59 protein-coding genes and 1 other RNA gene (1 of these 60 running past the window's edge) are annotated in these 57,671 nt (G+C 34.1%); 6 read left to right on the top strand and 54 right to left on the bottom strand.

The genetic code is table 11. The features are described from left to right. The 9 genes from addA to WMO18_RS04230 form a co-directional block, all read right to left on the bottom strand. Positions 1–1,025, bottom strand: the start of a protein-coding gene (gene addA / locus WMO18_RS04270) for a helicase-exonuclease AddAB subunit AddA (RefSeq protein WP_211148294.1). The gene continues 2,521 nt to the left of window position 1, outside the view; the window shows 1,025 of its 3,546 coding nt (coding positions 1–1,025); its start codon is at positions 1,023–1,025; its stop codon lies beyond the left edge, outside the window. Beyond that, positions 1,018–4,374, bottom strand: a complete 3,357-nt coding sequence (locus WMO18_RS04265; protein WP_022506168.1) for a PD-(D/E)XK nuclease family protein — start codon at positions 4,372–4,374, stop codon at positions 1,018–1,020. Before WMO18_RS04265 ends, addA begins: the two co-directional genes overlap by 8 nt. Positions 4,375–4,451: 77 nt before the next feature. Next, positions 4,452–5,042 carry a stage II sporulation protein R gene (spoIIR, locus tag WMO18_RS04260; protein ID WP_211148452.1) on the bottom strand — a complete coding sequence of 197 codons (591 nt, stop codon included), beginning with the start codon at positions 5,040–5,042 and terminating at the stop codon, positions 4,452–4,454. 47 nt (positions 5,043–5,089) lie between these two features. Continuing rightward, positions 5,090–5,965 (bottom strand): 4-(cytidine 5'-diphospho)-2-C-methyl-D-erythritol kinase, encoded by an 876-nt coding sequence (ispE, locus tag WMO18_RS04255; protein WP_211148451.1) that lies wholly within the window; start codon positions 5,963–5,965, stop codon positions 5,090–5,092. Further along, positions 5,949–7,133 (bottom strand): aminotransferase class I/II-fold pyridoxal phosphate-dependent enzyme, encoded by a 1,185-nt coding sequence (locus WMO18_RS04250; RefSeq protein WP_022506171.1) that lies wholly within the window; start codon positions 7,131–7,133, stop codon positions 5,949–5,951. The genes ispE and WMO18_RS04250 overlap by 17 nt, the downstream gene beginning before the upstream one ends. Then, the gene (locus WMO18_RS04245; RefSeq protein ID WP_138157549.1) at positions 7,133–7,615 is read right to left on the bottom strand and encodes an Lrp/AsnC family transcriptional regulator; all 483 of its coding nucleotides are present in this window, start codon (positions 7,613–7,615) and stop codon (positions 7,133–7,135) included. Before WMO18_RS04245 ends, WMO18_RS04250 begins: the two co-directional genes overlap by 1 nt. 9 nt (positions 7,616–7,624) lie before the next feature. Beyond that, the gene (locus WMO18_RS04240) at positions 7,625–8,113 is read right to left on the bottom strand and encodes an LURP-one-related family protein (RefSeq protein WP_329978521.1); all 489 of its coding nucleotides are present in this window, start codon (positions 8,111–8,113) and stop codon (positions 7,625–7,627) included. 22 nt (positions 8,114–8,135) lie between these two features. Continuing rightward, positions 8,136–9,431 carry an O-antigen ligase family protein gene (locus WMO18_RS04235; protein WP_211147515.1) on the bottom strand — a complete coding sequence of 432 codons (1,296 nt, stop codon included), beginning with the start codon at positions 9,429–9,431 and terminating at the stop codon, positions 8,136–8,138. Positions 9,432–9,618: 187 nt separating this feature from the next. Then, a complete protein-coding gene (locus tag WMO18_RS04230) occupies positions 9,619–10,305 on the bottom strand; it encodes a sugar transferase (RefSeq protein WP_211147514.1) in 687 nt (228 codons plus the stop codon). 188 nt (positions 10,306–10,493) lie between these two features. Here WMO18_RS04230 and WMO18_RS04225 point away from each other — a divergent pair, with 188 nt between their 5' ends. The 3 genes from WMO18_RS04225 (at position 10,494) to WMO18_RS04215 (ending at position 11,987) form a co-directional block, all read left to right on the top strand. Beyond that, complete coding sequence (locus tag WMO18_RS04225; RefSeq protein WP_138157545.1) at positions 10,494–10,796, top strand: DUF1292 domain-containing protein; 303 nt, start codon at positions 10,494–10,496, stop codon at positions 10,794–10,796. Positions 10,797–10,806: 10 nt separating this feature from the next. Next, a non-coding RNA gene (gene ssrS / locus WMO18_RS04220) (6S RNA) lies at positions 10,807–10,991 on the top strand. Positions 10,992–11,024: 33 nt separating this feature from the next. Next, positions 11,025–11,987: an NAD(P)H-dependent glycerol-3-phosphate dehydrogenase gene (locus WMO18_RS04215; protein WP_211147513.1), complete on the top strand. Its 963-nt coding sequence runs from the start codon at positions 11,025–11,027 to the stop codon at positions 11,985–11,987. A 56-nt stretch (positions 11,988–12,043) separates the two neighbouring features. On the opposite strand, the gene WMO18_RS04210 is transcribed toward WMO18_RS04215, so the two are convergent. The 33 genes from WMO18_RS04210 to WMO18_RS04050 all read right to left on the bottom strand — a co-directional run bounded on the left by WMO18_RS04210 (position 12,044) and on the right by WMO18_RS04050 (position 42,554). After that, positions 12,044–12,631: a VanZ family protein gene (locus WMO18_RS04210; RefSeq protein ID WP_211147512.1), complete on the bottom strand. Its 588-nt coding sequence runs from the start codon at positions 12,629–12,631 to the stop codon at positions 12,044–12,046. A gap of 194 nt (positions 12,632–12,825) precedes the next feature. Next, positions 12,826–14,454, bottom strand: a complete 1,629-nt coding sequence (gene groL / locus WMO18_RS04205; RefSeq protein WP_022506179.1) for a chaperonin GroEL — start codon at positions 14,452–14,454, stop codon at positions 12,826–12,828. Between the two features lie 19 nt (positions 14,455–14,473). Then, a complete protein-coding gene (locus WMO18_RS04200; protein ID WP_022506180.1) occupies positions 14,474–14,758 on the bottom strand; it encodes a co-chaperone GroES in 285 nt (94 codons plus the stop codon). A gap of 173 nt (positions 14,759–14,931) precedes the next feature. Continuing rightward, positions 14,932–16,056, bottom strand: coding sequence for a THUMP domain-containing class I SAM-dependent RNA methyltransferase (locus tag WMO18_RS04195; RefSeq protein ID WP_211147511.1), 1,125 nt, complete (start codon positions 16,054–16,056; stop codon positions 14,932–14,934). A gap of 61 nt (positions 16,057–16,117) precedes the next feature. Beyond that, a complete protein-coding gene (hpf, locus tag WMO18_RS04190; protein WP_022506182.1) occupies positions 16,118–16,648 on the bottom strand; it encodes a ribosome hibernation-promoting factor, HPF/YfiA family in 531 nt (176 codons plus the stop codon). A gap of 17 nt (positions 16,649–16,665) precedes the next feature. Then, a complete protein-coding gene (locus WMO18_RS04185) occupies positions 16,666–17,121 on the bottom strand; it encodes a S1 RNA-binding domain-containing protein (RefSeq protein WP_211147510.1) in 456 nt (151 codons plus the stop codon). 22 nt (positions 17,122–17,143) lie between these two features. Beyond that, complete coding sequence (locus WMO18_RS04180) at positions 17,144–17,512, bottom strand: FtsB family cell division protein (protein WP_022506184.1); 369 nt, start codon at positions 17,510–17,512, stop codon at positions 17,144–17,146. Then, positions 17,496–17,957 (bottom strand): spore cortex biosynthesis protein YabQ, encoded by a 462-nt coding sequence (yabQ, locus tag WMO18_RS04175; protein ID WP_022506185.1) that lies wholly within the window; start codon positions 17,955–17,957, stop codon positions 17,496–17,498. The genes WMO18_RS04180 and yabQ overlap by 17 nt, the downstream gene beginning before the upstream one ends. Then, positions 17,957–18,211 (bottom strand): sporulation protein YabP, encoded by a 255-nt coding sequence (yabP, locus tag WMO18_RS04170; protein WP_022506186.1) that lies wholly within the window; start codon positions 18,209–18,211, stop codon positions 17,957–17,959. The genes yabQ and yabP overlap by 1 nt, the downstream gene beginning before the upstream one ends. A gap of 54 nt (positions 18,212–18,265) precedes the next feature. Next, positions 18,266–18,508 (bottom strand): S4 domain-containing protein, encoded by a 243-nt coding sequence (locus WMO18_RS04165; RefSeq protein WP_022506187.1) that lies wholly within the window; start codon positions 18,506–18,508, stop codon positions 18,266–18,268. A 61-nt stretch (positions 18,509–18,569) separates the two neighbouring features. After that, a complete protein-coding gene (locus tag WMO18_RS04160) occupies positions 18,570–18,845 on the bottom strand; it encodes an HU family DNA-binding protein (protein ID WP_022506188.1) in 276 nt (91 codons plus the stop codon). Between the two features lie 20 nt (positions 18,846–18,865). Then, complete coding sequence (mazG, locus tag WMO18_RS04155) at positions 18,866–19,651, bottom strand: nucleoside triphosphate pyrophosphohydrolase (RefSeq protein ID WP_022506189.1); 786 nt, start codon at positions 19,649–19,651, stop codon at positions 18,866–18,868. Positions 19,652–19,696: 45 nt separating this feature from the next. Then, positions 19,697–21,469 (bottom strand): putative polysaccharide biosynthesis protein, encoded by a 1,773-nt coding sequence (locus WMO18_RS04150; RefSeq protein ID WP_211147509.1) that lies wholly within the window; start codon positions 21,467–21,469, stop codon positions 19,697–19,699. Positions 21,470–21,556: 87 nt separating this feature from the next. After that, positions 21,557–22,066, bottom strand: coding sequence for a zinc ribbon domain-containing protein (locus WMO18_RS04145; RefSeq protein ID WP_022506191.1), 510 nt, complete (start codon positions 22,064–22,066; stop codon positions 21,557–21,559). Positions 22,067–22,184: 118 nt separating this feature from the next. Continuing rightward, complete coding sequence (hemZ, locus tag WMO18_RS04140; RefSeq protein WP_022506192.1) at positions 22,185–23,642, bottom strand: coproporphyrinogen dehydrogenase HemZ; 1,458 nt, start codon at positions 23,640–23,642, stop codon at positions 22,185–22,187. Next, positions 23,626–24,270 carry an MBL fold metallo-hydrolase gene (locus tag WMO18_RS04135; RefSeq protein WP_022506193.1) on the bottom strand — a complete coding sequence of 215 codons (645 nt, stop codon included), beginning with the start codon at positions 24,268–24,270 and terminating at the stop codon, positions 23,626–23,628. The genes hemZ and WMO18_RS04135 overlap by 17 nt, the downstream gene beginning before the upstream one ends. Next, a complete protein-coding gene (gene dtd / locus WMO18_RS04130; RefSeq protein ID WP_022506194.1) occupies positions 24,267–24,722 on the bottom strand; it encodes a D-aminoacyl-tRNA deacylase in 456 nt (151 codons plus the stop codon). The genes WMO18_RS04135 and dtd overlap by 4 nt, the downstream gene beginning before the upstream one ends. A gap of 15 nt (positions 24,723–24,737) precedes the next feature. Continuing rightward, positions 24,738–26,930 (bottom strand): RelA/SpoT family protein, encoded by a 2,193-nt coding sequence (locus WMO18_RS04125; protein WP_211147508.1) that lies wholly within the window; start codon positions 26,928–26,930, stop codon positions 24,738–24,740. Continuing rightward, positions 26,931–28,979 (bottom strand): single-stranded-DNA-specific exonuclease RecJ, encoded by a 2,049-nt coding sequence (recJ, locus tag WMO18_RS04120; RefSeq protein ID WP_211147507.1) that lies wholly within the window; start codon positions 28,977–28,979, stop codon positions 26,931–26,933. A gap of 7 nt (positions 28,980–28,986) precedes the next feature. After that, complete coding sequence (gene recN, locus WMO18_RS04115) at positions 28,987–30,645, bottom strand: DNA repair protein RecN (protein ID WP_211147506.1); 1,659 nt, start codon at positions 30,643–30,645, stop codon at positions 28,987–28,989. Between the two features lie 15 nt (positions 30,646–30,660). After that, positions 30,661–31,107 carry an arginine repressor gene (argR, locus tag WMO18_RS04110; RefSeq protein WP_022506198.1) on the bottom strand — a complete coding sequence of 149 codons (447 nt, stop codon included), beginning with the start codon at positions 31,105–31,107 and terminating at the stop codon, positions 30,661–30,663. Continuing rightward, positions 31,107–31,967: an NAD(+)/NADH kinase gene (locus tag WMO18_RS04105; protein WP_211147505.1), complete on the bottom strand. Its 861-nt coding sequence runs from the start codon at positions 31,965–31,967 to the stop codon at positions 31,107–31,109. The genes argR and WMO18_RS04105 overlap by 1 nt, the downstream gene beginning before the upstream one ends. 18 nt (positions 31,968–31,985) lie before the next feature. Next, complete coding sequence (locus WMO18_RS04100) at positions 31,986–32,789, bottom strand: TlyA family RNA methyltransferase (protein ID WP_211147504.1); 804 nt, start codon at positions 32,787–32,789, stop codon at positions 31,986–31,988. Further along, a complete protein-coding gene (gene dxs / locus WMO18_RS04095) occupies positions 32,786–34,645 on the bottom strand; it encodes a 1-deoxy-D-xylulose-5-phosphate synthase (RefSeq protein WP_211147503.1) in 1,860 nt (619 codons plus the stop codon). Before dxs ends, WMO18_RS04100 begins: the two co-directional genes overlap by 4 nt. 27 nt (positions 34,646–34,672) lie before the next feature. Then, positions 34,673–35,554, bottom strand: coding sequence for a polyprenyl synthetase family protein (locus tag WMO18_RS04090; RefSeq protein WP_211147502.1), 882 nt, complete (start codon positions 35,552–35,554; stop codon positions 34,673–34,675). Further along, positions 35,554–35,775: an exodeoxyribonuclease VII small subunit gene (xseB, locus tag WMO18_RS04085; RefSeq protein WP_175405439.1), complete on the bottom strand. Its 222-nt coding sequence runs from the start codon at positions 35,773–35,775 to the stop codon at positions 35,554–35,556. Before xseB ends, WMO18_RS04090 begins: the two co-directional genes overlap by 1 nt. Before the next feature lies 1 nt (position 35,776). After that, positions 35,777–36,697 carry a DNA-binding protein WhiA gene (gene whiA, locus WMO18_RS04080; protein WP_211147501.1) on the bottom strand — a complete coding sequence of 307 codons (921 nt, stop codon included), beginning with the start codon at positions 36,695–36,697 and terminating at the stop codon, positions 35,777–35,779. A gap of 12 nt (positions 36,698–36,709) precedes the next feature. Continuing rightward, positions 36,710–37,576, bottom strand: coding sequence for an RNase adapter RapZ (gene rapZ, locus WMO18_RS04075; RefSeq protein WP_211147500.1), 867 nt, complete (start codon positions 37,574–37,576; stop codon positions 36,710–36,712). Beyond that, positions 37,576–38,469: a UDP-N-acetylmuramate dehydrogenase gene (gene murB, locus WMO18_RS04070; protein ID WP_248004667.1), complete on the bottom strand. Its 894-nt coding sequence runs from the start codon at positions 38,467–38,469 to the stop codon at positions 37,576–37,578. The genes rapZ and murB overlap by 1 nt, the downstream gene beginning before the upstream one ends. Positions 38,470–38,502: 33 nt before the next feature. Further along, positions 38,503–39,474, bottom strand: coding sequence for an HPr(Ser) kinase/phosphatase (hprK, locus tag WMO18_RS04065; RefSeq protein ID WP_211147498.1), 972 nt, complete (start codon positions 39,472–39,474; stop codon positions 38,503–38,505). 141 nt (positions 39,475–39,615) lie between these two features. After that, positions 39,616–40,155 carry a Ger(x)C family spore germination protein gene (locus WMO18_RS04060; RefSeq protein ID WP_329978563.1) on the bottom strand — a complete coding sequence of 180 codons (540 nt, stop codon included), beginning with the start codon at positions 40,153–40,155 and terminating at the stop codon, positions 39,616–39,618. After that, positions 40,148–41,113 carry a hypothetical protein gene (locus tag WMO18_RS04055; RefSeq protein ID WP_329978565.1) on the bottom strand — a complete coding sequence of 322 codons (966 nt, stop codon included), beginning with the start codon at positions 41,111–41,113 and terminating at the stop codon, positions 40,148–40,150. The genes WMO18_RS04060 and WMO18_RS04055 overlap by 8 nt, the downstream gene beginning before the upstream one ends. Continuing rightward, on the bottom strand, positions 41,103–42,554 hold the full coding sequence (locus tag WMO18_RS04050) for a spore germination protein (protein ID WP_211147937.1): 1,452 nt from the start codon (positions 42,552–42,554) through the stop codon (positions 41,103–41,105). Before WMO18_RS04050 ends, WMO18_RS04055 begins: the two co-directional genes overlap by 11 nt. 137 nt (positions 42,555–42,691) lie before the next feature. On the opposite strand from WMO18_RS04050, the gene WMO18_RS04045 reads away from it, so the two are divergent. Continuing rightward, complete coding sequence (locus WMO18_RS04045) at positions 42,692–43,315, top strand: DUF421 domain-containing protein (RefSeq protein WP_287922420.1); 624 nt, start codon at positions 42,692–42,694, stop codon at positions 43,313–43,315. After that, the gene (locus tag WMO18_RS04040; protein WP_211147936.1) at positions 43,316–43,696 is read left to right on the top strand and encodes a DUF4363 family protein; all 381 of its coding nucleotides are present in this window, start codon (positions 43,316–43,318) and stop codon (positions 43,694–43,696) included. Between the two features lie 33 nt (positions 43,697–43,729). Here WMO18_RS04040 and WMO18_RS04035 read toward each other — a convergent pair whose 3' ends face one another. The 11 genes from WMO18_RS04035 to spoIVA all read right to left on the bottom strand — a co-directional run bounded on the left by WMO18_RS04035 (position 43,730) and on the right by spoIVA (position 55,356). Further along, complete coding sequence (locus tag WMO18_RS04035; protein ID WP_022506213.1) at positions 43,730–44,539, bottom strand: metal ABC transporter permease; 810 nt, start codon at positions 44,537–44,539, stop codon at positions 43,730–43,732. Next, positions 44,539–45,285, bottom strand: a complete 747-nt coding sequence (locus WMO18_RS04030; protein WP_022506214.1) for a metal ABC transporter ATP-binding protein — start codon at positions 45,283–45,285, stop codon at positions 44,539–44,541. Before WMO18_RS04030 ends, WMO18_RS04035 begins: the two co-directional genes overlap by 1 nt. Then, a complete protein-coding gene (locus WMO18_RS04025; protein ID WP_211147935.1) occupies positions 45,272–46,198 on the bottom strand; it encodes a metal ABC transporter substrate-binding protein in 927 nt (308 codons plus the stop codon). The genes WMO18_RS04030 and WMO18_RS04025 overlap by 14 nt, the downstream gene beginning before the upstream one ends. Before the next feature lie 77 nt (positions 46,199–46,275). Continuing rightward, entirely contained in the window at positions 46,276–47,226 is a 951-nt protein-coding gene (gene secF, locus WMO18_RS04020) for a protein translocase subunit SecF (protein WP_211147934.1), read from the bottom strand. After that, a complete protein-coding gene (gene secD, locus WMO18_RS04015; protein ID WP_211147933.1) occupies positions 47,216–48,622 on the bottom strand; it encodes a protein translocase subunit SecD in 1,407 nt (468 codons plus the stop codon). Before secD ends, secF begins: the two co-directional genes overlap by 11 nt. Positions 48,623–48,857: 235 nt before the next feature. After that, positions 48,858–50,141 (bottom strand): aspartate aminotransferase type Ic, encoded by a 1,284-nt coding sequence (locus WMO18_RS04010; RefSeq protein ID WP_211147932.1) that lies wholly within the window; start codon positions 50,139–50,141, stop codon positions 48,858–48,860. 145 nt (positions 50,142–50,286) lie between these two features. After that, the gene (locus WMO18_RS04005; RefSeq protein ID WP_211147931.1) at positions 50,287–51,069 is read right to left on the bottom strand and encodes a CpsD/CapB family tyrosine-protein kinase; all 783 of its coding nucleotides are present in this window, start codon (positions 51,067–51,069) and stop codon (positions 50,287–50,289) included. Next, positions 51,053–51,850 carry a YveK family protein gene (locus tag WMO18_RS04000; RefSeq protein WP_211147930.1) on the bottom strand — a complete coding sequence of 266 codons (798 nt, stop codon included), beginning with the start codon at positions 51,848–51,850 and terminating at the stop codon, positions 51,053–51,055. The genes WMO18_RS04005 and WMO18_RS04000 overlap by 17 nt, the downstream gene beginning before the upstream one ends. Before the next feature lie 189 nt (positions 51,851–52,039). Next, positions 52,040–53,290 (bottom strand): sodium ion-translocating decarboxylase subunit beta, encoded by a 1,251-nt coding sequence (locus WMO18_RS03995; protein WP_211147929.1) that lies wholly within the window; start codon positions 53,288–53,290, stop codon positions 52,040–52,042. Between the two features lie 20 nt (positions 53,291–53,310). Further along, on the bottom strand, positions 53,311–53,733 hold the full coding sequence (locus WMO18_RS03990) for an OadG family transporter subunit (RefSeq protein WP_211147928.1): 423 nt from the start codon (positions 53,731–53,733) through the stop codon (positions 53,311–53,313). A 144-nt stretch (positions 53,734–53,877) separates the two neighbouring features. Further along, positions 53,878–55,356 carry a stage IV sporulation protein A gene (gene spoIVA, locus WMO18_RS03985; RefSeq protein ID WP_022506379.1) on the bottom strand — a complete coding sequence of 493 codons (1,479 nt, stop codon included), beginning with the start codon at positions 55,354–55,356 and terminating at the stop codon, positions 53,878–53,880. 281 nt (positions 55,357–55,637) lie between these two features. Here spoIVA and WMO18_RS03980 point away from each other — a divergent pair, with 281 nt between their 5' ends. Then, a complete protein-coding gene (locus WMO18_RS03980) occupies positions 55,638–55,823 on the top strand; it encodes a hypothetical protein (RefSeq protein WP_367286380.1) in 186 nt (61 codons plus the stop codon). A gap of 95 nt (positions 55,824–55,918) precedes the next feature. On the opposite strand, the gene WMO18_RS03975 is transcribed toward WMO18_RS03980, so the two are convergent. Next, positions 55,919–57,433, bottom strand: a complete 1,515-nt coding sequence (locus WMO18_RS03975; protein WP_211148615.1) for a DUF3794 domain-containing protein — start codon at positions 57,431–57,433, stop codon at positions 55,919–55,921. Positions 57,434–57,671 lie beyond the last annotated feature (238 nt).

The following is a 57,671-nucleotide window of genomic DNA, read 5'->3' as shown; positions in this document are numbered from 1 at the left end:
ACTGTATTGAACATTTCTTCTACTACAGGTTTCAGTAAATCTAAATCAGCCTTACAACTTTCTTCATCGTAGATAAAATACTTTGATAAATCAGAAACTATTTTTTTGTATTTATCACGATTTTCACTGATTTTAATTTTTGTTGGGTTATCCTTATAACCTCTGACACTTGGGAATCTGCCAAAGGAACATTCAGAAACTAATTTATAAGCATCATCCCATTTTCTGTCCTCAATAGCTGACATAATACCGGTTATAGTCATTTTATCTTCTGTAAGTGCAGTTGTTAAAGCTGACTGTAACTTTTCATCAGTTGCAGAAAGTTCAAGGTTACTTTCAACTAAAGAAATTCCATAAGCAAGTGCTTGATAAGAATACTTAAAAATAATTTCTGCCCATATTGAAGTGGAAATATCAATATCGCTATTGTAATAAGAAAGTTTTTCTTCAAGCCATGTATGTGGAAAAGGATGTGAACGCAAAAATTCATATAGTTTAAACACAACTTGCTTTAGTGCTTTATCGTCCTTATTGTCGGAAAAAGCCTCTACAATATTTAGGAATGATAAATTATTTTCTTTAGAATAAAGAGTATCAAAAACATCATCAATAGCGTCATTCTTTAGTACAGAAAGTTCCCCATCATCAGCAATTCTAAAGTCTTTGCTAACACCTAAACTATAGAAATTTTCCCTAACTAATTGGCTACAAAATGAATGAATTGTTGAGATATGGGCATTCTGTAGCTTTAGTTGCTGATAACGCAAATGTGAGTCATATGGATTTGCTTTGATTAAATCATAAAGTCTTGCAATGATTCTTTCTTTCATTTCGGCAGCTGCTGCTTTTGTGTAGGTAACAACTAACATTCTGTCTGCCGGTGTTGGGTTCTTTTTGTCGGTAATTCTGCTGATTACTCTTTCAACAAGTACTGCTGTTTTACCTGAACCTGCTGAGGCAGAAACAAGAATAGAACCGTTAGTTGAATGTATAGCATTTTGCTGATTTTGTGTCCAATTAGGCATTTTCTTCTTCCTCCTCTTGTAGCATTTTCATTACTTCTTTTCGGGATAACTTTGCAATATTTCTGCAATTTTTACCGTCCTCATATCCACAAATTGAAAGGTAAGGACAGTATTTACAAGCATCATAATTATCACTTGCAGAAGTAAAATCTTTGGTTGGGTTGTATTCAATATTGCCCTTATGAAGTGTCTTTGCCATTTCTGTTAAGGTGTCATCAATGTTCTTAAAAATCTTGCCAAGTTCTGATAGGTCATAAAGATAATCAGCACCAGTATATCCACCCCTTGAGGACTTTTTCACCGGTATATATTTGGCTTTCTCTGTGCTATCCATACCGATAATTACAGAATCATTATTTAAGATAATACCGTTCATACGCAAGTTTTTATCAAATTCATTTAAATTTTTTTCTGAATCATTTTTGTCATCAGAAGATACAAACTTAGCCTTAGCCGGTTGATAAAGTACACCACAAGGCACTATATTATCACCAAAATAATCCTTACCGTTTGCCTTAATTGCAGAAAGGTAAATAAGCATTTGCAAGTTAAGGCCATACATAATATCACCGATTTTAAAGGTTTTTGAACCGGTTTTGTAGTCAATTACTCTTATATACTTTTCACCGTTTTTATCCATTACATCTACTCTGTCTACTGAACCTCTGACAGAAAGTGAAGAGCCATCATCAAGGGTCAGCTTATAGGCCGGTATATCCTTACCTACATTTAATTCAAATGCAGTTGGTACAAATTCACTTTGAGAAAGTTCCTTTATAATATGAATCAGTAGCTTAATTGCATTATCCTGAATTCTATAAAACAGATACTTAAACCTTGCCGGTTTGTTATCTATTCCACCTAATTCTTCCACTGCATAGTCGTTTAGATACTGAGAAATTATCTTTGCTATATCCTCATTGCTTAGAGATGCAAAGTCGGTTTTCTTATATTCTCTTAAAAATCTTTCCAATAAATAGTGGGTTAAAGTACCATACTGTAAAGAATCTATTTCTGCTTTTTTTCTTTCCTCAGCCTTTAGACCATATTGACAGAAATATTTAAACTTACACAAATGATAAGTTTCTACTTGAGAGGCTGAAAGGAATAAATCTTTGCCGAATAATTTTTCAGCAATATTTTCATCTTTAATTTGGATAGGATTGTCCTGTAAAGTGTCTTTAATTGTAGCAATTTTTTCTTTGTAATTTTCTTCTTGAGAAAAATAATTTTCCAAAGTTTTTTCTGTAATACTGTTGGACTTAATGTTATTTGCTACAAACTGGAAAGCAGAATTCTTGCTCCACAACATATCATCTGCAGTTAATGAATAATCACTAAGGGCAGTTACCTTTGGATAAATTTCTTTCACTTCTCTTACTAATGATGATGGTGTTAAGAGTTCTCCTTGCAAGTTGCTTGTTGAGTAGCTTACAAATAATTTATGTGATGGTAAAGTTAATGCATAGTAAGCAAGGTACATTTCTTTATAATTAAGTTCATCTACCGAGTCATTGACTTCCATACCTTTTTCAAGCAAAATCTTTCTTTCACTATCGGTAAATACACCATTAGCTGATGGCACTTGTGGGAAAATACCTTCGTTACAACCTATTACGAAAACTGCCTTTTTCTGTGGCATACGAACTCTCTCTACACCTGAAACAACAACTTCATCCATTGCTTTTGGGATAAATGCAATTGTACTGTTGTTGAATTGTAGCATCAGCAGTTCTGTATATTCTTTTAAAGAAAGTTTTTTATCAGAAAGAAGATTTATCATTTTATCAAGGATATTCATTAGAATTTCCCATAATCTTCTTTGTTCTTCTGACAAAGGTAGGTTTCCATTTTCCTCTAAAGTTTCACACATTGAAACTATACTTTCCGGAATGTTGTAATTTAGAAGTAGGTTATACAAATTCTTAGTTATAGTTGTGGCAGTAGTATCCTTTGATTTTAACTGAAAATCGACTAAAGGGTTAATAACACCTTGTCTTACTTTATTGATAATTTCAAGTGTCTTTCTGTCATCATCACTAAAGTCAGACACTAAACCTTGTGGATTATCTACAAAGTCATTTTTAAAGTTACTACCCTTAATATCCCACATTAGTATATAATTTTCGAATAAAGAAATTTCTTCTGAAGTAAATGGCATTAATCCCGACTTTAGGATATTTAGTACATTTTCCCTCTGATAAGAATTATTGATTGTTTCTAGGATTGAGGAGACTAATTTTATTAGTGGTTTTGTGAAAATATCTTCCTCCTTATCCATAAAATAAGGAATGTTATACTTATCAAATACACTGTCAATAATGCCATCATAGGAATTATCTTGTCTGTAAATAACTGCAATATCCTGATATGTATAGTCATTGTCAATAATCAATTCTCTGATATTTCTGGCTACAAAATCACATTCTGTATATTTATTTTTGCTTTCATACAGAATAATATTATTAGTTCCTTGGTCAAGGGAAGTCTTTTCAATTCGATAAACATTCTTTAGAATTGGTATAAGTTCACTTGTTTCAAACCTATGATTTTCTGCTAAAACTATTGGAGAGGCAATTTTCATATCATTATCTCTGGCAATCTTTTTTAGCTGATTTAAAGTTCTTTCAGTTGTAAAGAACAGTTCATTGTTGTTGGTTGAATCGGTATTTACGGTTATGTAAAAGTCCTTAGCATCTACCATTAATTTTGATAGAAATTCAAGTTCTACATTTGTAAAACCACTAAAGGAGTCAAGTGCAATAATGTAATCTTTAAAAATATTATTTTCTAATAAAGAATTATAGCCTTGGGTAATATAGTCATCAGGATCAACATAACTTTCGCTAACCAATGCATCAAAAGTATCACGAATTAGGCAAGTTTCTTTTAGCTTTGTTCTAAGGGTTTCATCCTCAATTTCACTTGCAGTTTCAAGGATTTTTTCACTTGTAATATTGCAAGTTTTGTATTCACTGACTGCTGAAAGCATTAAATTTATAAGTTCATTTTTATTTTTTGTATGGGAAAATAGAGGCAAATTGTCTTGACATTCATCAATTGCCAATGACATAATAATTGCCTTACCACCATCATCAAGTGGGATTTTGCCACTTGAACCGTTTACTGAAAATATATAATCACACAGACCTGTAAAGCCTTGTACATTTATATTCAGAGAGTCCTTTGGACCTAATAAATCCAGGAAAGTTCTCTGGGTATCAAAGGAACTTTGGTCAGGTACAATATATAAAATATTTTTCTCGCCGTTTTTTACCATATTGGCAAGAAGATTTGTTATGTAAGTGGTTTTGCCTGAACCACTTTCGCCTTTAATTATATTTAGCATTTACATCACCATAAATATTATAACACACCTACTGTCCCAAAAATGGGACTTATATCTTAATTTAAAAAAACTTCAAATTATTTAAAAAATGATTTTACTTTTTCAAACCACTCTACTACTTGAAACTTGATTTTATAATTATCATTATCAGAAATCAAAGTCTTTTCATCATCAGTTAAGTTGGAATTTTCCAAGTCACTGCTTTCACCTAAACAGAATGATGGGTACATTACACACCACCAATTGTGACCTTTCCCCTTACCTATAGTTATACGCAATGCATCATAAAAACCTGATGGTACAGTAAATTTTCCATACTGTCTTGTATTGAAATACATATTTGTAATTTCACCTTTTACCTTGTAGTTGTAACCTAAGTTATACACTTCTTTCTGTGCAACATTTAGGATGTTGACAAGGTTATTTTCTGTTACCTTTATAGTATCTTCCTTAGTTTCACAATCTTTGTACAAATCTTCTGTATAGGAAAGAACCTTATCTCTAACTTTTAATTTTAATTCTTGGTCACTTTCTAAGTCGGAATTTGCTAGGATATGTAACCTAAAAATATCTTTCTCAAGTGACTTACATTGTGCAGTAAAAGGAATTAAAGAAAAAATTACTGTTAAGATTAAACCTAATGATAATGATTTTAATAATATTTTCATAATACAAAACCTGCCCTTCAATAAGAATATGGACAGGTTTATAAATTTTATTCAGTTATAATTGAACAACCACTCTTGATTGGTTTGCATAAGAATGTCTGTGGGTAGGTTTCTTTTAACTTTTCTACACACTTAATAGCATTCTTTTCTTTTTTAAACACACCAAAAACTGCTGAGCCTGAACCACTCATACAAGCACCGTTAGCCTTTAGTTTGTACATTAATTTCTTAATATCGTTAACTTCCTTAATATCAAGAAAAACATCAAAGTCATTGTACATTGAAGTACAAACAGAATTTAGGCTACGCATATAAATACCCTTAATAAGTTCATCGGAATATTTAAACTGTTTAGGTGGTTGTGCATCTATAGCGTCATAGGCCTCTTTGGTAGATACATTTACATCAGGTTTACAAATAACTATTGTACATTCAGGCATAGAATGAAGTTTCTCCATATCTGTACCGATACCTGTTGCAAGTTGAGTACCACCATTAATAAAGAATGGCACATCTGCTCCAATATAAGAACAAATTTCTTCCATATCTTTATTCTTAAGTCTGGTGTTATATAGCTTATTAAGTCCCATTACGGTGGCAGCACCATCTGAGCTACCACCACCAAGACCTGCTTGTGAAGGTACAACCTTGTGAATATCAATATTGATACCTTCATTCTCAACCTTAGTATATCTAAAAAATCTTTCTGCTGATTTATACACAATATTTGTCTTATCAGTCGGAACATTACTGTCGTTACAAGTAACTGTAATTTCTTTAGTATCTGTTGTAGTAATAGTTATTGTATCACTTAAAGAAATTGCTTGTAACACCAAACTGACAGAATGATAGCCGTCAGGTCTTCTGCCAAGTACATCAACTGCAAGATTTACTTTTGCCGGTGCATTAACCTTTATTTCCATCTTTTAACTCCACTAGGAATTCTTCAATTCTTCTCATAGCTTCAGCAATATTCTTTAGGCTATTACAGTAAGAAACTCTGATAAAGCCCTCACCACATTCACCGAAAGCATTGCCCGGAACAACTGCAACGTGCTTTTCTTTAATAAGTCTGGTGCAGAATTCTTCTGATGAAAGGCCTGTACTCTTGATACAAGGGAAACAGTAGAAAGCACCCTTTGGTTCAAAGCAGTCAAGTCCCAGTTTATCAAATGAACCTACAATAAAATGCTTACGCATTTCATATTCATCTTTCATACTTTCAATATCATCATCACCATGACGAAGAGCCTCAATAGCAGCATACTGTGCAGTTGTTGGAGCACTCATAATACAGAACTGATGTAGCTTAGTCATTTGGGAAATAATTTCCTTAGGACCAAGGGCATAACCAAGTCTCCAGCCTGTCATTGCATATGTTTTACTGAAACCATTAACAACAATAGTTCTTTCATACATACCGTCAATACTTGCAATTGAAGTATGTTTTTCCTTTGTATATGTAAGTTCTGCATAGATTTCATCAGAAAGAACCATTAAGTCATGTTTCTTGATAACTTCAGCAATTGCTTCTAGGTCTTTCTTTTCCATAATACCACCGGTTGGGTTATTAGGATAAGGAAGAATAAGTAGTTTTGTCTTGTCTGTAATAGCTTTTTCTAGGTCTTCAGGAACAATTCTAAATTCATTCTCAACCTTAGTATCCATTAGTACAGGAGTAGCACCTGCCATTTCTGTTAGTGGTTCATAACATACAAATGATGGTTGAGGAATGATAACTTCATCTCCCGGACCTGCTAAACAACGAATTGCTACATCAATAGCTTCACTACCACCAACAGTAACAAGTACCTGTGAAAGTGGTTCATATTTAATACCGAATCTACGGTCAATATACTTAGTAATTTCATCTCTTAAAATAGACAAACCTCTGTTTGGTGTATACCAAGTTTTGCCCAGTTGTAGTGAAGAGATACCTTCTTCTCTAACATGCCAAGGTGTCTTAAAATCAGGTTCACCTACTGAAAGAGAAATAACATTGTCCATCTCAGCAGCAATATCAAAGAACTTTCTGATACCTGATGGCTTAACAGAAACGATTTTACTGTTGAGTACCTTTGAATAATCCATTATAATACAAGGCTCCTTTTATCTTCTTCTTCAATAGTTTCTGCCATAATAACGCCACCCTCTTTGTAATTCTTTAGGATAAAGTTAGTTTGGCATGATAGAACATTTGCTAAAGGTGATAGTCTTCTGCTAACAAATGATGCAACATCATTCATAGTCTTACCTGTAACAACTAGAGAAAGGTCATAAGAACCTGCAATTAGGTTTACTGTTTCAACTTCATCAAAAGCCATAATCTTCTCTGCAATCTTGTCAAAGCCTGTTTCTGGTTCAGGAGCAACCTTAACTTCAATAATAGCAGAAACATCTTTGTCTTCTAGCTTTTCCCAGTTTACAACTGCCTTGTAACCTTTGATGATACCTTTTTCTTCATATTCCTTAATTTGAGCCTTAATATAGTCTTCAGGCTCACTTAGAATTAACGCAAGTTCTGATGTTGTATATTTTGAATTTTCGGATAATAATTTAAGTAACTTATTCATAATAATACCTCACACTTTTACTAATTGTTTCTTTTCGTTTGTTTCTATTAAATGAACACATACAACTGATGCAAGGAGAAAAACTTCTCTTCCATTATCGGTTATATTGACTTCATAGCCTTTTGATAAATCTGCCCATTTCTTGTAATGAGTTAAGAGAACTGAGTTATCTGTATCTCTAATTTCAAAATTTTTACCAAGAATATCGCCACAAATTCTCCAACTAATACCGTAATAATAGCACATTGGTCTAAACTTATTTTTGTTAAAAACAAGTCTTATGGTACTATTATTATTCTTAATTGTAAAAGCCTTCATAAATGGCAATGGTACAGAATAAATTGTACACAGCTTATTAAAGCTAATGTCTGTAATAACAAGATTCCAATATGAATGGCTATAGTCCCTTAGCACATAGCACTTTACATGACCAAGTTCATCATAAATTACAAATCTTGAATTTACTGTTGAAGTATCTTTGCTAAAATAGAACTTCATAAAAATCACCTTTTGCTAAATTTTACAATAGGTTTTTTCTAACGCTTTCTTTAAAGGAAAATTCCTTAAGTGGTTCTTCCTTTTCTCTTACATTATAGCACATAATCTGACCTAAAATAAACCAGAAAATTATTACCATAAATGATATATCAAAAACCAGTGCTTTCTCAAAACAAGCAAACACCAGATATGACACAATAAAACTAAATAGACATGGAAAAATGCCATGTTCAAGTTCTTTACCTTTTCTAAACAAATACTTTGTAATTGATACACCGTTTCTAAAGGCAAAAATCATAAACAACAAAAATCCAATTACACCTGAACATACAAGGATAGTTATGTATGCATTGTGAATATCTGTTGTAAAAGTGGCAAACATACTTGCAAAGTCACCACTATATAGGTTAGCAAAATGCATACCACCATCAATATACTTGTAGCTATAGCTTAGGATATTACCCTTACCGATACCCATTACAGGATGATGGGAGAAAATAGTCATTGCTTGATTCCACAAAGTAAATCTACCGGAATCAACATTAGAATTTTCATGTTCAAAAGTAACATCAGAATTTTCAGGCAATACTGTTGTTATATTTGAAGCTACATCACTGTCTGAAATAATAATATTGCTATTGGAATTAATAAGTGTTGATACACCGATTTGGCAAATACTTCTTAGGAAATATGTGCAACAAATAATAACAACACCGGCAACTAATGTGGAAAGAAATCTCAGTATCAGTTGTTTCTTCTTATAGTCACCTCTTGAAGTGATAAACTTTGTAACAACAAAGACAATAACATAGCCAAGGAACAAAACCATACTTGCATTACTGTCACACAAGAATAAAGTCAGAATATTAATAAACAGACCTGATGCAAGCCAAATTCTTGATGTAGCAGGTAAAGCAGAATACTTACTGTCAAACTTATGTATTGTTAGTATATGCACACAAAATACAACAAATACAGATGCAAAGCCACAAAGGTTAGGATTAATAAAAAGACCTGTAAATCTGTTTTCATATACAATCAAGTCTATCCATTCATTGTGGTAAGAAACATTAAACACAAGACAAGCAATGCCTACTACTTGCATTAATGTTACCATATAAAGAAAAATTCTTGCAACCGTATACAGTTCATGCTTTATGCCGGTACTTTTCTCAATATATGCTCCATAAAAAACAAAGAAACATACCATTACAAAAATAAAGAACAACATATTTGTCAGGAAATTGTCTGTAATATGGATAAGGGCTGTAATAAGGTTAACGCCCAAAAAAGCCATTGCCCACAAACCAAATTCCATTTTTTTGTATGCTTTATACTTCACTATATTCCTAATAGTAAGATAAATTCCCCAAAAAGCAAGGATAATTAAAAAACAATAAGCCGGTATTTGAAGAAAGGCTACATTAGTAAAAAACAAACATAAAATAAAACTTACTCTAAAATAGCTTGAGTTATTCAGTAGGCTAATTTTGCCCACCTCCCTATCAATTAAATACTTCTTTAACAGTCTTTAGCATTAAACTAAAATCTCTTCTTAATCTAAATCTTTGAAGATACTTTAAATTATATCGCATTTTGTCCGGGAGAATTTTGTTGATATAAGTTGCATCAACATCATCACCCTCTTTAAGGAGTTTGTTCTCATCCTTATACTTAATTGAAGCAAAGCTTGTAATACCGGCAGGTAAAAGAAGTGTTGCGTAATACACCGGCTTATACTGCTCAACATACTTTACAACTTCAGGTCTTGTACCTACAATAGTCATTTTACCGGTAAGTACATGGAAAATCTGTGGTAATTCGTCAAGTCTATATTTTCTTAAGGCTCTACCGATTAGGGTAACTCTTTCGTCACCTTCTTTAGTAAGAAGTTCACCACACTGGTCAGAACCAACAATCATTGTTCTAAATTTCAAAATCATAAAGCGCTTACCGTACTTAGTAACACGCTCTTGCTTATAAAACACAGGGCCTTTGGTGGCACTAATCTTAATAATAAAAGCAATTACAAGCATTGGTATTGCAAGTAATATAATCAAAATAATTGACAAGATAATATCGGATATTCTCTTGAGAATAATACTTGTTTTTTTCTTTTCTAATATATCGTAATATTTCTTAACTTCCGGACACTGAAACTCCTTAGGGAGTTTATCAAAATCTTTTAACAAAATACATTCTCCGTTCTAGAATAAAATGCACATACATAAGTTATATTATATATCAAGAAACCTATTAAATCAATAAAAAAAAATTAATTCGTAAATTTAATTATTTTTTGAAATTTTACACATATTTTCCCTTGACTTATGGTACTTAGTTGGGTAAAATATATGTATAGAAATTGAGGTGAAGCTAAATGAACAATGAATTTGCACCTGATCTTATCACACTTATTGATGATGAAGGTAACGAACACAGCTTTGAAATTCTGGACACTATTGAACATGAAGATAGTGAATACTATGCACTTTATCCATTTTATGAGAATCCGGAGGATAGTGTAAACGATGCCGGAGAATACTATATTATGGAAGCTATCATCAACGATAATGGTGAAGAAGAATTTGCTGAAATTGACGATGAAGATTTACTAGATTATTTAGCAGAAAAGTTTGAAGCTAACTTTGAAAAACTTTTCGATGACGAGGATGAAATCTAAAGTTTAGTTTATCCCCCTACCTGATTTGCGAATATGCGAAAATAACCCTACAACTTTTTAAAAGGGAGCACGGACTCCATATGCGGTGTTGAAGACCTTATGATTCATCAGGGATCCTAAAGCTGTTGGGAGTGCACCCACCTGTCATTTTGTAGGCAGGTTATATTTAAGCATTTACGGTCAGGTGGGGTTTTTCTATAATTTTTTAAATTTGCGAGGACTTTATATATGAAAATATCTGTACTTGGATGTGGACGCTGGGGCAGTTGTATTGCCTGGTATCTTGACAAAATCGGTCATGATGTACTTTCCGGAGGACTGGAAAATGCACCTGAATTTATTGCTCTAAAGAACAACAAAAAGAACGACTACCTTTCCTACCCTGACTCTATTGAGGTTTCTTCTGACCTTAAGTATTCAGTTGAAAGGGCTGAGGTTATTGTTATTTCTATCAGTTGTCAGCACCTTAGAGAATATATGACTGATATTGCTAAGTACGACCTTACCGGAAAAACTATTGTACTATGTATGAAAGGTATTGAAGAAACTACCGGAGAAAGACTTAGTGAAGTTGTAAGTGAGTTTATTGACAAAGACAAAACTAAGGTTGCAGTTTGGGTTGGTCCGGGACATCCACAAGACTATGTAAGAGGTATTCCTAACTGTATGGTTATTGACAGCGAGGATGAAGGAGTTAAGAGAAAGCTGGTTAAAGAATTTAACAGTGAGCTTATTCGTTTTTACATAGGTACAGATTTAATTGGTACAGAAATCGGTGCTGCTGCAAAGAATGTTATTGGCATTTGTGCCGGTATGCTTGATGGACTTGGATATACAAGCCTAAAAGGTGGTTTAATGGCTAGAGCACCTAGAGAGGTTGCTGCCCTTATTAAGGTTATGGGTGGTAATGAAATGAGTGCATATGGACTTTGTCATCTTGGTGACTATGAGGCTACTTTGTTCTCTAAATGGAGTCACAACAGAATGTACGGTGAACAACTGATTAAAGGTGAAAAGTTTGAAAAACTTGCTGAGGGTGTTATGACAACTAAGGCAATTTACAAATTAGCTAAGAAGATGGGTGTGGAAATGCCTATTGTTAATCAGCTATATGAAGTTCTATTTGAAAATAAAGAAATCACTCCTGCACTTGACGCTCTATTTAAGAGAGATGTTAGAAGTGAATTTTAATTAAAATTTTATATGTACATAAAAAAGACCTGAATAATCAGGTCTTTTCTTTATGCTTATTTTCTTTTTACTATATCAACTTTAGTTAATCTAAAGAATAGATATGCTAAATTCATACCAACCATATAACACAAAATATCCAGAGTATCAAAGAAACCTCTTGCAGTTATATACTGCATAATTTCTATACCAAATGAAATTGCTAGAAAAATAAGTTCAGTAAAAATTACACCCTTATTCTTAAAGAAATACGCAATCGGCATTAACACAATTATATTTAAGATAAACTGTAATAATGACTCTGAGTCGGTAGTTAGTTCTTGTAAAGATGCAATTAAGTTGAATTTCATTTCTCTTATGGAAGAATTACGACCATATAGCACAAATAATAGGAACAAAAAGTATAAGGCTACTACAACCTTAAATACAATTGGGTGAACCTTTAGTCCTGTAATTAAATACACAATAAAAGTACAAGCTACCATTGACAATATCATTGTCAATATACTACTTAGCACATATATTGTATCACATAAAATAGTTGGAACCATATCCATTAGTACTAAGTTATATAATAAATATCCACCTACTACACCAATAACAATTGAAATTATTAGTTTAATAACATAAACTGTCTTATTCATAACCTTCTCCTTTCAGTAAGCGTATATGATTATACCATATATTTTAAGAAATATGTCATATTATAATGTTTTGTTATTATTTTGGGTAGTAATTTAGAATAATTTATAACATTGGGTATAAAAATAGTGAATTAACACAAAGAAAAAGTCCACCCAAAAGGATGGACTTTAAGTTTATAATTTTAAGTTTGGTATTAGTACATACCACCCATATCAGGCATTTGTGGCTGAGCAGGAGCAGCAGGTTCTTTAATATCACTTACAAGTGATTCTGTTGTTAGAACCATTGATGCAACTGATGATGCATTCTGTAGAGCTGAACGAGTAACCTTAGTTGGGTCAACAATACCGTTCTTCATCATATCCATATATTCACCTGTTAGAGCGTTGTAACCATAGTTTACTTCGTTCTTTTCTAGGATATTATTTAGGATAACTGAGCCTTCAACACCGGCATTAGCAGCAATCTGACGAACAGGTTCTTCAAGAGCCTTAAGAACAATCTTAACACCTGTTAGTTCGTCACCTTCTGTTTCGTTAACCAGTTCAGAAACTGCACTGATTGTATTTACAAGAGCAGTACCACCACCGGCTACGATACCTTCTTCAACAGCAGCCTTTGTAGCAGCCAGAGCATCTTCAATACGAAGTTTCTGTTCCTTCATTTCGATTTCTGTAGCAGCACCTACTTTGATAACTGCAACACCACCGGCTAGTTTAGCTAGTCTTTCCTGTAGCTTTTCTTTATCAAATTCAGATGTTGTTGTTTCAATCTGTGAACGGATGTTGTTTACTCTATCCTTGATAGCCTGAGAGTCACCAGCACCATCAACAATGATTGTATTTTCTTTGTCAACCTTAACCTGACGAGCAGTACCTAGCTGATCAATTGTGCAATCCTTTAGTTCAAGACCTAGATCTGATGTGATAACCTGACCACCTGTTAGGATAGCAATATCCTGTAGCATTTCTTTTCTTCTATCGCCAAAGCCCGGTGCTTTAACTGCAACACAAGTAAATGTACCACGAAGTTTGTTAAGAACTAGAGTTGTTAGTGCTTCACCTTCAACATCTTCAGCAATAATAAGAAGTTTCTTACCTGCCTGAACAATCTGTTCCAGTAGAGGTAGAATTTCCTGAGTTGTTGAAATCTTCTTATCAGTAATAAGAATTAGACAATCATCAAGTTCAGCAACCATCTTGTCTGTATCTGTTACCATATAAGGTGCAATGTAACCTCTGTCAAACATCATACCTTCTACAACTTCTGAATATGTTTCAGCAGTCTTTGATTCTTCTACTGTGATAACACCGTCAGTAGAAACCTTTTCCATTGCTTCAGCAATTAGCTTACCGATTAGTGGGTCAGCTGATGAGATTGTTGCAACTCTTGCAATATCCTCTGTGCCTGAAACAACCTTAGAATTCTTCTTTAGAGTTTCAACTGCCTTGTTAACTGCCTTTTTGATACCGTTCTTTAGTACCATTGGGTTTGCACCGGCAGTAACATTCTTCATACCTTCACGAATAAGAGCCTGTGCAAGTAGAGTAGCTGTTGTTGTACCGTCACCGGCAACATCGTTAGTCTTTGTTGAAACTTCCTTAACTAGCTGAGCACCCATATTTTCAAATGGATCATCAAGTTCAATTTCTTTAGCAATAGTAACACCATCGTTAGTGATTAGTGGTGCACCGAATTTCTTATCTAGAACAACATTTCTGCCCTTAGGACCTAGTGTAATTTTAACTGTATCAGCAAGTTGGTCAATACCGGACATTAGAGCCTTTCTTGCCTCTTCACCATAAAGCATTTGTTTAGCCATAATTTATTAACCTCTCTTCTTATTCAACAATAGCAAGAATATCTGACTGTGAAACGATAGTGTATTCTTCACCGTCAAGTTTGATTTCAGTACCACTATACTTAGAAGTAACTACCTTATCGCCTACTTTAACTGTCATTTCTACCTTTTCACCGTCTACTACACCACCCGGACCTACGGCTACTACTGTAGCGAAAGCAGGTTTCTCCTGTGCAGATGTAGAAAGAACAATACCGGAGGCTGTTGTCTGTTCAGCCTCTTCTACCTTAACAACTACTTTGTCTGCTAATGGTTTGATTGTCATAATATTTATCCTCCTTAAAGTTGTTTATCTACTTAGTTTAGCACTCTCTATCTTTGAGTGCTAAATATATTGTAGCACCAGTTTTTCATACAGTCAAGACCTTTATAGGGATTTTTTTCAAAAACTTATATACATTTTTCTATTTACTGTACATATTATCACATAAGTTTCACTTAACGCTTAAAATACATATATGCTTGGCACTTTAGCATACCATTGTATAGCTTTCTTCTCTTGTCAGCCTTGCGACCAAAGATTTTTTCAAATTCATCATCCGGTGATATTATAGTATAACTCCAACCGTCTTTTTTGACGAATTTTTTACCCATAATTTTATAAAGTTCTCTTGCCCTATCAATATCAAGAAGTCTTTCACCGTAAGGAGGGTTGGTAATAACTGTACCTCTCTCAGTATCATGAACAAAGTCCCTTATATCTCTATGTTCAAAAGTTATTCTATCTGCTACACCGGCTTTTTCTGCATTTTCTCTGGCAATATTTAGGCTTTCTTCATCAATATCATAACCTATGCCCCTAAATGCACAATCGGTATTGATTTCTGATTTTGCCTTTTCTCTTTCCTGCTCCCACACTTCACTAGGAATTTGTTTCCAATTTTCTGCTGAAAATTCTCTGTTTAGACCCGGGGCAATTTTCATAGCTTTTAATGCACTTTCAATTAGAATTGTACCACTACCACACATAGGGTCAATTACAGTATGGTTAGCCCTAACCATAGAAAGTTCAGCCAAAACTGCTGCTAAAGTTTCTTTGATAGGTGCATCATTTGAATTTTCTCTATAGCCTCTTTTATAAAGGCCTTTGCCTGTTGTATCCAGCATAATAGAAACTTTATCTTTGAAAATCAGAAACTGAATTTGGTGCAAATCACCGTCATCATTTAACCATTCAACACCATAAGCCTTAGAAAGTGACTTTGCTGAGGCTTTCTTAATAATCTTTTGACAGTCAGGTACAGACATTAGCTGACTTGAAAGGCAGGTGCCTTTTACAGGGAAATTGTCATCCTTATCAATATATTCAGACCATTTGATTTTGCTTACACCGTTAAAAAGTTCTTCAAATGTTCTAGCATAAAAAGTACCTAAAAGAATCATAATTCTCTCGGCATATCGGCTACAAATATTGGCTCTTGCAAGAATGTTGTAATCACCCTTAAAAATTACTCTGCCGTTCTCAGGTGTTACTTCTTTAGCACCCATAAATTTTAGTTCGTTAGCTACAAGGCCCTCTACACCTAAAAGGCAAGTAGCAACATATGTTAGTTCTTTCTTCATAAAAATCTCCAAAAAATATAGAGGCTCAAATGGGCCTCTATATTCATTCACTTAATTGTTATTAATATTCTTCAGGTTCTAGTAAACCGTAAGTGTTGTTCTTACGCTTATAAACAACATTTGTTTCATCAGTTTCAGCATTGATGAAAACAAAGAAGTCATGGTCAAGCATATTCATCTGTAGGATAGCTTCTTCAACAGAAACAGGCTTAATAGGAATTGTCTTTGTTCTAATGTCAAATTCCTGTTCGTCCTCAATATCCTCTTCAGGAAGAAGAACAGCAAAATCAGCTGTGTTATCTCTAAGTCTTCTTGCTAGACGAGTTTTGTTCTTTCTCATCTGACGACCTAGAATGTCAACAACCTTATCTAAAGCATCGTTCATTTCGTCCTGAGTATCCTCAGCACGGAACACCATACCATTATCTTTTACTGTAACTTCAACAGTCTGACGGTTCTTATATAGTGTTACAACAACAGAAGCCTCTGCATCTTCAGAGAAAATCTTCTGAAACTTTGCTAATTTCTTTTCGCATAGTTCTTTAAAGTTGTCCTTTAAATTTACTTTTCTTGCAGTATAGGTGATTTTCATTAAAATTCCCCCAGTATTTATTTATTACGATTACCTCTGCGTGAGTAACCGCGACTTTCATTTCCACGCTTTAAGTCGGAAATTTTATCCTCGGAGGTTCTCTTGAATTTATTCATCATATCTTCAAAGGAACTACTGTCGTCCTTGGACTTTTCCCACTGAAAGTTTCCAGGTGAAGTAACCTTTGGAGCAGGCACATATGGTTTTCTAGGCCTACGCTGTCTAGGCTTTGGTGCCGGTTTCTCAATATTTGCTTTAATTGATAGTGAAATCTTGCCATTATCAATGGAAACAACCTTTACGGTAACTTCGTCACCAACCTTGATTACATCATTAATATCATTTACGAATTCATGAGAAATTTCAGAAATATGAACCATTCCTGACTTATCCTCCGGCAAAGCAACAAATGCACCAAACTTCATTACGCCTGTTACTTTACCTTTTACTACACTACCTACTTCCAGAGACATACTCTACCCCTTGCTCCATTCATCAGTCACCTGATATATTTACGAATACTCTTTCTCCGGCATGAAGATAACCATCTTCCTTTGCCTTCTGTTCTATATAATCCTCATTATCCTTATCGGACAGGTTATATATATTTGTTATTTCGTCATTCTTGATTTCCTGAACAGAAATTTTCTTATTCAATTCAGCAAGTTGACTTTTTTTCTTGTCAATCTGACTATACTGTGTTATCAAAGCATACACTGCATAAACTGCAAAAACAAAAACAGCAACATAAAGCAAAATAAACTTTCTTTTGCGTTTCTTCTTAGGTGTAACTTCTTTTACAACACTATCAGAACCAGTAACAATTTCTTCGGAATTGTTTTTAGTTTTATTTTCTTCTGTCATTTTTACTACCTTTGTTAATAAAAAATAATACTCTTTTTTCTTTACATAAATTATACACTAAAGGGGTAAAGAATTTCAATAGTTTTGCTAAAACTTTTTTGAAAAATTTAATAATTTTTCGGGAAAAAGTACAAAATATTGAATAAAACTTAGTAAAAAGTACAATAGATAGTCTTCCTAAGGTCAATCTTAGCACTATAAATGAAAGGAAAAATCCCACAATCATATATATTCTCAGCTGACCAAAATTATAGGCTAAAGAAAACATAAAAGCAACTATAGCAGAAAAAATCATAAACAGTAAGTCTGTTACAAAGACTACGATTTTATTATTTCTTGTAATTACTCTAATAAACCTTAGGACTTCATATACTATGTAAATAAATATACCCCACAAAAGTGAAAACAAAAAGACAATCGGATGAAAAGTTTGGTATAGTGCCATTATCTCAACAACCTTTTTAGGAAGCTTTTATCCTGATTTTCCTTAATATATTGGAGAGAATTTACTTTACCGTCAACATCAACCTCTCCACTTTCTAAATCAAGTTTGCTGATATGGAGAGTTTCTCCCCTAACTACCAAAGATGAAGTTTCCAGTGTTAAAATTACACTTTCTTCTGTAAAAGCATTTACATCTTTCACACCGGTTACTGACAAAAACTTTCTGTCTTTTAAAATTATTTCATTTGCAGACATAATAATCCCCCATATATTCACTTAAATAATAAATTATATGGGGGAAAAATTAATTTATGATATTGGCTTATAAAGTGTAACAGCATCTTCTTTTCTCACTGTTTCTTTAACAGAAACAACTTCTACCGATACTGTTCTTTCACCTAAAGTAAGGTCAATTCTGTCACCTTCGTTAATCTTTGTTGAGGCTCTTGCTACCTTACCGTTTACCAGAACTTTACCTGCATCACAAGCTTCATTTGCTACTGTTCTACGCTTAATAATACGGCTAACCTTTAAATATTTATCAAGTCTCATAATAATCACCTATATATAAAAATAAAAGGCTGACATAGAGTCAGCCAAAATAAAAGCAAAATTACTTGTTTACAGTATTCTTGAATTCCTTACCGGCCTTGAAAGCAGGAACTTTAGAAGCAGGAATTTCAATCTTGTTACCTGTTCTTGGGTCACAACCCATTCTTGCATTTCTCTGACGCTGTTCAAATGTACCGAAACCTGTAATCTGAATCTTATCACCGGCTGCTACTGTTTCAACGATTGTATCAAGTGTAGCTGTAAGTGCAGCTTCAGCATCCTTCTTAGTTAGTCCACTCTTTTCTGCAATTGCAGTAATTAGTTCTGTCTTTTTCATTTTGTTTTCCTCCGATAAAATTATTTAACTTCATTCCATAGCGAATCAAGTTGGGATAAAGTAGTAGAGTCCATATCTATATTACGCTGTTTTGCAAGTTCTTCCATCTTACGAAAACGATGAGTAAACTTATCACAAGCAAAGTAAAGTGCCTGTTCGGAATCTACTTTTAAAAATCTTGAAACATTTACAACAGAAAATAGTAAATCTCCAAGTTCTTCTGCCATATTTTCTTTGTCACCATTTGAGATGGCTTGTTCTAATTCATCAGTTTCTTCCTTAACCTTTTTGAATGCTTCTTGAGCATTTGGAAAATCAAAACCAACTTTAGCAGCCTTTTTCTGAAGTTTCTCACTTCTCATAAGTGAAGGAAGTGACTTAGAAACACTGTCCATTGCTTCTGACTGAGTTTTCTGGGATTTTGTCTGCATTTTGATTTTGTCCCAGTTATTCAAAACTTCTTCTGTAGTATCTGCTGTGACATCAGCAAAAATATGGGGATGACGGATGATAAGCTTTTTGCAAATACCATCACAAACATCATCTATATTAAAGCTACCGATTTCACTTTCCATTTCTGAATGGAAAACAACCTGTAAAAGAACATCACCAAGTTCTTCCTTAAGAAGTTCTTTATCTTTGGTATCAATAGCTTCAATTACTTCATAAGTTTCTTCAATGAAATTTTGCCTAATTGATTCATGAGTTTGTTCCTTGTCCCAAGGGCAACCGTTTGGTGCTCTAAGGAGTTTCATAATCTTGATTAAATCTTCAAATGTATAATTTGGCTTTTTCTCAAATGACAAAACAATTCCTCCCTTTAGCTTTTTGCTAAAAGATACTAGACTATTTTACTTCAAAAACCTGAGTTTTGCAAGTATTTTAGCCAATTTTTCATTATTTTTTATCATTCCAAGGTCATTTTCATCAAAAGTTCTTAGAATTATGATAGCTAATACATAAATTATTGCTGCAACAACAATAGAAATAAGTGTTGCCATATAAATATTCATTATACTACCCAGTAGGTAATATGTTAAAAATGCACCTCCACCACAAAGAATTGCACTTACAAGTGGCTTAATAATTGCATTTGAGAAGTTAGGTCTAATGCCTGTTGCCTTTACAAGTACATACATAGCAATTACACAAGCTACTAAGAAACCTACAAGTGTACCTGTAGCAGCACCACGAATATTTACATTTACATTGCTAACTAAAGCAAAGTTCATTACAACCTTAATAATAACTGCAAGTGAATATAGCTTAACCGGTGTACTAACCTTACCTACACCTTGTAGCATTGAGCAAATTGGAGTAATACCAGCCATAAACAGTACTGCAATACCCATAATCTTTAGGCATTCACCACCAACAATAGCAACATTACCACCATAGACAATTTCCATAATTGGGTCAGCTAAAACTGCAAGTCCTATACCACAAGGGAAAGTCACAAGACAAGTTAGCTTAAGCACTCTGTTAATAGCTACCTTTAGTTGCTTTCTGTCACCCTTTGCATATGCACTGGTTACCATAGGCATGGCAGTTGTACCAAATGCCTGAGTGATAACAGTTACTAACTGCATTAGTGTTAGGGCAGTACCGTAACAACCCCAAAGTTTTGTATGGATTGTGCCATCAGTTACTGCATCAGCATACATAGGATATTGTGCTGCCAGTTCTGAACCATGTGTTGTTGATAGGTCAGAAATAAGGTTCTGAATAATAAGTCCGTCAATAGTACCGGAAATATTCATTACTAAAGCACCTAAACCGATTGGAATAGCAGTTTTGATAAGTATCTTAAATGTTTCATTCTTACTACGAGCATCAATAGATGAGTCTAGTTCTGCCTGAGTGATACCACCACCAACTCTCTTATACTTAATAAGTAAGTATAAGAAACTAAGTACAGAACCGATTGTGATACCCATTACTGCACCGGATACTGAGAAACCTACTAAAGTATAAATAGCAGACTTTTTATCGGCAAAAGTAATACCAAATACTGTACCTGTCGACTCATAGCTATCTAAACCAAACTTCATAATCAAATAAGCAAAGGTTAAACCAAAAATAAGCTTTGATGCACCTTCAATAATTTCTGAGACAGAAGTTGGTGTCATATTTCGCATACCTTCAAAATATCCACGATAGATTGAAACTAAGCAACCAAAGAAGATAGTTGGAGATAAGCAAATCATTGATGGCAATGCATATGGAGAATGAATAATTCTAATATAGAAAAAACTACCACCAAACATTAGTAATGAGAAAATAACACCCATTATGATAAAGAAAGGAATTGACACCTTATGTATCTGTCTAATATCCTTATATCTTTTATTTGCATTACTCTCTGAAATTAATCTTGAAACAGCAATAGGAAAACCTGCTGTAGCAAGTGTAAACAATGGTACATAAATTTCATAAGCGTTGTTAAACAGACCTGTACCAAATGAAGCTAATTCATCACCAAAAATACCATACACTCTTGTTAGTGCAACTTTGTAAATCATACCACAAAGTTTTACTATAATAAGTGCAAGTGACATTATCATTGCACCTTTGACAAATGTTTGGGACTTTATACTTTTATCTTTTACTTTTTTTCTGCTCAAATTAAATCACCTTTTACAGATAAAAAAGGCGGATTTGGACCGCCTTTTTCATATTATTACTTGTTAATTAATAATTTAAGTTAAAAATTATTCCTCAGACTGAGGTGTCTTTAGTGTTACAGAAGCATCTTCTAAATCAGCATCTTCATCAGAGTCGCTCTTAACAACTACTTCCTTAAATGGGTCTTCTACAACAACCTCTTCTTCTGTTGGGTCTTCATCAGGAACAAATGGTTCAGACTCAATCTTTGCGCCACATTTGTTACAGAATAGACTATCTTTGTTAAGTTCAGCCTTACATACAGGACAGATAATCTTATTCTTAGCATAAGTAATCTGTTCCTTAGTTGACTGAAGCTGAGCCTTTAGTTCATCAATTTCTCTAATAAGAAGTTCGATAGACTTGGTGTCTTCTGAACCAATCTTTGTGCTGGTATAAACTTCTTCACCAAGAGTCTGGTACTTCTTGCGAATTTCGTTATTTAGACCGGAAGCAGTGAAACGAAGTTTTGAATAATCAACAATTTCATTAGTCTTTTTGCCAACTGAATTAGCAGCAGACTTAACATTAACCATAACATCATCTAATAATCCCATAACCGGATACTCCTTTCATATAGTAAACCGAAAATTTGACAAAATTGTGCATTAAAATAAAAATGCACTTGTCATATATTGCCTAAATTATATCATCATTAGGTAAAATATTCAACCTTTATTTCAATTCTTTGAAAAATTTATTTACTTTATCCTTACGATTAAGTATTTCATCAAAGTGGTCAATATACTCATATGGGAATTTGTAGTTAAAAATTCTTGTTAAGCAGTTTGTTTGATGATTTTTTAGTTTTGTTGCACCACCTGCACCACAAGCTAAAATTGAATGGGTTTCATCCATAATGAAAACATTGTAAAGTCCTTCTTTACCGACCTTTGACCAACCTACATTTTCAAAATTACCTACCATTCTGCTTTGACGATACAGATAATAAGGGACATAACCCTTGTTAAACAAGGTTTCTTCTGCATATTGTAGCATTTTGCCTGTTCTTTCAGCATCTTCCTTGTTGGTGGTTAGACCTTGTTCTGTATAATCGGCTGAACGCTTAATTGACAAGGTATGGACTGTAATATTTTCTAGATTTTTTTCCACCAGCATATCAAGGGAATGTGCAAAACTTTCCACTGTATCAGTAGGAAGTCCTGCTATTAAGTCAGCATTTGTGCAGTTAAAATCATAAGTTCTTGCCAAATCAAACATTTCAAGTGCATTTTGAGCAGTATGCTTTCTGCCTATCTTTTCAAGTACACTATCGTTTAATGTTTGAGGATTAATGCTGATTCTTGTAACACCATTATCTTTTAGAACCTTTAGTTTATCTGTTGTAATGGTGTCAGGTCTACCGGCTTCAACAGTAAACTCTCTACAGGTTTCCATATTAAAGGAACTGTTAATTGCCTTTATCATTTTTTCCAACTGATTAGGGTTAAGTGTTGTTGGTGTACCACCACCGATATACACAGTTTCCAGGTGCAAATTATTTTCCTTTGCTATATTACCGGTATATTCAATTTCTTTACAAAGTAAATCAACATAAGGTTCTATTAAATGTTTTGTTCTTGCAACTGATTGAGAAACAAAGCTACAGTAACTGCATCTTGAAGGACAAAAAGGAATTGAAACATAAAGGGAAAATGAATTTTCTTTAGAAGAATTAATAATATCTTTTTCATACTTTTCGGTAATTTTTGCAAGGTTAATCTTTTCATCACTTACAAAGTAAGAATTTTTGAAATATTCCTTTGCATATTCTTCTGAATAATCTTCCTTTAAATTTCTAAAATACTTTACCGGTCTAATACCTGTAATCATACCCCAAGGCATTTTGATACCTGTATATTCTGTGAGAAGATTATAAAGAACACTAGAAATTAATCTTTCATTCTCTTTTTCATCTTCTGTTTTTGTAGTTGTTTCACTTTTCTGAAAGTTCTTAAAATTTACTGTAACAGAAATTTCATCATTAATTTCTGTTAAAATATATGGACTTTCATATTCAGTTATTTCATTACCATCAAATTTTACTACCTGTAACTTTTCATATGGAAAGAATAATCTTGTGATATTCTCAATTTCATAATGAAAAGGATGGTTCTTAATATATATCTTCATAGTTACTCATCATATAAGGGTTGTATTTCTTCTCATGAGAAAGTGATGTATTCATTTCGTGACCCGGATAAATTGTGTATTCACCCTCTATTTCTGCAATCTTTCTAAGGCTTTTAATCATTTTTGCTGATGAACCGTTTGGAAAATCAGTTCTGCCACATGATTCACAAAATACTGTATCACCTGAAAGAATTTTGTCATCAAAGATGTAACAACCACTACCCTCTGTATGACCTGGAGTTTCAATAAACTTAATTTTAGTATTGCCTAAAGAAATTTCCTCATTATCCTTTAGTGGGATTGTAGGGAATTTTTCCACTACGGTTCTTCCCATTTTTGCACTAAGGTTCAGTTTATCATCATTGATACATTCAACATCTTTTTCACCAACATACACCTTGGCATTTGGAAACAATCTTAGGAAACTTGCTACACCACCAATATGGTCAAAATGACCGTGAGTAAGCAAAATCATCTGCAAATCATCACCTAAAGAATGTATATCATTTAAAATTTCTTCAGAAAATTCTCCCGGGTCAACTAAGGCAAGTTCCTTTGTATCTTTATCCATAAGAAGAAAAGAATTTGTACCCATTATACTAACTACATACTGCTTTAATTCTATCATTTCATTATTTCCTCTGTATCTAAAATTATTGTAACAGGTCCGTCATTTAAAAGACTAACTTTCATATCAGCACCAAATTCACCTTTTTCTACAACAGAGATACCCTCTGTATGCAGCTTATCACAAAAATACTCATAAAGTGCATTTGCTTTATCAGGCTTTTCTGCATTAAGGAAGTTCGGTCTGCGGCCATGGGAGCAATCTGCATATAAAGTAAAGTTTGAGATTACCAATGTTTCACCATTAATATCAAGTAAAGAAAGATTCATCTTGTCATTTTCATCTGTAAAAACTCTAAGGTTAGCGATTTTCTTTGCCAGAAAATCAGCCTCTTTCTCACTGTCACCTGCTTTAACACCAAGTAAAATTAGGAAACCGTTACTGCACTTTCCTTTTACTTCACCGTCTATTGTAACACTTGCATCCTTTACTCTCTGTAATACTGCTCTCATAAAAATCCTATTCTCCTATATTCTTGTTACGGAAATTATACCGTTAATACTACCTAAATGGGTCATAACACCCTTTAGGTGGTCAATACCGTTTGTATCTATTGTGGCAATTACAACTGCATTGCCGTTTTTGGCTTCTCTTGAAGTTAAGTTACGAATGAAAATGTGCATTTGTGATAGCTTAATAGTAACATCAGCAAGTAGGCCTGTACGGTCAGTAGCAACAATTTCAAGTGTACTACGGTAGCTATCTTCCACATTATCAATCCAAGTTGCTTTTACCCATCTTTCCGGTTCAGCACAGTGTTCTATATCTTTAGGAACATTTGTACATTCCTTTTTGTGGATAGAAACACCGTAACCTCTGGTTATGAAACCGATAATATCGTCCCCCGGTAGTGGGTTACAACACTTAGAAAACTTAATCAAACAATCGTCCATACCCTGAATTATAACACCTGAAGATGCTTTTCTTGGTTTTGGAATTTCTTTAGGTGGGACAAATTCTTCAACTTTCTTTTCGTACTTCTTCTGATATTCTTCCTTAATTCTAGGCATAATCTTCCAGATTTGAATACCACCATAACCAATGGCAGCATAGAAATCTTCTAGGTTATTACAATGTTGCTTAGAATAAATTTTAGGAAAAATATCTTCCACATCACTATCGTTAAAGTAAAGTCCGGACTTCTTAAGTTCTGATTCAAGCATAGACTTACCCTCAACAATATTTTCATCACGCTTTTCACGCTTAAACCACTGTCTAATCTTAGTTCTGGCTTCAGAAGTTTTGACAATATTCAGCCAATCTCTCTTAGGTCCTGAACCTTCCTTTTGGGTGATAATCTCAACAATTTCGCCATTCTTTAACTTATAGTCAATAGGTACAATCCTTCTGTCAACCTTAGCACCAATCATTCTGTTACCAACTTCTGTATGAATTGCATATGCTAAGTCAATAACAGTAGAGCCGTTAGGTAAGTTCATTAAGTCACCCTTTGGAGTAAATACAAATACTTCATCTTGGCTAAGGTCATTCTTGATATTCTTAATAATATCTGTTGCATCTTCTGACTGAATTTGATTTTCGATAGTTCTACGCAAAGACTCAATCTGTTCCTGCATAGCCTTTTTGTCACTTTTACCGGGACCTAAGCCCAGCTTATACTTCCAGTGGGCAGCAATACCATATTCAGCAGCATAGTGCATTTCCCAAGTACGGATTTGTACTTCAAAAGGCACACCGTCTTTACCGATAACAGTAGTGTGAAGTGACTGATACATATTCTTCTTAGGTGTACTGATATAGTCCTTAAATCTATTAGGCAAAGGCTGATAAATATCGTGTACAACACCAAGAACATTGTAACAATCAAGGACAGAATCTACAATAACTCTAACTGCAAATACATCATAGATTTCGTCCATTGTTTTACCTTTCATAAAGGTTTTACGGTAGATTGAGTTAATAGACTTTACTCTACCTGTAACATAAATATGCTTAACAGTATCACCTATTCTTTCGGTGATTTCATGTTTAATTTTTTCTATGAATTTATCTCTTTCTTCTTTCTTTAGTTGTAGGTCATTTTCAATTTCTTCATAACCTACAGGATCAAGAATTCTGATAGAAATATCTTCCAGTTGTTCTTTCATTGCTTTCATACCTAAACGGTGAGCAATCGGAGCAAAAACCTCCATAACTTCTAGGGCTTTATCCCTTTGTTTCTGAGGTCTCATAACATCAATAGTACGCAAGTTATGAAGTCTATCGGCTAATTTTACAATGATAACTCTAATATCGTTACTCATAGCTATTAGCATTTTACGCAAGTTCTCAGCCTGTCGTTCCTCACGATTAGAATATGTAATCTTGGAAAGTTTAGTTACACCGTCAACAATTTCTGCTACTGTTTCACCAAACTTCTTCTTTATTTCGTCAAGTTCAACATCGGTATCTTCTACAACATCATGTAGCAAAGCAGCTACAACAGACTCTGTATCCATACCCATCTGAACCAAAATACAAGCAACTGATGTTGGATGAAGAATATATGGTATACCGGAAACTCTCCTTTGGTCTTTATGAGCTGAACGAGCCAATAAGTATGCCTTTTGAACTAACTGTAAATCAAAATCATTTTCACTATTATTGATAAGTTCAACTAAGTCATTAAAGTCCTGATAATTTGGATAATGTTCAACCATTTATATTCCCTCCTTAAGTTTTTTGATAAAAACAGAATCTTCTAGGTTTACCTTGCCGCTTTCTTTCATTTCAACGATACTTTGGTAAAGTCCTTGTTGCCAATTTATTAAGCCAAGTTCCTTCATTGAATAAAGAATAACAATAAGTTTACCCATAGAAATCTTGTAATTTAGGGCATTAACTAGAGCATATTCACCATAGATAAAGCCTTTATTCTGTTTTAAAAATCTATATACATAGGCAAAGTCATTTCTTGTTGGAAGAATTGACATTACTTCATTTTTAGTAAGTTTATACCTTTTAGCGAATTTATCAAAAATTCTTTCGCTATCAATAAGTTCTTCATTGTTGCTTTGGCTATACTTAATATCCTTAATAATAACACTTAAATTTTCTTGACCGTTATATATGTTTCTGTCAAGGCTTACTGCCACATCAACTATATCACCGTTTCTATATGAACAAGATTGAAAATTGTGATTAAAATACACTGCATATACAGGTACTTGTCCTTGTCCCCTGGAAAGAGTAATACGCATATGCTTGCCGTTACCAATTTCTTTGGTTGCAATAATGGTCATATTATATAAACCGAAAATCGGTGAAGGGTTACTTGCACCACAAGGCTCAATATAGCTTAAACAATCAAGTATTGACAAATCAAGCTGATTAGGATTTAGCTTACAATCTATATGTAATATATTATAAGGCATTTTTATATCTTTGCAATAGGCATTAATAGCTTTTCTAAAATCATTGATTTTTTCTTTTTCTAAGCTGATACCTACTGCCATAGGGTGGCCACCATAATGAGTAAGGTGTTCACTACAGGCAAAAACTGCATCACATAGGGAAAAGCCCTCTACACTTCTGCCACTGCCTCTTGCTACACCATCATCATCAATACCGATAATAATTGTTGGTTTGTCGTAAATATCTTTTATTCTAGAGGCTGCTATACCAACAACACCTTGGTGCCAACCTCTTCCGGCAAAAACTAAAATTTTGTCATTTACAATGTTGGGAGTTCTCCTAACTTCTTCATCAATTGAAGCAAGAATTTCTTTCTCTATACTTTGTCTTTCTCTGTTATCCATTCCCAATTTATCGGCAATGGTAACTGCCTCATCTTCATCTTCTGTTAGAAGTAGGTTTACACTTTTTTCTGATGAGCCAAGCCTACCACCTGCATTTATCCTAGGAACTAAAGTAAATGCAACATTGCTTGAATTTATTTCTTTCTCTGCAATACCTGACTCTTGTTTCATAGCATTAATGCCTATTCTGTCGCTATTTTGAATATGTCTTAAACCGTTCTTAACTAAAGTACGATTTTCACCAACTAAAGGAACAATATCACCTATTGTACCTAAGGTTGCTATGTCGCTAAAATTTTCAAGTAGACTGTCAACATCGGCATATTCACCCTCAATAGCCATTACAAGTTTAAAGGCTACACCAACACCTGAAAAGTCCTTAAATGGACTTTTGTCATCCTGTTGGTGGGCATTAACCACTGCTACTGCCTTTGGAATTGCACCTGAAGGCATATGGTGGTCGGTTATTACTGTATCTATGCCTAAAGAATTTGCATAGTCAATTTCTTCTCTTGCTGAGATACCGTTATCAACTGTAATAATAAGGGTAACACCTAAAGAATGAATCTTATCAACTGCACCCTTATTCATTCCGTATCCCTCTCCTGTACGAGTAGGAATATAGAACATTACATCAGCACCTAAGCTATCCCTAAGGTAACTGTAAAGTAGTGAAGTACTTGTTACACCATCGGCATCATAGTCACCATAGACACAGATTTTCTCACCATTTTCTACTGCTGTAGTTATTCTTTCAACAGCTTTGTCCATATCTTTCATAAGGAATGGGTCAGAAAAATCTTTATTCTCCTGAAGAAAATTAATAACATCTTCTTCCTTGGTAATTCCACGAATATCCAGCATCATTGCAAGAAGTGGTGGGATTTCTAGCTTATTAGCCATAGCTATTGCCCTTTCTTTATTCACTTTTGCAACTGACCAAACTTTCATAATTACCTCAATTATTATTTAGCATTTCTTCTGCTAATTTCTTTGTATTTTCTGTTATTTCTATACCACCCATAATTCTGGCAAGTTCTTCGATTCTGCCGTTGTAATCTAGGGTAATAACGTCTGTAAAGGTTCTGTCACCCTTAACATTCTTTCTAATTAAATTATGGTTATCTGCTAAGGAAGCAATCTGCACCTGATGAGTTACACAGATAACCTGTCTATTTTTGGAAACTTCCTTTAGCTTTAGTCCTACTTTTCGTGATGCTTTACCTGAGATACCTGTATCTACTTCATCAAAAATTAAAGTATCTATTGTATCACTTTCAGATAAAACAGTTTTAATAGCCAACATCATTCTGGAAAGTTCACCACCGGATGCAATCTTAGAAACCGGTTTTGGTGTTTCTCCGGGATTTGCCGAAATTAATATTTCTACTTTATCCTTACCCTTAGAGTAAAGTGGACTTTGCTCTATGCTAACTGTAATTCTTACATTTGGCATATCAAGAAATTTCATTTCTTCTTCAACTCTATGAGAAAATTCCTTACCTGCTTTTTTACGCAAAGAAGTTAAATTCTCAGCTTTTTCTAAAGTAATATCATATAGCTTTTCATACTGTTCTTTAGCCTCAGCCATATCCTTATCATAGTTTAGAAGTTTTGTAAGTTTTTTCTGAGCATTTTCTCCATACTCTAAAATTTCTTCAATAGAGTTGCCGTATTTACGCTTTAGTTTATATATTTCATCAAGTCTTATTTCAATTTCTTCAAGTCTTGATGGATTAAATTCAAGTTCATCTATTAAGTCGGAAATTTCTGCTGAAATATCTTGTAGTGCATATGAAAGGTCACTTAGTCGATTGCTGACATCCTCAGCCTCTTCAAGAAAGTTTGATGCTTTAATAAGGTTTGTACTTGCCTCATCAACCATTTCACAAGCATTTCCACCATTATATCCTGATAAAATTGACTTTGACTTATCCAGATATTGGCGAATTTTCTCGCTATTTTGGAGTAACTTCTTTTCGTTTTGGAGTTCTTCCTCCTCACCTACAGTTAAAGATGCATTGGTGATTTCATCAACTTGGAAGGTCAATAAATCTATTTCATAAAGTCGCTGACTTTCATCTCCACCATTTTCTTTAAGGAGTTTATTTAGTTTTTTTAATTCTTTAAAAGAAACATTATAGTCATCAATTACAGAAGAAAGTTCTGCAAAATTGTCAATATAATTTATATGTGACTCAGGTGACATTAATTCTAAACTTTCATGCTGACCATGAATATTGATAAGCTCAATACCGATTTCTTTTAATGTAGAAACAGTAGTAGGTCTATCGTTGATTCTACAAGTATTTCTGCCGTTTAGAGAAAGTTCTCTGCTAAGAATTAAGGTATCATCATCTACTTGAAAACCAAGGTCAATTACTTTTTCCTTAATTTCCTTAGAAATATTTGTAAAAGTAGCAGAAACAAATGCACTGTCACTGCCTGTTCGGATAATATCCTTACTTGTTCTGTGACCTGTTACTGCATTGATAGAATCAATAATGATACTTTTACCTGCACCGGTTTCACCGGTTAGTACATTTAGTCCTTTTGTAAAATCTATATTTGTTTTTTCTATAACTGCTATGTTTTCTATATAAAGGGTGCTGAGCATAGAAAAAGTTTCTCCTTAAATTAATTTTCTGAATTTATTAAGCATTTCTTCCGTTGCTTTTAAGTTTCTACACAAAACAAAAATTGTATCGTCACCTGCAATAGTACCCACAATATTTTCAAAATCAATATTGTCAAGTGACATACAAACAGCTTGTGCCATACCTGTCATAGTTTTTATAACTACAATATTCTCTGCACTATCCACTTCTTCAACAGAAGAAGCAAATAGGCTTTCAAAACCACTTGTTTTGTCAAGGGCATTTCTGCCACCTGTTGAGTAACGATACTTACCGTCTTTGCCAAGTGCTTTGAAAATTCTCAATTCTTTAATATCCCTGGAAACTGTAGCTTGAGTAACCTTGAAACCTTGTTTCTGCAAGTTCTCCATAAGTTCCTCTTGGGTATTAATATCTTGGTTATTTACAAGGTCAATAATAGCCTCATGTCTGCGTAATTTCACTAGTCATCACGCTCCTTTAGCTTTTCGCTAACTCTACGGTAAAAATTCTTATTCTTAAATGAAATCATCTTTAATATGTAAGGTGACTTCTTGATAATTACTTTATCTCTACTTGAAAGTGGTATTACAATTTGTCCGTCAATAGTAAGGTAACTTTCGCTGGTACCGTAACTTTCGGAATAAACAGAAAGTACAGAATTACCGTTAAAAATAACTGTTCTGTCAACTAATGAATGTGGGCAAATCGGAGTAAGCACAACACAACTCATTGTTGGTTCAACAACAGGACCACCGGCTGAAAGTGAATAGGCTGTACTGCCTGTTGGTGTTGCAAAGATTAGACCATCAGCACTATAATGCGTTGCCTTTTCACCATCAACATATAGGTTTAAATCAATAATTCTTGAAAGCTGACCTCTTGAAATAACTGCATCATTAATGCAAGAGAAAGTCTTTGTACTGGTTTCTTTTACAACAGAAACTTCAATAACCATTCTTTCATCTGTTGTGTAATCATCAGTTAAAAGTCTTTTTAGTTCGCTGACTTCTTCCGGTTCAATTTCTGCTGCAAAACCTAAATGACCACAATTTACACCGATTAACGGAATATTATTTTCTGCTGCATGACGGGCATTGTGGATAATTGTACCGTCACCACCTACTGTTACTGCCTTATCGGCATTAGCGAACAATTCATTATCACTTTTGTAGTATATAATATCCTTAAAAGACTCAAAATGTTCTTTTGCATCTCTTTTCATAAGAATTGTTGCACCATATTCAGTAAGCAAAGTTATAATTTCTTTTGCACATTTTACTGCATGACCTTTGTCGGTATTTACCTTTAAACAAATGTTCATATTACCACCTATTTTCTTTTACTTGGAAAGTATAGAGTGTGATTTTTCTACTAATTCTTTTGGATTTACATCAGTTAAAAGTTCCGGTTTATCGGATTTTCTTAGGTGTATCAGATATTCAATATTTCCCTCAGGTCCTTTTACCGGTGAAAAATCCAGGTTAAGTACTGAGTAACCGTTATTAAGGCAAAAATCCATAATATCCGTTACAACATTTTCGTGAACCTTTGGGTCACGAACAACACCTTTCTTGCCTACATTTTCTCTACCTGCTTCAAACTGTGGTTTGATTAAGCATACTGCTTCACCGTTATCTGTTAGCAAGTTTCTTGCTACAGGTAAAAGTAGTTTTAGTGAAATAAATGAAACATCTATCGAGAAAAAGTCAATGTCATCCGGTACTTGTTCATGGGTAACATTTCTAAAGTTAGTTCTCTCTAGGTTTACTACTCGTTCATCGGAACGGAGTTTCCATGCAAGTTGACCGTAACCGACATCAATGGAATACACCTTTTTTGCACCATTCTGTAGCATACAATCAGTAAATCCACCTGTTGATGCACCAATATCCATAGTGATTTTGTCCTTTAAAGTTAGGTCGAAGTTTTCCATAGCTTTCTCTAGCTTTAGACCACCTCTTGACACATACTTTAAAGTGTTTCCTCTAACTTCAATATTACATTTTTCATCATACTGTGTGCCACATTTATCTGCTTTCTGATTATCCACATAGACAATGCCGGACATTATAATTGCCTTTGCTTTTTCTCGTGACTCACAAAAACCTTTTTCATATACTAAAACATCTAATCGCTTTTTCATTTATCCTCTAATATTTCCTTTGCTATACTTTCGCTGTCAAAATGAAGTTCCTTTAGTGCTTCATTTACTGTTTGATGGGTTACAAATTTATCGTCAATGGCTATAATCTTTAGGTTACCTTTGTAGTCAAGTTCAGAAAGCTCCGAGTTAAAGCTACAGGCAATACTGCCATTGTACATACCTTCTTCATAAAAATATATTTTCTTAAACTTCATTGATGCCTTTACTGCATCAAGAGGTAAAGGTTTGATTCTGTTAAGTTTAAGGATACAGATTTTCTTGCCCTTTTCTTTTAGGATTTCAAGTGCTTTGCAACAATTTGAGAAAAGTCTACCGTAAGTTACAATTAAAGTATCACTTGATAAATCGCCGTAAAAGTCAAAGTCAACCGAAACCTCTGTGTAATCCTTTGGTCTATAAAGTTCTCCACCTCTAGGGTATCTGACTGCTACCAAACTATCTGTGTGATAAACTGCTTGGTTAAGTGCTTTCTTCAGTCCTTCAAAGTAACAAGGTGAATAAATAGTAGTATTTGGAAATGAATTTAGCATTGAAACATCAAACACACCTTGGTGAGTTTCACCATCATCACCAACAATACCGGCTCTGTCTATACCGATAACTACATGAAGTTTTTGCATTGCTACATCGTGAAGTAGCTGGTCATATGCTCTCTGCAAAAATGTACTGTACACTGCAAAAACAGGTACCATACCTTTTGCTGAAAGTCCACCGGCAAAGGTTACTGCGTGTTGCTCTGCAATACCAACATCAAAAAATCTTTCCTTATATAGTTCTGCAAATTTATCTAAACCAACACCGGGACCCATTGCTGCTGTAATGCCACAAATTCTCCTATCATTTTGGGCAATATCACACATATACTCGCCAAATACAGAAGAAAAACTTTCTTTGCTTTGTGGTGACTCACCTGTTTCAATATTAAACTTATTGATACCATGGAAAGTCTTAGGGTCTTTCTCGGCATATTCATAACCTTTACCCTTTTTAGTTACTACATGAACAAGTACAGGACCATTTACCTTTTTTGCTGCCTCAAAAGCATTTGACATATCTTCAATATTGTGACCGTCAATCGGTCCAAAATAGGTAAAACCAAAGTTCTCAAACATAGTATTCTTATAAGCCATACGCTTAACATTTCTCGTTGACCTTTGAATAACCTTTAGTGCTAAACTGCCCAATAGTGGTATCTTTAGGAAAATTCTTTCAAGTTTATTCTTCACTCTAAGATACCAAGGGTTCACCCTAACTTTAGTAAGATATTTTGCAAAAGCACCTACATTTTTACTGATAGACATTTTGTTGTCATTAAGCACAACAATAAATCTCTTTGCGTATCTACCGGCATTGTTGAAGCCTTCAAGGGACATACCACCTGTAAAAGAAGCATCCCCTATTACTGCAACAGTATAGGACTTATCACCTTTGATTTTCTTAGCCTCACTTATACCTAAAGCGGCAGAAATTGAGGTGCTACTGTGACCTGCATTAAATTCATCATATTTACTTTCGCTACGCTTAGGGAAACCTGAAAGTCCTCCCTTTTTGCGTATTGTGTCAATTTTGTCAAATCTACCGGTTAGCATTTTGTGGGTATAGGACTGATGACCTACATCCCAAACTATGCTATCGTGTGGAGTTTTGAAAGTCTTGTGCAATGCTACTGTTAGCTCAACTACACCTAAATTAGAGGCAAGGTGACCTCCATTTACAGACACTACTTCTATTAACTTTTCTCTTATCTCACTACAAAGTTCCGGTAACTCCTCTTCCGGTAGTTTCCGTAAATCTTCCGGAGAATTAAGTTGAGATAGAATCTTAAAATCTGACATTTCCTTACTCTGAACTAAGTCTAATGATTAGTTCTTTCTTTCTGACATTTTTACTGCAAGAGCCTTTAACTGAGTGGTATCTCCGTTGATACCATCAAGGGATTTGATGGCTTTTTCAGTATATTCATTTACAAGTTCATAACACTTATCAAGTCCAAGAAGTGTTACAAAAGTTGATTTTTCATTTTCTGCATCACTGCCGATTGGCTTACCAAGGGACTTTTCATCACTGACGACATCAAGAATATCATCCATAATCTGAAAAGCCAAGCCTAGGTTCTCACCATATGTTTCGGCAATTTTGATATGTTCTTCATTGTTACTGCCAACTACTGCACCCATCATACAAGCACATTTAATCAGTGCTGAAGTTTTCTTTAGGTGCATTTGTCTGATAGTATCAATAGGTACTTTCTTACCCTCAGACTGTAGGTCAATAACTTGACCACCAACCATACCTGTCATACCTGAAAGTATAGCTAAAATTCTACCACACTTTGCTGCCTTTTCTCCACCTACCAGGGAAACTGCCTCTTCTGAAAGTACAGTTGCAAATGCATTTGTAAGTAATGCATCCCCTGCAAGTAATGCTATATCTTCACCATAAACCTTATGATTTGACGGTTTTCCTCTTCTTAAATCATCATCATCCATACAAGGTAAATCATCATGTATCAGTGAATATGTATGTATCATTTCAATTCCACAAGCAAAAGGCAAAGCCTGTTCTATAGTACCACCACAAACTTCACTAAAAATTAAAGTTAATGTTGGTCTGATACGCTTACCACCGGCTTCTAATGAATATTCCATTGAGTCAATAAGGACTTTTTCGATTAGAGAGTCTTTTTCTTTACCTTGTGGAAAATATGTTTTCAGTTTATTTTCTATTAATTCTAAATAGTTCATTACAGTTCATCTCGTTTCATACGCAATTTGTCAATTTCTTCATTAATATCTGAAAGGTGACCTTTTGCTTTATCAAGAGAATCATAACACTGTTCAAGTGTAATTGCTGCCTCTCTATATACTTCCATTGCTTCATTTAGTGGAATAGAATTATCCTCCAGTTTAGCAAGTTGGGATTTTAATTTAGCAGTTAATTCTTCTATTGTTAGTTCACTACTCATACTATACCTCATCTATATATGACATAAGTTTCTTTAATCTATGGTTTACACCACTACGACTAACCTTGTCACTTGTTAATTCTCCTAATGCTCGTAAAGAAAGTTCCGGATTATCAAGCCTTAACTGTGCAATTTCCTTTAATTCCGGTGAAAGAGAATTATATATATTATCGCATTTCATTATCTTTTTAATTGCATTAATCTGCTTAGCAGATGCCTCTGCTGTTTTATTAATATTATGTATTTCGGAATTTACCTTTCGGACTGCATTGTTCTTCACTTGCTTAGTGATTTTTGTGTTAATTATATTCATGGAGCTGGAATATGCTCCGATATAAGCAAGAAAATCTGCTATTTGCTCAGAGTCCTTAAAATACACAATAAAGTAACCTTGCCTTGTAACAGACTTTGGGGTTAAGTTGCACTCCTCAATTTCACAAAGCAAAGTAAGTAAATCATTTGCAAGATTTCTAAAAGGTACTTTAAACTCTAGGTGGTAACCCTTTTCAGGGTTTGTTACACTACCACAAGAAAGAAATGCACCTCTTAAAAATGCTGGAATCTGTCCTTCTTCTGATATATTTGCTCTGTTAAGTCTTAGTGAAACATCTTTTTTAGAATAACCAAAGCTCTCAAAAATCCTATTACAATCATCCTCATTAGGCAACTTTACTGTAATTAAAGGATTCTTAGAATTACGAACCCTAAGGCCTGAAGTCTTTTCAATCATAGGTGTATAAAGGATAGTCAATAGGTTTGATAAATTGTCACAAACATATTTATTTTCTGTTGTAAACACAAGTTCATTGTAGGTAAACCTCTTAGCAAAAAGCAACATACCGTAGCATTGTGCTAAAGAAAGACTATTTATTTCCGGTACAATTTCAGTCAATTCTTTTTTTGTATCATAAGAAAATGACATTTTGTATCATCCTTACTGTTTAGTAATATCTCTATGGGCTATTGTTACTGAATAGCCTTTTTCGTGAAGGTGGTGGTGAATCTTTCTTGCTAAAGTAACAGAACGGTGCTTACCTCCTGTACAACCTACTGCAATTACAAGTTCACTTTTACCTTCCTTTTTGTAAAGTGGCAAAGAAAAATCCAGCATATTAAGTATCTTTTCAAGGAAGGTTACACTATCCTCAGATGCCATTACATAGTCCCTAACCTCCTTATCAAGACCTGTAAGTTGCTTTAGTTCAGGTACATAATAAGGGTTGATAAGACATCTTGCGTCGAACACAATATCAGCCTCTAGAGGAATACCGTACTTAAAGCCAAATGACATTACAGTAACCTTCATTGAGTCTGTAATACTTGTTGAGAATAGTCCTGTTACTCTCTCTCTAAGTTGCTTTAGTGACATATATGTTGTGTCAATAACATAGTCGGAATGAGCCTTTAGGATACCCATAAGTTCCTTTTCTTTCTTAACTGCCTTTTCAACAGAACGGTCAGGAACAAAGTCAGCTAATGGGTGACTTCTTCTTGTTTCTTTATATCTGGTGATTAATGTTTCTGTCTTTGCATCAAGAAAAAGCACCTTAAACTTTCTGCCGTGATGGGAGTTAGCCTTAATTTCATCATAAAGATTTGTCATAGCTGATACACTACGAACATCAATAACAACTGCACATTTCTTCATTCGGGCATCAGTTGACTGTTCGCATAAATCATAGAAAGTTCCAAGTAACATTGGTGGCATATTATCTACACAGAAATATCCAATATCTTCAACTGCTCTAAGTGCAGTTGATTTACCTGCACCTGACATACCTGAAATTATTAAAAGTTCCATTATAGTCTGATCACCTCTGTTTCAAGGAAGTAACCGGTTTTTTCTTTTACTATTTTTTGTACATCTTCAATTAATGTATTAATATCCTTAGAAGTAGCATTGCCAATATTGATTACAAAACCGGCATGTTTCTCTGAAACCTGAGCACCACCTACTGTATAGCCTTTTAGACCACAAGACTCAATAAGTGTACCGGCAAAGTTACCTACAGGTCTTTTAAATGTACTGCCTGCTGATGGATATTCAATAGGTTGCTTTGACTTTCTTCTGCCTAGTAGGTCAGTCATTTTTTCTTTAATTTCTTCTTTATCGGCTTTATTAAGAGAAACTGTACAACCTACCACAATATTTTTGTTAGATTTAAAGATTGAAGTTCTATAACCTAGCTTTAGGTCATCAAGGCTATATGTGCCAATTTCACCCTTAGGAGTTATGTAATCAACTGACACAATACAGTCCTTCATTTCTCCACCATAAGCACCGGCATTCATAAACACTGCACCACCAACTGAACCGGGAATTCCATAGGCAAATTCAAGTCCTGAAAGGCTATTATCTAGGGCAGTTCTGCACATTTTTGTTAGTGAAGCACCTGCTCCGGCAGTGATAGTTTCATCATTTACTTCAACCTTTTCAAAGTCACCATCAAGGATAATTACAACACCCTTAATACCCTCATCAGAAACAAGCAAGTTGCTACCTTTACCAAGGATAAAATAGGGAATGTTGTTCTGGGTAATAAACTTAATTAAAGCAGAAAGTTCATCAACACTTTTTACTTTAACGAAAAATTCAGCATTGCCACCTACTTTAAAGGTAGTGTGATTTTTCATAGGTTCATTACAAATATATTCAATGTTTTTTTCTTTTAGAAAAGAAAGTAAGTTCTCCATATAAATCTCCATAAGTTAAATAAAAATAATTATTTATTCTCCCAAACCTGCATCTACCTTGATATTCTGTACATGCTCTTCCTCAACACTCATACCAAGGTTCTCCAGTAGTTCCATAGCAGCATTATAACCCATCTTCTTCTGTCTGTTGTTCATAGCAGCTACTTCAATAATCATAGATAGGTTTCTACCGGGACGAACAGGAATTGTAGTTACAGGAACATCAACACCTAAAATTTCGGTGTACTCACTGTCAAGACCCATTCTGTCATAAGCTCTGTTAGGGTCCCATAGTTCCATATTAATTACCATATCAATCTTTTCACTTTGTTTGATAGCACCCATACCAAAGATTCTTCTTGCGTTAATAATACCGATACCACGAAGCTCAATAAAGTGACGAATGTTCTCAGGGGAAGTACCAACTAAAGTATTCTTCGAGGTACGGCGAATTTCAACTGCATCATCAGCAACAAGTCTGTGACCACGCTTAATAAGTTCAATGGCAGTTTCACTTTTACCAACACCACTGTCACCGGTAATTAAGCAACCTTCACCATATACTTCCACAAGAACACCATGGCGAGTAATTCTTGGAGCAAGAACATTGTTAAGATATGAAATAAGGTTTACAGAAAGTTCACTTGTTGTTTCTGATGTAACCAAAATAGGCACACCACATTCTTCGGCAGCAATCAGCAGTGGGTTTGATGGTCGCATATCACGAGTAATAATAACTGCAGGTGGACCAAGTGAAAAAATGGCATTAAGTACATGGTGCTGTTGTTCTGCACCAAAACGGTTAAGGTAACTGTATTCAGTATAACCTAAAATCATTATTCTTGTTGAGTCAAAGAAATCAAGGTAGCCGGTAAGTTCTAGTCCGGGACGATCAATATCGGCAGAAACAATGTCGATTGTACTAGCATCAACAGGCATATAAACTGTTTTTAGTGATAGTTCCTTGATAACTTTATCAAGGGAAACTTTATATTCAGTTGCCATAATAAAAATCCTTTCGATAAAATTCTATACTTATAATTATACATCATTATTATACTATATGTTTCGGCATTTTTAAATGCTGATTAAGAATTATAAACACATTAGTATTAAAAATTTATCAATAGAATTTGGGCATATTCACTAAATTGTTATTCTTTTTATGTTAACATTACCGTCACTTTCGTATAGTAAAGGAAATTTTTGCCCTAATAGATTATTCTCATAGGTGCAGATTCTGCTATCATCTTTAAATGAATTTTTTATATAAATATTCACTTCTTTAATTCTCAGTTTCCCCTGTTCTATCTTTTCAATAGTATCATTCTCAGCTAAAGCTACCTTTATATCAGGTGGCACTTGATAATACTTTTTCAGTTCTTCAATATAATGAGCAAGTTCATTTACTGTGATTTCTGCTGATATTACCACTACCTTTGAATGGGATAGAAATGGTGTTAAGTCATATTTTTTCTTAATTTCTTTTACTGCACCGTTAAAATTTCTATACGGACTTTTGTATATTGTGGGCTTTTTACCGGTATCGGTTATTAGCATTAAACTGTCATCCTTGATTACAATACCATCTGTAATAATCTTTAAATTAATTTCGTTACTTTCACACCCTGTAAATGAAAATAGAAAAACCAATAAAAATACAATTGACAATAATTTCTTATACATTTTTCTTCCCCTTTATTGTTGCAAAAATCGGTGTTAGCAAAGTAATAGTTAGATAAAGAATAAGCAAAAAATAATTATTTAAAATTATTTTTCCCACATTAGGCATAGCAATTGTTAATACCGAAACTATCATTACTGCAAAAATAAATATTAATGACATTACTTTACTGTGGTTATCCATTATATTCTTAACTGCTAAATTAAAATACAGAATTCCAAAGAAAATACAAGTTAAGGATAATACAAGGAAAAGTCCCGACAGCCCCATAGGTATCATTTTGAAAGAAATTTTCGATAGAGTATATAAAGGATAGCTATATTCAGAAATATTAAGTAGCTTTACAAAACACATTAATAGTGCTATCACCAAAGAAACTATTGCAAAAGGAAGTAAATTTGCCCTAAGTTTCTTACCTTTATAATTTTTATTAAATGTAAAAGAAACTACAAGTGGTGCAAATACAAATAATAAATTTAAACCATCAATAATTTTTAGAGTTGACTCTCTGTCACTAAAAGTTGACATATCGGTATATGGCACACAAAACATTATGAGAATCAGTGAAATTAATGAGAAAAATCCACCGATTATACTACCTCTTGAGATTGACTCTATTCCCTTTAGTGCCGGATAAATTAATGCTAGTGTAATTAAAATTGAAATATAAATTCTTGATTGGGTAGGATTGATTGAAGTTACAAAAAAGCCTGAAAAAGTATTTATCAGTCTTACTGAAATTAAAATTGAAAATACTGCTGTAACAACCTTGAAAAATGTTGGGATAGGTAAATCACTGTTTCTAAAGGCTACTAATGAGGGTATTTGCAACAAGAATGATATAATAACAGAAATTATCATAGAAAAGCAAGAAAAAGAATTTGGCAAAAGTGAAACGCCACATAAAAGTGAAAGAGAAAGTAATACAGAAAACTGCAATGCATTTATTTTACTTTTCAAACTCATCATCAACTCCTACCATATTTTGTAACTTAACTTTGTGTTTAGTAAGTCTGTGCCAATCTGATCTTATGAAATTATCGGAAATAATGCCTTTAGAAATCGGCACTATGGGTGCTAAATATGGCACACCAAAACTTTTAAGTGAACAAACAGAAATTGTCGCAATTAGTGATGCAAGGATAATTCCTATTACACCGAAAATTCCTGAAATAACAATATAAATAAATTTTACTACTGTAATTGTTCCGTAAAGTTCCGGAATTACATATGAACATATTGCTGAAAAAGCAACTATTATCAATGTTGTAGGACAAATTAAACCGGCTGACACACCGGTTTCACCGATTACCAAAGCACCTACAATACCTACTGCATGACCTAATGGTTTAGGCAGTCTTAGCCCTGCCTCTCTCATAACTTCATACATAAAAGCAACAAACATTACCTCTAGCATTAAAGGAAAAGGTGTGGTTTCTAACGAGTTAGATATATGCGTTAATAATCCTACCGGTATATACTCAGGGTGAAAGTCTGTTATAGCTATAAAAAGGCTAGGTAAATATATTGCAAATAGAAATGACAGATACTTTAAGATTCTAATAAATGATGCAAAGTAAGGTCTGTTGGAATAGTCATCAAAACTTTGGAAATTCTCAATAAACAAGTGTGGAACAAGTATTGCAGATGGTGTACCATCTACTAAAATACCGATTCTACCCTCAGTTATTTTGCCACACAATGTATCAGGTCTTTCGGTAACTCCTACTGTGGAAAGCAAAGTATTTTTATCTTCATCACCTAAGTAAGAAACTAAATATCCTGATGCTAAAACTGTATCTAGGTTAATATTATTTAGCCTTCTCTTTAGCTCTTTAAGTATTGATTTTGAAACTGCTGACTTTAGGTAGCACAAACATATTTGAGTTTTAGAAAGGTTGCCTATTGTCATTGTTTGAAACACTAAGTCAGGGTTTTTCATTCTTCTGCGAATTAGTGACATATTGATTCTTAGTGGTTCTGTAAAACCCTCTCTGCTACCTCTAAATACCATTTCCGAAGATGGTTCTGATACACTTCTAAATGAAAAGCCTTGTAAACCGATTACAAGCATCTTTTCATAACCCTCTATACCAAGTACTGCAAAGCCTGACATTGAAAAGTCTAATAGTTCATCAAAGGTATTTATCTCTATAATCTCAGGAGTTGATAACACTCTATCCCTGATAAATTCATATTTATTTACACCGGTCGGAATAGTTGCAGAAAGTAATGGGTCTGATACTGCTAAAGTTAAACCGTCTTTATTTACCATTCCCTCAATAGTGAAAATTGCTACAAATGTACCGTCATTGAGCTCCATTTTTCTAACCGTAAAATCTGCCGAGGAAGAAGTTATATCTTGCAGATAATTTATATTTTCTTTCAAACTTTTAAACATAAAATCACCATTATTATAGTTGAACAAAATTCTTAAATTATACATTTATGTATTATTTTACCCATTTGAGAAAAACTATTAATGGTGATGATATGTTAATTTCAATTATTAGAACAGTGATACTTTATATTTTTATTATGTTTTCATTGCGTGTAATGGGCAAAAGGCAACTTTCGGAAATGCAGACAAGTGAACTTGTAATTACTCTGCTAATTTCAGACATTGCAGTAATGCCTATGCAAAACACAAGCACTCCTCTAGTTTCAGGAATTGTACCTATACTTATACTTATTTCCCTTGAAATTGTATTTTCCGTTATTATGCTGAAAAGTGGGAAGTTCAGAAAAATTGTATGTGGTTCACCTGAAATGGTAATAAAGGATGGCAGAATACTGCAAAATCAACTTAGAAGGCTAAGGATGACTACTGAGGACTTATGTGTACAGTTAAGGCAACAAGGTATATTTTCTCTTGAAGATGTACAGTACTGCATTGTAGAAACTAACGGTGATGTCAGTGTACTCGAAAAGCCTGAGAAAAGAACACCATCCGCTGAGGACTTAGGTATTGAAATTCCAGATACCGGTATTGAGGCAGTTGTTATTAATGATTCTAGGTATCTTTCCAATTCACTTGAGCTTTGCAACCTTGACACTAAATGGGTGGATAAAATTCTAAAACAAAATCATATTAAACTTGAAGATGTTTTTATTATGACAGCCAACAGAAAGAAAGAATACAACATTATTAGGAGAGATTAAATGAAACGGTTATGGTGGGTTGCTGTCCTTGTTACAATAGCTTTTGCCATTTGTTTTACTGAAATTTATGCAATAAAAAATAGCAGAGATACTTTCACAAAAACTATTGAAGAAAGCAGAATTGCTATGGAAAACAAGGATTATGAAAAGGCAAAAGAACTTAGTAAAGAACTGATTAAAAAATGGGACAAGCAAGAAAAGAAACTGAACTACCTAATGGAACATTCTTTGCTTGATGAAATCAGTATGGACATTCAGCAGTTACCTGAATACACAAATGAGGATGGTAAGGAAGATTATTTATCTGCAAATGACAGAATAAAAAAGCAGTTCAATGTGCTATATACAAATGAACTGCCTTATGGTGATAATATTTTTTAACAAAAATGCCCCTAAAAACTAGGGGCAATAATTTTATCTTTTTAGAATTTTTGAAATTATCCAGAAAATAATGAACATTGCTAAGTTCACTAAAACAACCGTTGCACCGGTAGGTGTATCAAAATTAAAGGAAACAATCATACCGGTAAAGAAACAGAACAGTGAAATTACAACTGAACTGATAATTACACCCTTAAAGTTTCTAAACAATCTCATTGATGTTAATGATGGGAAAATAATAAGTGCTGAAATCAGTAGTGTACCCATTACTCTCATACCGATTACAATTGTTAAAGCAGTAAGGACTGCAATAACCATATTATAAACATTTGTAGGAGTACCTGTTGCCTTTGCAAAGTCATCATCAAATGTTACTGCAAAAATCTTGTTGTAGAAAATAAAGAAACTAACAATAATAATTACTGCTAAGATAACTGCAAGAATTGCATCTTCTTTGCTTGTTGCAAGGATTGAACCAAACAAATAACTGTTTAGGTCACTATTCATTCCTGTTACTGAACAAACTGTGATGCCTATTGCCAAAGCCGATGAACTAATAATAGCAATAGCAGAGTCGCCACTCATTTTGCTATTTGATGATGAAGAAAGTTTTAGCAATACAAATGCTGAAATAATCATCATTGGCAAAGCAAAATACATTGGTGTTAAGTTTGCAGCAGCACCGATTGCTATTGCACCAAAACCAACATGACTAAGACCGTCACCAATCATAGAGTAACGCTTTAGCACAAGAATTGCACCTAAAAGCGCAGCACAAAGAGAAACTAAAGCACCTACAATCATTGCTCTTTCAATAAAACCATAGGAGAAAAATTCAATCATTACTTTACCTCCTTATTGTGACTGTGAGTACAAACATCACAAGGACATTCAGTAAGCAAGAATTTGCTTCCAACACTGCTGTGTACATACTGATGAGCAGTACCAAAAAAGTTTGTACCCTCTGTACCGGCAGAAATATGGAGAATATGACTTGCTTGTCTAACTGCCATATTAATATCATGAGTAACCATAATTACAGTAATGCCTTTATGGTTAATATCCTTAATAAGTGAATACATATCGGCAGTAGCTATTGGGTCAAGACCTGTTACCGGTTCATCAAGTACAATAACCTTTTCTGTGGCACATAATGCTCTGGCAAGTAAAATTCTCTGTTGCTGACCACCTGAAAGCTGACTGAATGAATGTTTCTTATAGTCAAGCATATTCACCATTTGTAAATGCCTAATAGCATTTTCTTTATCCTTTTTGTTATGAAAAATATGGTACTTTCGATTTATACAACCTGAAAGCACAACCTCCATAACTGATGCCGGGAAATCCTTTTGGATATTTTTCTTTTGAGGAAGATATCCTATTTCATTTTTATCAAGACCGTTATAAGTGATTGAACCCTTTAGTGGTGGGTTTAGTCCTAATATACCTTTCATCAAGGTTGTTTTACCACTACCGTTTTCACCAACTATACAAACATAGTCACCCTCATTTATCTGAAATGACAGGTCTTTGATTACAGGTACACCCTCGTAACCCATAGTAGCATTTTCAACTTTAATTTGTGTCATTTGAGAGTGCCTCCTTTAAAGCATTGTTGTTTCTTTCCATTAAGTCAACATAGGTAACATTATTTGCAAAGTCCTCTTTTGAAACAGATTCTGCACTGTAAAATGTTCTTACCTTTGTATTTGTTTCATCAGCTAAAGTGTCTGCAACTTTATTCTCAGACATTTCTAACTTTAGGATAGTTTTGATTTTATCTTTTTCAATAGTATCAGTTAATTTTGAAAGTCTATCCAAACTAGGTTCGGTCTCAGTACTACATCCGGGGAAAGCACATTCCCAATCTAAAGAAAATTCTGTTGCAAAATATAGAAGTGGAAATCTATCCCCCACTACTATTTTTTTACTTTCTGAAGAATTTACAGTATTTTCAATTTCACTTTGTACTTTACTGATTTTCTCAATGTAATCTAAACTATTTTTATTATAAACCGTTTTATGCTTTTGGTCTAGTTTAGAAACCTCATCACTGATTTTTGAAACTAAAGTTTTTGCATTATCAAGACTTGTCCAGATATGTTCATCCTCTTCATCTTCAGCATGATGATCAGCATCCATTTCTGTAAGTGGCTTAACATAATCGGTCATTTTCATAACAACCGGTTTGTCAGTATCTCCAAGTGACTCAAGAATAGAGTCTACCCATTCATCACTTTCACCACCATTATAAATGAACAAATCTGCATTTCTGATTTTTAGAATATCAGATGGTGTTGGTTCAAAAGAATGTACATCACTTCCCGGTTTAAGTAACATATCAACATCACAAGTGCCATTTGATACACTTCTTGCAAAGTCATAATAAGGGAAGATTGTTGTTACTACAGAAATTTTACCTGTTGATCTTTCCACCTCACCACAAGAGCAAAAAGCAAAAGTCACAACGAACAGAAGAAATATTGAAATAATCTTTTTCAAAAGCAACCCACCTTTAAAATCATATAATTATAAAATAAGGGTGGCAAAAACCACCCTTATATGTAAAGCATTAATAATTATTTACTAGCCTTAGCTTTCTTCTTGTGTCTCTGCCACATAACCCATAGAGGACCTGCGATACATACAGAACTGTAACAACCTGAGATAACACCAATCATCATTGGAAGTGCGAAGCTTGTAACTGATGAGATGTTGAAAATCATTGAAACAACAAGAACTGTACCGATAGCCATAAGTGTTGTTAGCGAAGTAAAGATTGTTCTTCTAAGAACCTTAGTTGCACTGTAATCGAATACATAGCCAATGTCTTCCTTAGCACCAAAGTTACGGCGTTCTTCACGAACACGGTCATAGATAACGATTGTATCGTTAAGTGAGTAACCCAAAATCATAAGAACAACGGCAATGAAGTTTGAGTCGATAGGCATCTGGAAAATTATATACATAAAGTAAATCATAGCCACATCATGGAACAAAGCTACAAGAGCCATAACACCGGCTGACAGACCACCAATCTTACGGAATCTGATTGTAACATATAGAACCATAAGAATACTTGCGATAGCAACAGCTGTTAAACATTTTAGCAAGAACTTAGAACCCATTGAGCTTTCGATAGCTGATGCTTCAAGAACCTTAAAGTTGTTATCAGGGAAAGCCTTCTGAACTGTCTGTGTCAACTTCTTTTGTTCATTTGTTGAAATAGCCTTAGTACCGGCAAATTCAACACGGATTGTATAAGCGTCACCCTTCTTAGAGTTAGAAAGGATATCTGAGCTAATTGACATTGTAACTTCTTGCTTAGTATTTGTCTGGATAACATCCTTTAGCTTATCTGTATCAACATTGCCTACATAAGAGTACTTAATGTAAGAACCACCACGGAACTGAATATCAAGCTGAGTGCCAAATACAAAGTTACAGATGATACCAATAAGTATGATACCCAAAGAGATGCCAAAAAATACTTTACTGAATTTAGTAAAACGAACTAACTTATTCTTCATTATTTTTTGCACCTCCAAATAGCCATTTCTTTCTTACACACTTAAAGCCTACAACACTCTTTAGCATTACTCTTGAAAGTAGAACACCCATAATAAAGTTAGAGATAACACCCATTAGTAGTGTGTAACCAAATGCGTAAATTGTACCTGTTGTGGAAGCACCAAACATAAATGATAGAATGTTTGCAGTACCAAATACAAGTAGTAGGATAATAGAAACGATAACAACTGTCATATTACCATCGACGATAGCTGACAGTGAACTCTTAGTTCCCCTGTCAATTGCACCGTCAAGTGTCTTACCATTTCTAAATTCTTCCTTAATTCTTTCAGCAGTGATAATGTTAGCATCAACACCCATACCAATTGACAAGATAATACCGGCAATACCAGGTAAAGTCATTGTAAAGGAATTAAATACTGTAAAGTATCTTGAGATTGCTGCTACTGATAGACCCATCTGACCGATTAGAGCAATAACTGTAATAACACCAGGAAGTCTATATACTAGAATTACAAAGATTGCAATAATTGCAAAAGCAATAACTGCTGCAATTGCCATAGCTGTTAGAGAGTTATCACCAAGTGTTGGTGAGATACTACCATTTGACTTTGTTTCAAGAGCAAATGGAAGAGCACCGGCCTTAATCTGGTTAGCAAGTTTAGTTGCTGATTCAACAGTAAAATTACCGGAAATCTGAGCCTTACCACCTGTAATTGTTTCATTAATTGTTGGAGCTGAAAGCATTTCATCATCCATCCAAATTGAAACAACTTGGTTTACATACTTCTGTGTAACATCGGCAAACTGCTTTGCGCCTTCACTGTCAAATTCAAGGTTAACAACATAGTTACCTGAACCGTCAGTATTCTGAGCAACAGAAGTGTCCTTAACATGAGAACCGTCCATTAGGACTGTTTCAGTGTCACCTGTTGGTGTTTTGTAAACCGGCTCACCGTCTGCTCCCAAAGAAGAATCTTTGTGAGAGTTACCCGGACGGAAAGTTAGTTTTGCAGTAGAACCAATTTCTTGAATTGATTTTTCTGCATCAAAATCTTTTTCGTCTTCTTTCCATGGAAAACGAACAATAATACTGCTTGTACCACTATCAGTATATAGTTCGTAATCTGTGATACCGTTTGAAACCATACGAGTTTCAATAATTGCCTTAGCTGAATCAAGTTGTGAGTCAGTGGCCTTTTTACCGTTGGCTGGAACAAATGTTGCTTCCACGCCACCCTGAATGTCAATTCCCCATCTAATGTCGTTAACACCTTTTATAACTGTGTGCTTTACGTCACCGGTGTAATAAGATACACCAAAGATTGCTGTATAGCTAAACAGTAAAATTAGAATTGCGACAATGAAGAATGCAGGCTTTGGAATTCTTTTCATGCCTTTTCCTCCAATATTTTTTTATTCTATTCTGTTGGCAAATAAAATACTCTGCCACATTCTGATAGAACACAACAGAGTAATTATACTTTTCTTTAGTGAAAAAGTCAATGATTCATCAAATATTTAATATTTATAAAAGATAATTTTGTCATATAACACAAATATTTAAGTAATTATTGTGCAAAGAGATAAATATAATTTAAAATACTGTAACATTTGATTAATATCTTATTTACATATTTTCAAGAATTTTATTAACTGCTGCAAGTTTTGTTGCTACACAAAAAATCTCCATTGCTTTTTCCAGTTCATCAAGTGTTGGATATGATGGAGCAATTCTAATGTTGCTATCCTTAGGGTCGTTGCCATATGGATATGTTGCACCGGCACCTGTTAGAACAACTCCGGCTTCTTTACAAAGCTGTACAACCTTCTTTGCAGTACCTTCCATAACATCAACTGCTACAAAGTAACCACCGTTTGGTTCAAACCAAGTTGCAACACCTGTTGGTCCTACACTTTCCTTTAAATGCTTTAGGACAATATCAAACTTAGGCTTTAGGATACTCTTATGCTTATCCATATGAGCCTTAACACCATCAATATCCTTAAAGAATCGGATGTGTCTTAGCATATTAACCTTATCAAAGCTGATTGTCTGATATTTATATTTTTCTTTAATTACTTTCATATTGTTTTCATCAGCAGCCATAGCAGCAACACCACTACCTGGGAAAGTAATCTTAGAAGTTGAACAGAAGATAATTGGTAAATCTGTTTTACCTGTCTTCTTACATTCATCCATTAGGGAAATAAGCTTATCCGGAGTTTCTGTAACATCATGAACACAGTAAGCATCATCCCAGAAAATTCTGAAATCTTTTGCCTTTGGATTTAAATTAGCAAATCTCTTTACTGTTTCATCACTATATGTGATACCCTGAGGGTTACTGTACTTAGGAACACACCAAATACCCTTGATTGAGTCATCCTCAGCAACAAGCTTTTCAACCATATCCATATCAGGACCTTCACTAGTCATTGGAATTGTAATCATTTCAAAACCAAAGTATTCTGTGATACCAAAGTGTCTGTCATAACCCGGAGCAGGACATAAGAACTTTCTGTTCTTAACTTCTAGCCAAGGCTTTTCACCTTCTACAGGTGACTTAGTCATAAATAGAGAAATTGTATCAAACATCATATTAAGTGATGAGTTACCACCAACCATAATCATATCAGGGTCAACCTGCATCATCTTTGCAAAGATTGGCTTGATTTCTGTGATACCGTCCATCAAACCGTAGTTACGGCAGTCAAAACCTTTTTCTGTTGAACAATCACTATCTGATGTTAGAATATCAAGGATACGAGAAGAGATGTTAAGCTGTTCTGTGCTTGGTTTACCTCTTGACATATCTAGTTTTAAGTTCATTGCTTTGTAATCTTCATACTGTTTTTCCAGAGCAGACTTTTCGTTAAGAAGTTGTTCTTTTGTCATTTCTGAATAATTCATACCTATTCCCCTTCAAATATATTATATTTTACTTTATTATTCTAATACTATTTTATCAATAATGCAAGTATTATTTTTAATCTTGCAAAATCTTGCTAATAATCTACAAAAAAACACCCTACAACAATGTGCAGGGTATATATTATTAATAATATCTATAATATTCATAAGAGTTATATTTGTTGTATCTATTGTACTTTTTGTACTTATACTTGCCACTTTTGCCTTCACTAGGGTCACAACCAACCTTTAGGAAGCCCATAGGTTTTGCACCTGAGGTTTCCATAGCTTTCAAAAAGTTCTGAATATCACCATGGGTTGTTACACCTTCACGAACAACAATTAAGTAACCTGCCACTAAATCCTTTACAAGCAAAGCATCTGTAACAATACCGATAGGAGCAGTATCCATAATTACATAATCATACTTTTTCTTTAGTTCTTTGATTAATTTTGCAAAATTATCTGAACCGATAAGTTCTGATGGGTTTGGTGGTATTGTACCAACTGTAAGTACATCAAGATTAGGCAAAACCTCTCTCTGTACTACCTGGTCAAATGTTTTATCATTACACAAAACAGATGTCATACCGGCAGTATTCTCAATCTTTAGAAGATTGTGAATGTTAGGTCTTCTAAGGTCACAATCAAGTAAAACAACCTTTTTGTCCATTTTAGCAAATGAAATAGCTATATTAGATGTTGAGGTACTTTTACCCTCTCCTTTACTCCAAGAAGTTACTGCAAAACAGTTATCGTTACTTGCTGAAAGTGAAAACTGAATATTAGTTCTTGCAATCTTATAGCCTTCAATAATAGCGAATTTACCTGCGTCACCTGATTGAGCAGAATTTGCCATATAGCTTTGGCTATGACCAACAGAATAACCACTATCAGATTTTCTTCTGTTTCTACTTCTTAGTTTCATCTGTGTCATCTCCATTCTGTTCAAAGTCCATTATTTCACCAAATACAGGTATCTTGTACATTTTGTTTAGGTCATCATCATGCTTAACTGTTGTGTCAACAAGTTCAAGGATAAATGAAATAACCAGTGATAATGCAAGTCCACCAATTAGACCATAAAGAGCATAGTTCTTTACATTTGGATATGTACTGGCTGAAGGTACTGATGCATACTTAACTGCAGTTACACCACCGGCTGAGAAAATTTCATCAAATAGACCTTGTTCATTCTTAGTACCTGTGATTTTATTTACAACTGCATTACAAGTATCGGCAGCAATCTTAGGGTTTGATGAAGTCATTGTAATCCATAGGAAGTTACTTTCTTGTTCCTGAGTAATTTCCATACCACAACCGTTAAGCATATTCTGAATTTCAACATTATTCTTAAAAAGAATTGTACAATACTGAGCAAGTGTTGATGAGGCAGTAAGGTCACTGGCATAAATTTTAACATTGCCATCATCGAAGCTCTTTGCATTTGTTGTATCCTGAATATCTTCTTGCTGACTTTTGTCAGTAACACCGTTTTGGGCAGCCTCTTCGGCTGCATCTGCTGCTGCATCTGCTGCAGTATAGTTCTGAACAATTACCATTGCTTGAGCAGAATATGATGGTGTAATAAAGGAATTGGCATATAGTAAAGTAAGTATGCCACCTACCAAAGATAGCAAAACAATAAATTTAATTCGTTTGCGTATCATTTTCAAGAAAAATGATACTGTAAAATCCTTATAGAACAAGAGAAGTCCTCCCCTAAATAATTTAATAAATGTTGCACAAAAATATTTTGTTATAAATTATTTATTTTGTATCTATACCATTCTAACAAATATAACTATAAATATTATTCTTAATAGGAATAATAATATAATTTGACAAAGAAAAATGCCTCAACATAGTTGAGGCATTAATTAGGTTACATTTATTAATTAGTGAGGGATAACACTTAGCAGAACACCGGCTGCAACAGCAGAACCGATAACACCTGCTACATTTGGTCCCATAGCGTGCATTAATAGATAGTTTGTTGGGTTTTCTTGCTGACCAACCTTCTGTGATACACGAGCAGCCATTGGAACGGCAGAAACACCGGCAGAACCGATTAGTGGGTTAACCTTACCCTTTGTAGCTACGCACATTAACTTACCAAATAGAACACCACCTGCTGTACCTAGACAGAATGCGATTAGACCTAGAAGAATAATCTTTAGTGTGTTTAACTGTAAGAAAACTGTACCTGTTGCAGTAGCACCAACTGTTACACCTAGGAAGATAGTAACAATATTCATTAGCTCGTTCTGAGCTGTCTTTGCAATTCTGTCAACAACACCGGATTCTTTCATTAAGTTACCAAGCATTAGCATACCAACTAGTGGAGCAGCATCAGGTAGTAGAAGTGCTACTAGAACAATAACAACGATTGGGAAGATAATCTTCTCTAGCTTTGAAACAGGTCTTAACTGAGACATCTTGATTGCTCTTTCCTTCTTTGTTGTTAGAGCCTTCATAATAGGTGGCTGAATAATAGGAACCAGTGCCATATAAGAGTAAGCAGCAACTGCGATAGGACCTAATAGATCTGGAGCAAGTTTACTTGTTACGAAAATAGCAGTAGGACCGTCGGCACCACCGATAATACCGATTGAACCTGCCTGAGCCTGTGTAAAGCCTAGGAAGATAGCACCGAAGAATGTGAAGAAGATACCTAGCTGAGCAGCAGCGCCAAGGATGAATGACTTAGGGTTAGCAATTAGAGGACCAAAGTCAGTCATAGCACCGATACCTAGGAAGATTAGTGGTGGGTAAATACCCATCTTAACACCCTGATATAGGTAATAAAGTAGACCACCGTAAGTAGGCACATTATAATAAACTTCACCATTCATTACAGTAGTTGCATACTGTACCGATTGAGATGCCACATCATGGGTTTTTATATACTCCGATTGAAGCACAAACTCTGTTGAAGGAGCACCCATAATTGATGGATATAAGTTTACAAGTAGCATACCAAATGCTAAAGGTAAAAGGATTAGTGGTTCGTATTCTTTTGCGATAGCCAGATAAAGAAGTACGAAAGAAACTGCGACCATAACGTAGTTCTGCCAACCTAGTGATACAAAGCCGGAAGACTCAACAAGGCCAACGATACCTTCTAGAAAACCGTGAATAATTCCCATAGTTTAAACTTCCTTTCCGACTAAAATGGTCTAGTGTTATCAATAACACCAACCTGACCCCAAGCAGGTCTGCCACTTGATGGTGACTTCTTGATGCTCTTAATCTTTGCGTTACCAACGCCGTATGTACTATCTACGGCTGCTGCAATAACTGCAACGATTTCATCGGTTAGGCCGTTGCTAGGAGCAACTTTCTGAACCGGAGCAGATGCTGGAGCTGATTTTTCTGTTGCCTTAGCAGCTTTTTCGGCTTCTGCTTTGGCTTTCTTTTCTTTTGATTTGTTTTGAGCAGATGAAACAATCTTACCATAGATAGCAATGATAAAGATTAGAAGAATCAATACTGCGAAAACAACTACGAAACCAGTAAGAATAACTGTGAAAGAAATATTGAATTTCTCACTGACACTCATACCGGCTGCCATGATAGTTTTCAAATCCATGAAAATCCCCCATATTTACATTTTTATACACTAGTTATTATACAATGTGTTAATGATTTTATCAATAAAATATAGGGGATTTTATTTTTTTGTGATATTTTTCACAAATATGTTTTGTGGTTTGAATAAAATTTGTACTTTTTATTAGAGTATAATACAAATCAATCCGTTACAACCGTCATTAATAATTCTTTGTATTGTTTCCCCTATTTTTTTGCGGGCATCTTCCGGCATTCTATACAGTTTATTGTGCAAACCTTCGTTTACAAGTTCATGAACTGACTTTCCGAAAATGTTACTTTCCCATATTTTTGCAGGGTTTTCTTCAAACTCTTTTAACAGATAAGAAACAAGCTCTTGGCTTTGTTGTTCACTGCCGACAATTGGTGTAACCTCTGCCTCTGTATGTATTTTCATCATATGAATTGATGGTGCTGAGGCTTTAAGTCTTATTCCATACTTACCGCTTTGTTTGATAATCTGAGGTTCATCAAGGGAAAGTTCTTCTAAAGTCGGCATTACTATACCATAACCCTTTTCTTCCACATCTTTATAAGCTGCTGCAATTTTATCAAATTCCTTTTGTTTAGCAGAAAGCATACTGATACTTTCCATTAATGCTTCTTCATCAACAATCTCTGTTCCTGTTTTCTCTGACATTACTTTATAGAAACAGTTGTTATTAACTACAATCTTAATATCGGCAATGCCTTTACCTAAGTCAAGTTCTTTGATTTCACTTGAATCTACAAATTCATCTTTGCCAATACCCTGACAAGTTTCTTGAACTTGACGAAGTTTCTCCATTGACATTGCATTTTCTTTTATAGTTGTGAAAATCTGTTTTTTTAGCCAATGTTCTTTATCTAGGTTTACAACCCACTTTGGCATATCAATATTAATTTCCTTAATAGGAAATTCAAATAGCACTTGTGCTAACACTCTCTTAATTTCATTTTCTTCCATTGTAAGGCAATTCACCGGAATAACAGGCACTTGGTACTTTCCGGAAAGTTGTTCTGAAAGTGAAATAACTGCCGGAGAAGATGGTTCAATTGAATTAAGTAGCACAACAAATGGCTTGTTGATAGCCTTTAATTCTTTTACTACTCTCTCCTCTGCCTCTTGGTAAGACTCTCTTGTAATATCACTGATTGAACCGTCGGTTGTTATTACAAGACCGATTGTACTATGGTCATTGATAACCTTTTTTGTGCCGATTTCTGCTGCTTTATCAAAGGGCATTTCTTCCTTTGACCATGGAGTTTTTACCATTCTAGGCATATCATCCTCCATATAGCCCATTGAGTCCTTTACAACATAACCAACACAATCAATCATTCTCACCTTTAAATGGGCCTTATCCGGTAAAGAAATTTCCATTGCTTCCTCAGGAATAAACTTAGGTTCAGTAGTCATTATTGTACGACCACCGGATGACTGAGGTAATTCATCATTTGTGCGAATCTTTAGGGAGTCATCCTTTATATTAGGAATAACAATAGTATCCATAAACTTTTTGATAAATGTACTTTTTCCTGTTCGCACAGGTCCAACTACTCCAATATAAATATCTCCATTTGTTCTTTGTGAAATGTCACGATATATGCTTCTCTCTGTCATTTTCATTCCTCCATATGTTTTTAATAAAATATATGATGGACTTGCACAAATTATAACCGTTGACTTAAAACTTACTTTAACAAGTGAAAAATCTAACATATATATTGACAAATGCATTATAATAGTTTAATAATAAAATATAAAAGTTGATTAGGAGAATGTTATGAGTTATTACAATATAGGGATTATTGATAATTTTGATAAGGAATTTGATGATTCATATTCTGACTTAGATTTAGAATATGAGGACATAATCAAATAACACAATTGTATTTCAATTAATGAAGTTTTTTGATAAAGTAATAAATAAAGTAGAAAACATTGATACTTATTTTCAAAGTTACGGAAATAGAGGCAATTACATTGACCCTTGTGGTGTAACATTAATTCCACCTGAGTCTTTATTACAATTGATTGATGTTATTAACTCTTTAGGAAACAACAGTGATACAAAATCACTAATATAATTAATTAACAAGGCACATAAAGAAAACAAATTTATCACTTGTTTTGGCATATAAAATTAACCCTATTTCTTAATTGAAATAGGGTTTTGCTTTTGTTATCTTCTAATTATAAGCATTTCTTTTTCCGGTAAAGTTTCTTCTTCAAGTTCGTTGTCCTCTTTAATAAATGCACAGTCTGTTGAATATCTCTTGCCTATATCCCACACAGTTTCACCTTTTTCGGCAAAATAGAGAGTTAATGCTGAGGAATTTTTCTCAATTTTCTTATCCTCATAAACAATAACATCTTCTACAAAGTTATTATTCTCAACTGTTGTAACAAATGCCGATACTGAAAATTCCACACGAATTTCTAAAGTTCTGTCATCCTTAATTCTATAACTAACCGATGCAACAGAAACACTGCAACTTTTTACCGGTGAAAACTGTTCATCTGTTGTTTCGGAAAAATCCATTGTACGCTCTATGTAGAATGGTGTTCCCTCTTTATCACAAGCAACAATACAGATTGAGCCTTTACCCACAAATGTAATAAAGCCTTTTTCATCAGATACATTTACTGAGGCAGTTTCGTTATACACATCAATAACCTTGGTAAAGTCTTGGTCATTGGAAGAAATATCCATTTTTTTAATGAAGTTTCTTTTTATTTCTCTGACAGAATTAACAAGTGTAACAGGCTTATTCTTCAAATCGCAAAAGTAATCACGAGAATATGCATCAACTAAAAATGACTGTTCTCTCTCTTTATAACAAACAGCAGTCATATTTACCCTTGCATCAAGGAGAATTGTCTTTTCTTCATTTTCCTTTGTAATCTTTACATCATATGAAAGCAGTTTACAATTCACATTATTTACTGTATCTTCCCCTGCACCGACACAAGAAACAATCTGATTGAAGGGAATCATATAATCAATACATTCGGTTTTGCCACTGTCTAAATCAGACAAATAAAGAAGTCTTAAGTTGACTTCACCTTTAAGCACAATCTTATCATCCATAGACTTATGGTCGGTAACATTGATTTTCACAATTGACTTTATCACTTGTTCAATTGGTGGCTTATTGTCAACACTGATTGTTTCGTTAATATTGAAAGTTTCTTCTGTTACGGAAGTTACATCCATATACTTCTTAGTACAACATTTCTTTTGGAAATTTGAAAAGCTTTCGGAAGAAGGAATCATTGTAGTTGTTTTGCCTACAATATCCACCTTAATGCTCAATGCACCTTTGATAACCAATCTGCGTGGTGACAATGCTCTGCAATTCACATATTCAGTTGTGGCAACTGTATCCAGAAAATGATTTTCCGGATAATCCTTGATATTAATTGCACGATTGAAAGGAACTGTCTGTTGGCTTGTACGCAAAGTTTTTCGTACACTGTCAACATACATAACCTTGATAACAGATGCACCCTCTATCTCCAGTACACCACCTGAAATATTACGAGAAAAAATTTGTGGTGTTAAAGTGCATTTAAGTATTTTCTCTATATCAGGACAATAATCAGGTAAAGTAAGATCCACATCAACCGGTTCTTCTATTGCCTGAGTTACCATAGTATCTCTACCACATAATTTTATATTATTTTCAAGTTCCATAGTTTTCTCTCCTTTTTGCTTATATATTAATTGTATTAAGGTGAGAATTATTTTAGAACTTTTTTACTTTATTTTGTGGTGTAAATAAATTTGATTAAAGTAAATTATAAATTTGCAATACAAATTAGGGGTTGTCTTTTTAATTTTGATTGTGGTTAAAGGCAAATTTGTAGTGAGAATATATACCATAAAATCATATGAAACTATGACTCACAGGTGTAGGGGACATCAATGATGT

The organism is Ruminococcoides intestinihominis (genome assembly GCF_040096285.1).
Taxonomy (GTDB): Bacteria; Bacillota; Clostridia; order Oscillospirales; family Acutalibacteraceae; genus Ruminococcoides; species Ruminococcoides intestinihominis.
The sequence above is the reverse complement of the archived record's forward strand: the minus strand, read 5'-3'. Positions and strand labels throughout refer to the sequence as shown.

What these genes read in the sequence shown, in the direction of transcription:
- WMO18_RS04265 (WP_022506168.1), bottom strand. Translation starts at nt 4,374, where the DNA reads ATGCTAAATATAATTAAAGGCGAAAGTGGTTCAGGCAAAACCACTTAC.
- spoIIR (WP_211148452.1), bottom strand. Translation starts at nt 5,042, where the DNA reads ATGAAAATATTATTAAAATCATTATCATTAGGTTTAATCTTAACAGTA.
- ispE (WP_211148451.1), bottom strand. Translation starts at nt 5,965, where the DNA reads ATGGAAATAAAGGTTAATGCACCGGCAAAAGTAAATCTTGCAGTTGAT.
- WMO18_RS04250 (WP_022506171.1), bottom strand. Translation starts at nt 7,133, where the DNA reads ATGGATTATTCAAAGGTACTCAACAGTAAAATCGTTTCTGTTAAGCCA.
- WMO18_RS04245 (WP_138157549.1), bottom strand. Translation starts at nt 7,615, where the DNA reads ATGAATAAGTTACTTAAATTATTATCCGAAAATTCAAAATATACAACA.
- WMO18_RS04240 (WP_329978521.1), bottom strand. Translation starts at nt 8,113, where the DNA reads ATGAAGTTCTATTTTAGCAAAGATACTTCAACAGTAAATTCAAGATTT.
- WMO18_RS04235 (WP_211147515.1), bottom strand. Translation starts at nt 9,431, where the DNA reads ATGGAATTTGGTTTGTGGGCAATGGCTTTTTTGGGCGTTAACCTTATT.
- WMO18_RS04225 (WP_138157545.1), top strand. Translation starts at nt 10,494, where the DNA reads ATGAACAATGAATTTGCACCTGATCTTATCACACTTATTGATGATGAA.
- WMO18_RS04215 (WP_211147513.1), top strand. Translation starts at nt 11,025, where the DNA reads ATGAAAATATCTGTACTTGGATGTGGACGCTGGGGCAGTTGTATTGCC.
- WMO18_RS04210 (WP_211147512.1), bottom strand. Translation starts at nt 12,631, where the DNA reads ATGAATAAGACAGTTTATGTTATTAAACTAATAATTTCAATTGTTATT.
- groL (WP_022506179.1), bottom strand. Translation starts at nt 14,454, where the DNA reads ATGGCTAAACAAATGCTTTATGGTGAAGAGGCAAGAAAGGCTCTAATG.
- WMO18_RS04200 (WP_022506180.1), bottom strand. Translation starts at nt 14,758, where the DNA reads ATGACAATCAAACCATTAGCAGACAAAGTAGTTGTTAAGGTAGAAGAG.
- WMO18_RS04195 (WP_211147511.1), bottom strand. Translation starts at nt 16,056, where the DNA reads ATGAAGAAAGAACTAACATATGTTGCTACTTGCCTTTTAGGTGTAGAG.
- hpf (WP_022506182.1), bottom strand. Translation starts at nt 16,648, where the DNA reads ATGAAAATCACCTATACTGCAAGAAAAGTAAATTTAAAGGACAACTTT.
- WMO18_RS04185 (WP_211147510.1), bottom strand. Translation starts at nt 17,121, where the DNA reads ATGTCTCTGGAAGTAGGTAGTGTAGTAAAAGGTAAAGTAACAGGCGTA.
- WMO18_RS04180 (WP_022506184.1), bottom strand. Translation starts at nt 17,512, where the DNA reads ATGACAGAAGAAAATAAAACTAAAAACAATTCCGAAGAAATTGTTACT.
- yabQ (WP_022506185.1), bottom strand. Translation starts at nt 17,957, where the DNA reads ATGGCACTATACCAAACTTTTCATCCGATTGTCTTTTTGTTTTCACTT.
- yabP (WP_022506186.1), bottom strand. Translation starts at nt 18,211, where the DNA reads ATGTCTGCAAATGAAATAATTTTAAAAGACAGAAAGTTTTTGTCAGTA.
- WMO18_RS04165 (WP_022506187.1), bottom strand. Translation starts at nt 18,508, where the DNA reads ATGAGACTTGATAAATATTTAAAGGTTAGCCGTATTATTAAGCGTAGA.
- WMO18_RS04160 (WP_022506188.1), bottom strand. Translation starts at nt 18,845, where the DNA reads ATGAAAAAGACAGAACTAATTACTGCAATTGCAGAAAAGAGTGGACTA.
- WMO18_RS04145 (WP_022506191.1), bottom strand. Translation starts at nt 22,066, where the DNA reads ATGGGATTATTAGATGATGTTATGGTTAATGTTAAGTCTGCTGCTAAT.
- hemZ (WP_022506192.1), bottom strand. Translation starts at nt 23,642, where the DNA reads ATGAAGATATATATTAAGAACCATCCTTTTCATTATGAAATTGAGAAT.
- WMO18_RS04135 (WP_022506193.1), bottom strand. Translation starts at nt 24,270, where the DNA reads ATGATAGAATTAAAGCAGTATGTAGTTAGTATAATGGGTACAAATTCT.
- dtd (WP_022506194.1), bottom strand. Translation starts at nt 24,722, where the DNA reads ATGAGAGCAGTATTACAGAGAGTAAAGGATGCAAGTGTTACAATAGAC.
- WMO18_RS04125 (WP_211147508.1), bottom strand. Translation starts at nt 26,930, where the DNA reads ATGGTTGAACATTATCCAAATTATCAGGACTTTAATGACTTAGTTGAA.
- recJ (WP_211147507.1), bottom strand. Translation starts at nt 28,979, where the DNA reads ATGAAAGTTTGGTCAGTTGCAAAAGTGAATAAAGAAAGGGCAATAGCT.
- recN (WP_211147506.1), bottom strand. Translation starts at nt 30,645, where the DNA reads ATGCTCAGCACCCTTTATATAGAAAACATAGCAGTTATAGAAAAAACA.
- WMO18_RS04105 (WP_211147505.1), bottom strand. Translation starts at nt 31,967, where the DNA reads ATGAACATTTGTTTAAAGGTAAATACCGACAAAGGTCATGCAGTAAAA.
- WMO18_RS04100 (WP_211147504.1), bottom strand. Translation starts at nt 32,789, where the DNA reads ATGAAAAAGCGATTAGATGTTTTAGTATATGAAAAAGGTTTTTGTGAG.
- dxs (WP_211147503.1), bottom strand. Translation starts at nt 34,645, where the DNA reads ATGTCAGATTTTAAGATTCTATCTCAACTTAATTCTCCGGAAGATTTA.
- WMO18_RS04090 (WP_211147502.1), bottom strand. Translation starts at nt 35,554, where the DNA reads ATGAACTATTTAGAATTAATAGAAAATAAACTGAAAACATATTTTCCA.
- xseB (WP_175405439.1), bottom strand. Translation starts at nt 35,775, where the DNA reads ATGAGTAGTGAACTAACAATAGAAGAATTAACTGCTAAATTAAAATCC.
- whiA (WP_211147501.1), bottom strand. Translation starts at nt 36,697, where the DNA reads ATGTCATTTTCTTATGATACAAAAAAAGAATTGACTGAAATTGTACCG.
- rapZ (WP_211147500.1), bottom strand. Translation starts at nt 37,576, where the DNA reads ATGGAACTTTTAATAATTTCAGGTATGTCAGGTGCAGGTAAATCAACT.
- murB (WP_248004667.1), bottom strand. Translation starts at nt 38,469, where the DNA reads ATGGAGAACTTACTTTCTTTTCTAAAAGAAAAAAACATTGAATATATT.
- hprK (WP_211147498.1), bottom strand. Translation starts at nt 39,474, where the DNA reads ATGGCAACTGAATATAAAGTTTCCCTTGATAAAGTTATCAAGGAACTA.
- WMO18_RS04060 (WP_329978563.1), bottom strand. Translation starts at nt 40,155, where the DNA reads ATGTATAAGAAATTATTGTCAATTGTATTTTTATTGGTTTTTCTATTT.
- WMO18_RS04050 (WP_211147937.1), bottom strand. Translation starts at nt 42,554, where the DNA reads ATGTTTAAAAGTTTGAAAGAAAATATAAATTATCTGCAAGATATAACT.
- WMO18_RS04045 (WP_287922420.1), top strand. Translation starts at nt 42,692, where the DNA reads ATGTTTTCATTGCGTGTAATGGGCAAAAGGCAACTTTCGGAAATGCAG.
- WMO18_RS04040 (WP_211147936.1), top strand. Translation starts at nt 43,316, where the DNA reads ATGAAACGGTTATGGTGGGTTGCTGTCCTTGTTACAATAGCTTTTGCC.
- WMO18_RS04035 (WP_022506213.1), bottom strand. Translation starts at nt 44,539, where the DNA reads ATGATTGAATTTTTCTCCTATGGTTTTATTGAAAGAGCAATGATTGTA.
- WMO18_RS04030 (WP_022506214.1), bottom strand. Translation starts at nt 45,285, where the DNA reads ATGACACAAATTAAAGTTGAAAATGCTACTATGGGTTACGAGGGTGTA.
- secF (WP_211147934.1), bottom strand. Translation starts at nt 47,226, where the DNA reads ATGAAGAATAAGTTAGTTCGTTTTACTAAATTCAGTAAAGTATTTTTT.
- secD (WP_211147933.1), bottom strand. Translation starts at nt 48,622, where the DNA reads ATGAAAAGAATTCCAAAGCCTGCATTCTTCATTGTCGCAATTCTAATT.
- WMO18_RS04010 (WP_211147932.1), bottom strand. Translation starts at nt 50,141, where the DNA reads ATGAATTATTCAGAAATGACAAAAGAACAACTTCTTAACGAAAAGTCT.
- WMO18_RS04005 (WP_211147931.1), bottom strand. Translation starts at nt 51,069, where the DNA reads ATGAAACTAAGAAGTAGAAACAGAAGAAAATCTGATAGTGGTTATTCT.
- WMO18_RS03995 (WP_211147929.1), bottom strand. Translation starts at nt 53,290, where the DNA reads ATGGGAATTATTCACGGTTTTCTAGAAGGTATCGTTGGCCTTGTTGAG.
- WMO18_RS03990 (WP_211147928.1), bottom strand. Translation starts at nt 53,733, where the DNA reads ATGGATTTGAAAACTATCATGGCAGCCGGTATGAGTGTCAGTGAGAAA.
- spoIVA (WP_022506379.1), bottom strand. Translation starts at nt 55,356, where the DNA reads ATGACAGAGAGAAGCATATATCGTGACATTTCACAAAGAACAAATGGA.
- WMO18_RS03980 (WP_367286380.1), top strand. Translation starts at nt 55,638, where the DNA reads ATGAAGTTTTTTGATAAAGTAATAAATAAAGTAGAAAACATTGATACT.
- WMO18_RS03975 (WP_211148615.1), bottom strand. Translation starts at nt 57,433, where the DNA reads ATGGAACTTGAAAATAATATAAAATTATGTGGTAGAGATACTATGGTA.